General features: G+C 45.6%; 56 protein-coding genes and 1 riboswitch (1 of these 57 running past the window's edge). Of the genes, 25 read left to right on the top strand and 31 right to left on the bottom strand.

Translation table 11 applies throughout. From position 1 onward, the window contains the following. Positions 1-346: the 5' portion of a DUF1127 domain-containing protein gene (locus tag ACFSKO_RS08910; RefSeq protein ID WP_380250621.1), read on the bottom strand. Its footprint begins 8 nt before the window's first position; only the first 346 of its 354 coding nucleotides appear in the window; its start codon is at positions 344-346; its stop codon lies off the left edge, out of view. Positions 347-466: 120 nt separating this feature from the next. On the opposite strand from ACFSKO_RS08910, the gene ACFSKO_RS08905 reads away from it, so the two are divergent. After that, a complete protein-coding gene (locus ACFSKO_RS08905; RefSeq protein WP_380250619.1) occupies positions 467-1,345 on the top strand; it encodes a LysR substrate-binding domain-containing protein in 879 nt (292 codons plus the stop codon). A gap of 43 nt (positions 1,346-1,388) precedes the next feature. Here ACFSKO_RS08905 and ACFSKO_RS08900 read toward each other — a convergent pair whose 3' ends face one another. After that, positions 1,389-2,798: a hypothetical protein gene (locus ACFSKO_RS08900; protein ID WP_380250617.1), complete on the bottom strand. Its 1,410-nt coding sequence runs from the start codon at positions 2,796-2,798 to the stop codon at positions 1,389-1,391. Between the two features lie 322 nt (positions 2,799-3,120). Between ACFSKO_RS08900 and ACFSKO_RS08895 the strand changes: the two genes are divergently transcribed. Continuing rightward, a complete protein-coding gene (locus ACFSKO_RS08895) occupies positions 3,121-3,798 on the top strand; it encodes an HAD family hydrolase (RefSeq protein ID WP_380250615.1) in 678 nt (225 codons plus the stop codon). 96 nt (positions 3,799-3,894) lie between these two features. Here ACFSKO_RS08895 and ACFSKO_RS08890 read toward each other — a convergent pair whose 3' ends face one another. Next, positions 3,895-4,767 (bottom strand): LysR family transcriptional regulator, encoded by an 873-nt coding sequence (locus ACFSKO_RS08890; protein WP_380250613.1) that lies wholly within the window; start codon positions 4,765-4,767, stop codon positions 3,895-3,897. Between the two features lie 54 nt (positions 4,768-4,821). Here ACFSKO_RS08890 and ACFSKO_RS08885 point away from each other — a divergent pair, with 54 nt between their 5' ends. Together ACFSKO_RS08885 and ACFSKO_RS08880 are read left to right on the top strand one after the other, a co-directional pair. Continuing rightward, positions 4,822-5,922, top strand: a complete 1,101-nt coding sequence (locus ACFSKO_RS08885; protein WP_380250611.1) for a TauD/TfdA family dioxygenase — start codon at positions 4,822-4,824, stop codon at positions 5,920-5,922. Positions 5,923-6,047: 125 nt separating this feature from the next. Next, positions 6,048-6,977 carry an AEC family transporter gene (locus ACFSKO_RS08880; RefSeq protein WP_380250609.1) on the top strand — a complete coding sequence of 310 codons (930 nt, stop codon included), beginning with the start codon at positions 6,048-6,050 and terminating at the stop codon, positions 6,975-6,977. Between the two features lie 349 nt (positions 6,978-7,326). Here ACFSKO_RS08880 and ACFSKO_RS08875 read toward each other — a convergent pair whose 3' ends face one another. Beyond that, positions 7,327-9,195, bottom strand: a complete 1,869-nt coding sequence (locus tag ACFSKO_RS08875) for an ATP-binding protein (RefSeq protein WP_380250607.1) — start codon at positions 9,193-9,195, stop codon at positions 7,327-7,329. Between the two features lie 337 nt (positions 9,196-9,532). Between ACFSKO_RS08875 and ACFSKO_RS08870 the strand changes: the two genes are divergently transcribed. The 4 genes from ACFSKO_RS08870 (at position 9,533) to ACFSKO_RS08855 (ending at position 12,527) form a co-directional block, all read left to right on the top strand. Further along, on the top strand, positions 9,533-9,715 hold the full coding sequence (locus tag ACFSKO_RS08870; RefSeq protein ID WP_380250605.1) for a hypothetical protein: 183 nt from the start codon (positions 9,533-9,535) through the stop codon (positions 9,713-9,715). 203 nt (positions 9,716-9,918) lie between these two features. Further along, the gene (locus tag ACFSKO_RS08865) at positions 9,919-10,248 is read left to right on the top strand and encodes a hypothetical protein (protein ID WP_380250603.1); all 330 of its coding nucleotides are present in this window, start codon (positions 9,919-9,921) and stop codon (positions 10,246-10,248) included. A 187-nt stretch (positions 10,249-10,435) separates the two neighbouring features. After that, positions 10,436-11,155: a tetratricopeptide repeat protein gene (locus ACFSKO_RS08860; protein ID WP_380250601.1), complete on the top strand. Its 720-nt coding sequence runs from the start codon at positions 10,436-10,438 to the stop codon at positions 11,153-11,155. Between the two features lie 418 nt (positions 11,156-11,573). Next, positions 11,574-12,527 (top strand): hypothetical protein, encoded by a 954-nt coding sequence (locus ACFSKO_RS08855; protein WP_380250599.1) that lies wholly within the window; start codon positions 11,574-11,576, stop codon positions 12,525-12,527. Between the two features lie 86 nt (positions 12,528-12,613). On the opposite strand, the gene bluB is transcribed toward ACFSKO_RS08855, so the two are convergent. The 8 genes from bluB to ACFSKO_RS08815 form a co-directional block, all read right to left on the bottom strand. Further along, positions 12,614-13,438, bottom strand: a complete 825-nt coding sequence (gene bluB / locus ACFSKO_RS08850) for a 5,6-dimethylbenzimidazole synthase (RefSeq protein WP_380250597.1) — start codon at positions 13,436-13,438, stop codon at positions 12,614-12,616. Positions 13,439-13,482: 44 nt separating this feature from the next. Then, positions 13,483-13,685: riboswitch (cobalamin riboswitch) on the bottom strand. A 113-nt stretch (positions 13,686-13,798) separates the two neighbouring features. Beyond that, positions 13,799-14,689, bottom strand: a complete 891-nt coding sequence (locus ACFSKO_RS08845; protein WP_380250595.1) for an NAD(P)-dependent oxidoreductase — start codon at positions 14,687-14,689, stop codon at positions 13,799-13,801. 123 nt (positions 14,690-14,812) lie between these two features. Further along, positions 14,813-15,451 (bottom strand): LysE family translocator, encoded by a 639-nt coding sequence (locus ACFSKO_RS08840; RefSeq protein WP_380250593.1) that lies wholly within the window; start codon positions 15,449-15,451, stop codon positions 14,813-14,815. A gap of 170 nt (positions 15,452-15,621) precedes the next feature. After that, positions 15,622-16,341, bottom strand: a complete 720-nt coding sequence (locus ACFSKO_RS08835) for a DNA helicase (RefSeq protein ID WP_380250591.1) — start codon at positions 16,339-16,341, stop codon at positions 15,622-15,624. Positions 16,342-16,558: 217 nt separating this feature from the next. Beyond that, a complete protein-coding gene (locus tag ACFSKO_RS08830; RefSeq protein WP_380250589.1) occupies positions 16,559-17,218 on the bottom strand; it encodes a helix-turn-helix transcriptional regulator in 660 nt (219 codons plus the stop codon). A gap of 12 nt (positions 17,219-17,230) precedes the next feature. Further along, positions 17,231-18,343: an aminotransferase class I/II-fold pyridoxal phosphate-dependent enzyme gene (locus tag ACFSKO_RS08825; RefSeq protein ID WP_380250587.1), complete on the bottom strand. Its 1,113-nt coding sequence runs from the start codon at positions 18,341-18,343 to the stop codon at positions 17,231-17,233. Positions 18,344-18,446: 103 nt separating this feature from the next. Then, entirely contained in the window at positions 18,447-19,187 is a 741-nt protein-coding gene (locus ACFSKO_RS08820) for an aspartate/glutamate racemase family protein (RefSeq protein WP_380250585.1), read from the bottom strand. Positions 19,188-19,226: 39 nt separating this feature from the next. After that, the gene (locus ACFSKO_RS08815) at positions 19,227-22,799 is read right to left on the bottom strand and encodes an AAA domain-containing protein (protein ID WP_380250583.1); all 3,573 of its coding nucleotides are present in this window, start codon (positions 22,797-22,799) and stop codon (positions 19,227-19,229) included. A 713-nt stretch (positions 22,800-23,512) separates the two neighbouring features. Between ACFSKO_RS08815 and ACFSKO_RS08810 the strand changes: the two genes are divergently transcribed. Further along, positions 23,513-24,247, top strand: coding sequence for an alpha/beta fold hydrolase (locus ACFSKO_RS08810; RefSeq protein WP_380250581.1), 735 nt, complete (start codon positions 23,513-23,515; stop codon positions 24,245-24,247). Between the two features lie 160 nt (positions 24,248-24,407). Here ACFSKO_RS08810 and ACFSKO_RS08805 read toward each other — a convergent pair whose 3' ends face one another. After that, a complete protein-coding gene (locus tag ACFSKO_RS08805; protein WP_380250579.1) occupies positions 24,408-25,298 on the bottom strand; it encodes a LysR substrate-binding domain-containing protein in 891 nt (296 codons plus the stop codon). A gap of 360 nt (positions 25,299-25,658) precedes the next feature. On the opposite strand from ACFSKO_RS08805, the gene ACFSKO_RS08800 reads away from it, so the two are divergent. From ACFSKO_RS08800 to ACFSKO_RS08780, 5 genes are all read left to right on the top strand, one after another. Next, positions 25,659-26,033, top strand: a complete 375-nt coding sequence (locus ACFSKO_RS08800) for a hypothetical protein (protein ID WP_380250577.1) — start codon at positions 25,659-25,661, stop codon at positions 26,031-26,033. Between the two features lie 185 nt (positions 26,034-26,218). After that, complete coding sequence (locus ACFSKO_RS08795; protein ID WP_380250575.1) at positions 26,219-26,701, top strand: GNAT family N-acetyltransferase; 483 nt, start codon at positions 26,219-26,221, stop codon at positions 26,699-26,701. A 346-nt stretch (positions 26,702-27,047) separates the two neighbouring features. Continuing rightward, on the top strand, positions 27,048-28,061 hold the full coding sequence (locus ACFSKO_RS08790) for an ABC transporter substrate-binding protein (protein ID WP_380250573.1): 1,014 nt from the start codon (positions 27,048-27,050) through the stop codon (positions 28,059-28,061). Between the two features lie 200 nt (positions 28,062-28,261). After that, complete coding sequence (locus tag ACFSKO_RS08785; RefSeq protein ID WP_380250571.1) at positions 28,262-28,978, top strand: ABC transporter ATP-binding protein; 717 nt, start codon at positions 28,262-28,264, stop codon at positions 28,976-28,978. Continuing rightward, positions 28,971-29,879 (top strand): ABC transporter permease, encoded by a 909-nt coding sequence (locus tag ACFSKO_RS08780; protein WP_380250569.1) that lies wholly within the window; start codon positions 28,971-28,973, stop codon positions 29,877-29,879. Before ACFSKO_RS08785 ends, ACFSKO_RS08780 begins: the two co-directional genes overlap by 8 nt. Before the next feature lie 81 nt (positions 29,880-29,960). Here the strand turns inward: ACFSKO_RS08780 and ACFSKO_RS08775 are convergent, their stop codons facing one another. The 5 genes from ACFSKO_RS08775 to ACFSKO_RS08755 all read right to left on the bottom strand — a co-directional run bounded on the left by ACFSKO_RS08775 (position 29,961) and on the right by ACFSKO_RS08755 (position 33,070). After that, positions 29,961-30,890, bottom strand: coding sequence for a hypothetical protein (locus ACFSKO_RS08775; protein ID WP_380250567.1), 930 nt, complete (start codon positions 30,888-30,890; stop codon positions 29,961-29,963). 193 nt (positions 30,891-31,083) lie between these two features. Further along, entirely contained in the window at positions 31,084-31,371 is a 288-nt protein-coding gene (locus ACFSKO_RS08770; protein WP_380250565.1) for a hypothetical protein, read from the bottom strand. Between the two features lie 141 nt (positions 31,372-31,512). Then, entirely contained in the window at positions 31,513-31,929 is a 417-nt protein-coding gene (locus tag ACFSKO_RS08765) for a hypothetical protein (RefSeq protein ID WP_380250563.1), read from the bottom strand. Positions 31,930-31,962: 33 nt separating this feature from the next. Then, the gene (locus tag ACFSKO_RS08760; protein ID WP_380250561.1) at positions 31,963-32,262 is read right to left on the bottom strand and encodes an AzlD family protein; all 300 of its coding nucleotides are present in this window, start codon (positions 32,260-32,262) and stop codon (positions 31,963-31,965) included. Further along, positions 32,255-33,070: an AzlC family ABC transporter permease gene (locus tag ACFSKO_RS08755; protein ID WP_380250559.1), complete on the bottom strand. Its 816-nt coding sequence runs from the start codon at positions 33,068-33,070 to the stop codon at positions 32,255-32,257. The genes ACFSKO_RS08760 and ACFSKO_RS08755 overlap by 8 nt, the downstream gene beginning before the upstream one ends. A 181-nt stretch (positions 33,071-33,251) precedes the next feature. Between ACFSKO_RS08755 and ACFSKO_RS08750 the strand changes: the two genes are divergently transcribed. Then, the gene (locus ACFSKO_RS08750; protein ID WP_380250557.1) at positions 33,252-33,800 is read left to right on the top strand and encodes a helix-turn-helix domain-containing protein; all 549 of its coding nucleotides are present in this window, start codon (positions 33,252-33,254) and stop codon (positions 33,798-33,800) included. A gap of 49 nt (positions 33,801-33,849) precedes the next feature. On the opposite strand, the gene ACFSKO_RS08745 is transcribed toward ACFSKO_RS08750, so the two are convergent. Then, positions 33,850-34,272, bottom strand: a complete 423-nt coding sequence (locus tag ACFSKO_RS08745; RefSeq protein WP_380250555.1) for a hypothetical protein — start codon at positions 34,270-34,272, stop codon at positions 33,850-33,852. Positions 34,273-34,502: 230 nt separating this feature from the next. Between ACFSKO_RS08745 and ACFSKO_RS08740 the strand changes: the two genes are divergently transcribed. Beyond that, positions 34,503-35,108: a recombinase family protein gene (locus ACFSKO_RS08740; protein ID WP_380250553.1), complete on the top strand. Its 606-nt coding sequence runs from the start codon at positions 34,503-34,505 to the stop codon at positions 35,106-35,108. 98 nt (positions 35,109-35,206) lie between these two features. Here the strand turns inward: ACFSKO_RS08740 and ACFSKO_RS08735 are convergent, their stop codons facing one another. Beyond that, positions 35,207-35,440 carry a hypothetical protein gene (locus ACFSKO_RS08735; RefSeq protein ID WP_380250551.1) on the bottom strand — a complete coding sequence of 78 codons (234 nt, stop codon included), beginning with the start codon at positions 35,438-35,440 and terminating at the stop codon, positions 35,207-35,209. Positions 35,441-36,016: 576 nt separating this feature from the next. Between ACFSKO_RS08735 and ACFSKO_RS08730 the strand changes: the two genes are divergently transcribed. Beyond that, positions 36,017-36,154, top strand: a complete 138-nt coding sequence (locus tag ACFSKO_RS08730) for a hypothetical protein (RefSeq protein WP_380250550.1) — start codon at positions 36,017-36,019, stop codon at positions 36,152-36,154. 92 nt (positions 36,155-36,246) lie between these two features. Continuing rightward, positions 36,247-36,432, top strand: coding sequence for a hypothetical protein (locus ACFSKO_RS08725; RefSeq protein ID WP_380250548.1), 186 nt, complete (start codon positions 36,247-36,249; stop codon positions 36,430-36,432). A 57-nt stretch (positions 36,433-36,489) separates the two neighbouring features. On the opposite strand, the gene ACFSKO_RS08720 is transcribed toward ACFSKO_RS08725, so the two are convergent. Both ACFSKO_RS08720 and ACFSKO_RS08715 read right to left on the bottom strand, forming a co-directional pair. After that, on the bottom strand, positions 36,490-36,783 hold the full coding sequence (locus ACFSKO_RS08720; protein WP_380250546.1) for a DUF6434 domain-containing protein: 294 nt from the start codon (positions 36,781-36,783) through the stop codon (positions 36,490-36,492). Next, the gene (locus ACFSKO_RS08715) at positions 36,780-37,154 is read right to left on the bottom strand and encodes a hypothetical protein (protein ID WP_380250544.1); all 375 of its coding nucleotides are present in this window, start codon (positions 37,152-37,154) and stop codon (positions 36,780-36,782) included. The genes ACFSKO_RS08720 and ACFSKO_RS08715 overlap by 4 nt, the downstream gene beginning before the upstream one ends. A gap of 188 nt (positions 37,155-37,342) precedes the next feature. Between ACFSKO_RS08715 and ACFSKO_RS08710 the strand changes: the two genes are divergently transcribed. The 3 genes from ACFSKO_RS08710 (at position 37,343) to ACFSKO_RS08700 (ending at position 41,633) form a co-directional block, all read left to right on the top strand. Further along, on the top strand, positions 37,343-38,458 hold the full coding sequence (locus tag ACFSKO_RS08710; protein ID WP_380250542.1) for an adenylate/guanylate cyclase domain-containing protein: 1,116 nt from the start codon (positions 37,343-37,345) through the stop codon (positions 38,456-38,458). 215 nt (positions 38,459-38,673) lie between these two features. Further along, positions 38,674-40,083, top strand: coding sequence for a 2-oxoadipate dioxygenase/decarboxylase HglS (hglS, locus tag ACFSKO_RS08705; protein ID WP_380250540.1), 1,410 nt, complete (start codon positions 38,674-38,676; stop codon positions 40,081-40,083). Between the two features lie 35 nt (positions 40,084-40,118). Then, positions 40,119-41,633, top strand: coding sequence for an FAD-binding oxidoreductase (locus ACFSKO_RS08700; RefSeq protein WP_380250538.1), 1,515 nt, complete (start codon positions 40,119-40,121; stop codon positions 41,631-41,633). A 187-nt stretch (positions 41,634-41,820) separates the two neighbouring features. Here ACFSKO_RS08700 and ACFSKO_RS08695 read toward each other — a convergent pair whose 3' ends face one another. Continuing rightward, positions 41,821-42,501 (bottom strand): DUF2306 domain-containing protein, encoded by a 681-nt coding sequence (locus tag ACFSKO_RS08695; protein ID WP_380250536.1) that lies wholly within the window; start codon positions 42,499-42,501, stop codon positions 41,821-41,823. A 163-nt stretch (positions 42,502-42,664) separates the two neighbouring features. On the opposite strand from ACFSKO_RS08695, the gene ACFSKO_RS08690 reads away from it, so the two are divergent. After that, the gene (locus tag ACFSKO_RS08690) at positions 42,665-43,558 is read left to right on the top strand and encodes a LysR family transcriptional regulator (protein WP_380250534.1); all 894 of its coding nucleotides are present in this window, start codon (positions 42,665-42,667) and stop codon (positions 43,556-43,558) included. 260 nt (positions 43,559-43,818) lie between these two features. Here the strand turns inward: ACFSKO_RS08690 and ACFSKO_RS08685 are convergent, their stop codons facing one another. From ACFSKO_RS08685 to ACFSKO_RS08665, 5 genes are all read right to left on the bottom strand, one after another. Further along, positions 43,819-45,474: an acyl-CoA synthetase gene (locus ACFSKO_RS08685; RefSeq protein WP_380250532.1), complete on the bottom strand. Its 1,656-nt coding sequence runs from the start codon at positions 45,472-45,474 to the stop codon at positions 43,819-43,821. Further along, positions 45,467-46,312, bottom strand: a complete 846-nt coding sequence (locus ACFSKO_RS08680; protein WP_380250530.1) for an enoyl-CoA hydratase — start codon at positions 46,310-46,312, stop codon at positions 45,467-45,469. The genes ACFSKO_RS08685 and ACFSKO_RS08680 overlap by 8 nt, the downstream gene beginning before the upstream one ends. 272 nt (positions 46,313-46,584) lie before the next feature. Further along, the gene (locus tag ACFSKO_RS08675) at positions 46,585-47,802 is read right to left on the bottom strand and encodes an MFS transporter (RefSeq protein ID WP_380250528.1); all 1,218 of its coding nucleotides are present in this window, start codon (positions 47,800-47,802) and stop codon (positions 46,585-46,587) included. Between the two features lie 190 nt (positions 47,803-47,992). Further along, positions 47,993-48,400 carry a hypothetical protein gene (locus ACFSKO_RS08670; RefSeq protein WP_380250526.1) on the bottom strand — a complete coding sequence of 136 codons (408 nt, stop codon included), beginning with the start codon at positions 48,398-48,400 and terminating at the stop codon, positions 47,993-47,995. 138 nt (positions 48,401-48,538) lie between these two features. Then, positions 48,539-49,552, bottom strand: coding sequence for a homoserine dehydrogenase (locus tag ACFSKO_RS08665; protein ID WP_380250524.1), 1,014 nt, complete (start codon positions 49,550-49,552; stop codon positions 48,539-48,541). Positions 49,553-49,771: 219 nt separating this feature from the next. Between ACFSKO_RS08665 and ACFSKO_RS08660 the strand changes: the two genes are divergently transcribed. Both ACFSKO_RS08660 and ACFSKO_RS08655 read left to right on the top strand, forming a co-directional pair. Then, positions 49,772-50,047, top strand: a complete 276-nt coding sequence (locus ACFSKO_RS08660; RefSeq protein ID WP_380250522.1) for a hypothetical protein — start codon at positions 49,772-49,774, stop codon at positions 50,045-50,047. Continuing rightward, the gene (locus ACFSKO_RS08655) at positions 50,048-50,296 is read left to right on the top strand and encodes a hypothetical protein (protein ID WP_380250519.1); all 249 of its coding nucleotides are present in this window, start codon (positions 50,048-50,050) and stop codon (positions 50,294-50,296) included. Positions 50,297-50,322: 26 nt separating this feature from the next. Here the strand turns inward: ACFSKO_RS08655 and ACFSKO_RS08650 are convergent, their stop codons facing one another. The 3 genes from ACFSKO_RS08650 to ACFSKO_RS08640 form a co-directional block, all read right to left on the bottom strand. Next, entirely contained in the window at positions 50,323-51,798 is a 1,476-nt protein-coding gene (locus ACFSKO_RS08650) for a sensor histidine kinase (protein WP_380250517.1), read from the bottom strand. After that, positions 51,798-52,898 carry a TAXI family TRAP transporter solute-binding subunit gene (locus ACFSKO_RS08645; RefSeq protein WP_380250515.1) on the bottom strand — a complete coding sequence of 367 codons (1,101 nt, stop codon included), beginning with the start codon at positions 52,896-52,898 and terminating at the stop codon, positions 51,798-51,800. Before ACFSKO_RS08645 ends, ACFSKO_RS08650 begins: the two co-directional genes overlap by 1 nt. Positions 52,899-53,230: 332 nt before the next feature. Beyond that, the gene (locus ACFSKO_RS08640; RefSeq protein WP_380250513.1) at positions 53,231-55,459 is read right to left on the bottom strand and encodes an ATP-binding protein; all 2,229 of its coding nucleotides are present in this window, start codon (positions 55,457-55,459) and stop codon (positions 53,231-53,233) included. A 416-nt stretch (positions 55,460-55,875) separates the two neighbouring features. Between ACFSKO_RS08640 and ACFSKO_RS08635 the strand changes: the two genes are divergently transcribed. Further along, the gene (locus tag ACFSKO_RS08635) at positions 55,876-56,346 is read left to right on the top strand and encodes a GNAT family N-acetyltransferase (protein ID WP_380250511.1); all 471 of its coding nucleotides are present in this window, start codon (positions 55,876-55,878) and stop codon (positions 56,344-56,346) included. Positions 56,347-56,476 lie beyond the last annotated feature (130 nt).

Here is a 56,476-nt window from a genome sequence, read left to right as displayed (position 1 = left end):
AACGTCGTATATCAATATAGCGGGGGTCATTCCAAGCATGACGCTTGCCCAAGGGATCAATTTTCTTTCTGGGTTGATTGATATCTCTAAGCAGGTGATCGCTTAACTGCCTCAGTTCGACTTGTGCTCTATGATTTTTATAGCGCGCCCATAATTTATAAAATGTACGAGATACAAGGTGCAGCGCTTTATTTGTTTGAGGGCCAGATAAATTATCAGATAAATTATCAGATAAATTACCTGAGAAGCCACCAGATAGATCACCAGATAGATCATGGGCAACATTGCCGGAAACAATATAAGGCGTCTCATGTAATATTTGATTTGGTTTGCAGGATACAGCCATGAGATTCTCTCCTTTTAAACTTCGTTGAATACCTTGCTTACCCCTAATATTTATGAAGTTATGGATAATATACAAACGCCTTTGCTTGACATGTAGTGTAAGAAAAAGTCACATGTAAGAATGCCACGTTATTTACCTCCCTTGAATGCAGTTCGTGCCTTTGAAGCTGCAGGCCGTCATGAAAGTTTCAGCCGCGCTGCTGAAGAACTTAATGTAACCCATGCCGCCATTAGCCGACATGTGCGCGGTTTGGAAAAACAACTGGGTGCGCAATTGTTTCGAAAGGTTGCACGAGGTGTTGCCTTAACCGAGAACGGCAAAGCATATCTTGTGAAAATTACACCTGCACTGGATTTGGTCTCGGAAGCCTCTGAAGCTCTCCGCGGCCAACAAACCGGAACAATCTTGATAAGTTGTGAGCCAACCTTTGCTATGAAATGGCTTATGCCGCGCCTTGGAGAGTTCCAAGAAATATCACCTGATGTTGATGTGTCACTGGTTGCTTCGTCAGAGCTTGCTGATCTTAAAAATCATCAATGTGATCTTGCGATACGGTATTACAGTCAGGTTCCTGTCGGAATAAGCTGTGACTTAATATCAACTTCTCCAGTGTTTCCTTATGGTATCCCAACATTTATGGAGGCAAAATTGCCTGAGGATCTTTTGCAATACAAGTTGTTGCACGAAGATAAGGGGCAGTCCTGGACCAGCTGGTTTGCAAAAGCTGGGCACGAAAATTTCCAAATGCCGCAAAAATCCTCGCCGCTTTCATCCTTGCTTGCAATTGAAGGCGCGTTGGCAGGGCAAGGGGTCGTACTTGCATCAGCAGAACTCGTAGCGAAAGATGTCGAAAACGGACGCTTAAAACGCCTGTCAAATGTCAGTCTCGATTATGGCAGGTATTACCTTGTTTTTCTGAACGAAGTGGTTCGAAAAAAGCATGTTGCAGCCTTTCGACAATGGATCATCAACTCAACCACAGAATTTCGTGAGAATTAATACGGGTTATTGTGGTCGCGTATCATGCACAATTATTCGGTTCTTAATTTCGGGATGGTGTGGCCCATAGTTTTTTTGCAGCACTGATGGCCTGTTGTTTGCGAAAGAAAGCTTCATCCTCTTTGCCGCCACCGTCACCCAACCAGGCGGCAAGTGGTTGGGTGACGGTGGAGCAGCTAAAAATTCCTGCACAAGAATTTATTTCCTGATCAAATCGTAACTTGCTGATATCTTTAATATTTGTATGGAAATCCTCAAGGCGATCTTCAAATTCTTTTATGTTTCCCATCCTGTTTTCGGCGGCAATCAAGACGTTTTTTGCCAAATGGATAGGTTGTCTGCCAAGTTCTGCGGATATTAAAGGGCGCGCTTCAAGCATGCCCGCTCTGGAACGGGAAGATCCAATGCAAGTGTCTTGTAAGACGCCATAGCTAAGGCAGCGTTTTTTTTCACCGATCATATAGGCGGAAAGGGCTATGATATCAAAGTCGATGGGTTCCATATCATTGGCCAAGCCATCAACCTGTCGCAGGATATAATTATGATCTTCACCGTGGGTTACAGCATTTTGGAGTTCGTTGAAAGTTTTCAAAAACCGCTTTTTGTCAAGCTGATACAAGCAGCCTATAAGCTTAAATCCAGCAGATCTGGGCAGGAAATAACCGTTGTTTTCTGAATGGAGTTTTAACTTATCAAGCAACTCAAGAACGAGGCTTTCTTCCTTTGAATAATTTTGTGATTCATTCGAGTTTTTATCCTCTGGAACGGGCATGTTTTGGCCCTTACGGTAATTCAATGTCTGTTCAATTTCAGTGGCCCAGATGAAAAGTTCACAAAAGGTTTTGTCGAGATAGGTTTGTTTATCATCAAACAGGCTTTCCGGGTTCCGCCCTTTCCCCATATAATCCCGCTTCATCGGTTCATAAATATTTTTTTCGATTTGTTGTGTGCGAAACCGAGCCATAAGTAATTGGCTTATGAGATCTCTCAAACCGGTGGCATAGACGGGCGTAAAAAGACAAAAGGGTGGCACTGCTTCTTTACGACGCCCTTTGCCATGGCCGGGATGGGAGGGGTGTTGGCCTTGGATAAAAGAAAGGGTTTCCGCAAACTGATTACTGAGATAACCAACCAGCATGTTCTCAGCCTGAAGATGTTGGTAATTATCGACTACAATCGGCTTTGCCGGCTCTTGGTTGTAGAGCAATGGTAATATTTTTTGTGATATTGAGTGGGCCAATTCGCTTCGGCCGGGATGGACTCCTACCTGTAAACCATTAAGAAAATCGAGAAGATTGGCAATGGCTTTACGTGATTTGGCTGTGTCGTGGGTTCGCTCTACTGTGGCGCGGAGATCTTCAATGACTGCGAGCACAGCAGCTTTGACGTCGCTGGACGCCGATTGGCTATCCAAGGAAGCAAAACGTTGTAACGATGGTAAGGGAGACCCCACACGACAACTCCTACTTTGCAGCAACAGTCCATGGTAGCATGTTTAAGCCAATTTAGTGTTAACAGGTTGTGTTTTTTGGGATATTAATTCATTATTTTTATGAATTAAAAAGCTAAAAATAACGTAATAGTTTGTTTTGAAAACGTATTTTCCTTTGAATAATCGGATGATAGAGAGTGAGGAAAAGATTATTTATGTTTTATAATGCGCATCTATTGGTTGTAAGATGAGATTTGTTGAGTGAAAGTGCATTCCAAGTTTTTAAGTCTGGGGCGACCAATTCTTGTCTCATAAACGTTTTAAATCTGGAGCCTTGTCACATATGCCATTTTTGCCTAATCAGTTACAAGCCGTTGTCTTCGATATGGACGGGGTCTTAATCGATTCAGAAATCTTGTATCTAAAAGCAGCCAAGGCAGCGGCGCATGAATTAGGGTTTATATTTAGTGACGATCTACATCAATCCATTGTGGGATCACCGCAGGAAATTTGTGACAAAAAAATTCATGAAGCAATGGGACCGGAATTTCCTTTTGCGGATTACAACCGTCTTTATAGTCAAATTGTGACCGCAGAATTTCATCGGGATATACCCATAAAGCCGGGGGTACGGGAGCTGTTATCGTTATTGAGGACACTTGAAATTCCTATAGCGGTCGCAACGTCAACAGACCGGGGCGCTGCCAATGATCACTTGTCGCGGGCAGAGTTGGCGCCTTATTTTCGCGCTATTATTACGCGTGATGACGTGAGCAGGGGAAAACCTCACCCGGAGCCATATTTGCTTGCGGCAAATACGTTGGGCGTTGATGCCAAGTATTGCTTGGCACTGGAAGATTCCCACAACGGCGTCCGCTCGGCTCATGGCGCAGGAATGCAAACCATTATGGTCCCCGATATGCTCCCCGCAACCAAGGAAATTTCAGACCTTTGCATTGCAGTAATGAACGATTTACACAGGGTCAGAGAGATCTTTGAAGCGAGAGGGAAGAGTGATTAAGTATAAGAGAGTTTAAGGCGAGATTCATTCTGATTACTAATTATTTGCTCGTTAGATGTGAAATTACAGGTTTCGGGATTAATCTATAACGAAAAATTATTTTTTTTCCACAAACTTCCAGAATAATCCGGCGGCTTTGGATTTGGGTTCAAGGGACTTTCGCGCCAAGACAATGTCGGTGGTGGGGGCTTGTGCCAGTGGTATCCGGGCGATGCCTTGGGTTTCTTCGGGCAGGGAGAGCGCGGCGACGATGGCGTTGCCGAGTTTGGCGCGGACAAGGGCAAGGATTGAATGGGTTTGCTGGACACGCTGGGTGATGGCGAGGCTCTCCATAGTATCCCCAAACCAGGATGTAATCGCAGGCTCGCTGCCGCCCAAGGTCATGATGAAGGCCGCACCTAAAAAATCTTCAGGCTGTAATTCGATTTGTTTTTCTAACGGGCTGCTTTCTGGCACCAGTGCAACCAATCGGTCGATGGCGAGAGGTACCACGTCGTATTCTGCGCCGGGGTCGGCCAGAACGGCCATGTCGACGAGATTGCGTTGCAGGTTTTGCAGGGTCTCGGCGTCGGTTGCTTCTTGGATATTGACAGAAATAGCGGGGTAGGGCTTGGCAAAGTTCATGAGTAATGGCGGTAAAAGGCGGGTTGAGGCGCTGGCACCAAACGATCCGATTTGCACCGAGCCTGCCTTGTTTCGTCGCAGGGCTGACAGGCGGTCATCCAGGGATGATAAGCTTTGGATGATGTCCTGAGCGTGGGCGACAACCACGCGACCTTCCTCGGTGAGATCAAGTGGGCGCAGGCCGCGACGCACCAGTGTGAGGCCAACCATTTTCTCTAACCCGGCGATGGAGCGACTGACGGCCGATTGGGTTAAGCCCAGCTCGGTCGCCGTCTGGGAAACGCTGCCCGTTCCCATCAGGCTTTTAAGGGCGTAAAGCGCGGTAAGTGAAGGATCGAAAGTCATAATTATGACTTTAAGTCATTTTTATATTCATATCAATTCATATAAATCATACTTATGTGTTGTGGATTTAGGAATAATATGATGTCAGATACTCCAGCTATGAGAGGCCCCGGAACGGTACTCTCTGGCCCTGCTGCCTGGATTGGCGCGGATATGGTCAGTAAAGAAGATGAATGGTTGGTTGAGCTTAGCGATTGTGACATCGCTGAATTGGAAAATGCCGCCCGTCACTATCTTTCCTTGGGGCGCGATGTGGGTGAAATTACGGCCCAGGATTTTCCACTTAAATCCTTTGCCAAGCATTTGAAATGCTTACGGACAAAACTCTTGGCCGGGATTGGTCTGGAAGTTCTCCGGGGGTTGCCCGTTTCAAACTATAGTCAGGAATTTGTAGCGACAATTTTTTGTGGTATCGGTGCGCACCTTGGTTCAGCCAGATCACAAAACGCGCAAGGCCACATTCTGGGTCATGTGCGCGATACCGGGGCCAATTCAAAGGACGCAAACACCCGGATCTACCAAACCGCTGAACGCCAGAGCTTTCACACCGATAGCGCCGATGTCGTCGGCCTGTTGTGCCTGCGCACCGCCAAAGAAGGCGGCCGTTCTTTGTTGGTATCGGCGGTATCGATTTATAACAGAATGCTGGCGGAGCGCCCGGGTTTACTCGAAAAACTGTTTGATCCCATTGCCACCGACAGGCGCGGAGAAATCCCTAAGGGCGCCAAACCCTATATGGAAATTCCGGTATTAAGCTGGCATCAAGGATATCTGACGGTGTTTTATCAACGCCAGTATATTGACAGTGCACAACGTTTTGAGGGGGCTATGCGTCTGAGTTCGTCCCATATCGAAGCGTTGGATATGTTTGATGCGCTGGCCAACGATCCCCAAATGCATTTTGGTATGCAACTGGAGCCGGGGGACATGCAGTTCGTCTATAATCATACGCAATTGCACGACCGCACCAGCTTTGTTGATTGGCCGGATCCAAACAAGCAGCGGCACCTGTTGCGGCTGTGGTTGTCATTACCTGGCGATCGTCCGCTGCCAGAGATTTTTAAACAGCGTTATGGTTCAATCAAGATCGGAGATCGCGGCGGGATTATCACTACTGAGACGAAGTTACATGCGCCTCTTGATGCACAGGCTTAATCCGCAGGTTTAACCTGTACGCTTAGCCTGTACGTTTCAATGTAATCGCAACGACAAGCACCTGCCATTGGAAATTTTGGACAGGGGCTAGTGCTCTGCGAATTTTACAAATAATGAGATCCCCAATGTTTATGACCGTTCTTCAAATTGCGCCTATTTTTGGCTTGCTGGTCCTCGGGCAAGTTTTGCAACGCGGCGGTATTCCCAGCCTGGAATTCTGGCGTCTCAATGACAAGCTGGTCTATTGGGTATTGATGCCTTCTCTACTGTTTTACAAGACCTCAACTACCAATTTTGATACTGTGCCGATTGGGGCCTTTGCACTGGTTATTCTAGGGGGATTTACCTGCGCGGTTGTTTTTGGACTTTTGTTGTGGGGCAAATCTTCAACCAGTGGCGCGGTCGCCAGTTCCGTGCTTCAAGGCTCTGCCCGGCACAACACCTTTATCGCGCTTACCGTGGCGGAACAGCTCTTTGGGGCTGAAGGACTGGCGCTGGCGACCTTGCTTTCGGCTTTGCTGATCCCGGCGACCAACCTGTCGATTGTCTCATTGATGGTTGTCATGACGACGAACAAAAGAGGCAGCGGTATTGTTACGGCAATCCTGCGCGATCTCCTGCGCAATCCCTTGCTGCTCGCGGTGGGTGCCGGGGTGATTTGTAATCTTTCTGTAGGCGGAGAGGTGCCCGTTGTGCACAACATGACCCGCATTCTCGGTCAGGCTGCGCTTCCCATCGTATTGCTTTCTGTCGGGGCCAGCTTACAGATCGGCTCCATGAAGGTCTTCACCCAGCCCATGATCTTAGCGACTATCGGTAAAATGATCGTCTTCCCCCTCGCAACTTTCTTGCTCGCGCAGGCTACAGATTTGACTGAAATGCAAACCATGATCGCCCTGTTATTCGCCGCCGCCCCCACGGCCTCTTCCGCCTATACCCTTGCCCGCCAAATGGGCGGAGACGCCAAACTCATGGCCGAAATCATAACCGTCCAGACAGGCCTCAGCTTTTTAACGATCCCGGCGACCTTATGGTTGGTGGAGAGGGGGGTTTAAAGCTGTTTATTTCTATTATTTTACATCTATAAGGATATTGAAGGCTTAAGGGTAGAATAAAAAATATTGGAAGATCGAGTGCTATAGTAGTAATGAAAAGTTGTGTGAAAGATTAATTCCGAAGAGTAGTTTATCAGAGACAAATATTATTAAGCTACTTCAGTATCTTGTTGCTAAAGATCTTAAACCATTTGAAATAATTACAACATTGCGCCGTCGAAATTCACCATCATATACGAGCTTATTAGAAGCTAAAAAAGAATACACAGAATCAAAGGGTAAAATTATTTCGATGGGGCAGGACCCTTATTAAGTTGTTGGAGTGGTTCAGAAATAATATTAAATAAGCTCAGGAAACGGCTTTTTCTTGGGGCTTGGGGCCGCGGTATTGGCTCAGGGTGTCTTCGAGTTGTTGTTGGGTGAAGGGCTTGGTTAAGACGCCGTTCATACCCGCTTCGACAAATTGAGCGTGGCGTTCGACAAAGGCTTCTGCTGTCAGGCCGACGATGGGGATGTCTTTTCCGTTGGGGGTCGATCTAATTTGGATGGTGGCGTCCAGGCCGTTCATCTCTGGCATATGTACGTCCATTAAAATGATATCTGCCCAACCTTCTTTGGCGGCTTCGACGGCTTCTAAACCATTTTCAACACGCCTTACTTCACAGTTGTTTTTCTTTAAGAAAGCCACTGCGATAACCGCATTTAAATCGTTATCCTCAGCGACGAGAACATTCATTGGAGCGTTACTTCTAACTTTGGGAGATAGGACCTGTTCAATGTCGCTTTTGGACCCTTTGTAAAAAGGAACAAAGACGTCAAAACTGGTGCCATGCTCCAGTTGACTTTTAACGGTGATGCTGCCACCCATCAATTGTGTAAGTTGCTTGACAATCGTAAGCCCCAAGCCCGTTCCCCCGTGTTTTCGGGTGATGGTGGCGTCTTCTTGAGTAAAGGCCTCAAAGATACTATCAACCCGATCTGGGGCAATCCCTGCGCCGGTATCCGTTACTGAAAAGTGCAGGCCGAGATCTTTGATTTCTGTGATGTTGGTGTGATCGGGAGCTATCTGCTCAATGTTGAGAGTGATGCTACCGCTATCGGTAAATTTGATGGCATTACTGACAAGATTCCATAGAACCTGACGTAATCTGACAGGATCACCCTTAATCAAAAGGTCTGAGCCAGCCTCGAAGTTGACGTTTAGCTTTAACCCTTTGTCATCAATCAAACTTTGGAAAGGGGTGGCAATCATGGATATGAGCTCTTTGATGTTAAAGGTCTTTTCTTCGAGTTGTACACTTGATGCCTCGATACGGCTCATATCCAGAACGTCGTTAATAATCGCAAGCAGGGTCTCTCCTGAAGACAAAATTGTACTGACCTGATGTTTTTGTTCTTTATTTAAATCGGTTGAAATCAGAAGTTGGGCCAATCCCAGAACGCCGTTCAGGGGCGTTCTTATTTCGTGGCTCATGGTGGAGAGGAAATTGGATTTTGCGGTGTTCGCAGTAATCGCTTCTTTTTGGGCCAAAACAAGGTCGTCGTGTTGTTTGCCGATTATGGTGTCAGCGTTGCGAACAATCCAGAACAAAAAGACATAGAGCAAGCCTAGAAAAAATAAAAGATAGAGTATGACCTCTATTGTTGTCCAGTTGATCTCGGCCACCAGTGGGGTGACATCACTATAAAGTTCGAATACGCCTTCCAACTCACCTTGCGTGCCAATAATGGGCAGGTAACTTTCAACTAGATAGCGGTTAGATACAGGACCATCAAAGGATGCAAAGGTTTCCCGAAAAGAGTTTTTTGTTGTTGGGTTTATGTTTTTGACAGTGGATTCAAAACCGGCATTTCCTTTTTTGCTGGCACCAATTTGTGAAAACTCAGAGGAATAGACTGTAAGGGCATCCAAACTATACATTTTTACCTTGAGAATAGGCAGTCCCTTGGTTAGTGCTTTGAGAGTTTGGTGAATTTTGATGGTTTTTGGGTGAGCGCGTAAAGCGTCACCATCAAGGTGTGAAACACTGTTTACGTGTGTGCTATATTTGGGCCAAATGTTGTTTGCAAAAGATTGAGCCAAGGCTACGTTTTGACTTTCTATGATCTTGGTAAGTTTGGTATTTTCCGACTTCCAATAGAGATAGGAAAGGCAAGCGGTCACCAATAAAATGGCAATCGCACTGGTAATTGAGAAATATCTCAGGAGCCTGAACACAGCGAACGATCCCAATATTGTTAAAGTCAAAAATGCTTATGAAAATTTAATCATGGCTAATTCAATCGTTTGACCCTCATCAAATGCCATTCTTAATCGATACGCTATCATAGGTAGTGGTGGTTAATTGTCTCTTAAGTTTATTGTTAATGTCCCTTTCAGCGCTCTGCGAAAAACGGGCTATACCTAACCCTAGTGAGAACGGAATTAGGCCCTAAAACCTAATCACTGGTATTAATTCCTTAACCGAGAGTATTGCCCATATTTTGCCAAATTTTGATCTTAAATGGCACATTTCTTGTATGTATTTATGGTGCTAGAAGGAAAGGAATACAGGATGTTTAAAATAACGTTTTTCCTTATTTCAATGGTGAACGGTCAACAGGAAATGACTTTGGATGGCTCTGAGATCTATGTAGATTTTGAGAGTTGTAATGCTGCCGCTGCTTTTGTCGCGGAGAATTCACCCGCAGGCTATAGTACCATCTGGGAATGCAAAATCAGTTCGACGATCAAATAGCCTGTGAAAGGTATTGGTTGTTTCTGGTGTACCTGAGTTGTTGAAGAAGCCGTTTTGCTCTGATTGATAATTTAATTTTACCAAGTTGATTTTGCTAAATTGATTTTGCTAAATTGATTTTGAATGAGTTAAAACCTCCTGACACATAGCTGTCAGTAGGGGGGTGATAGAAGCATGGCTTTCTTTCATTTGGAACGCTATTTATGCAATTTGACACTGATTTGCTCTCTGAGCACAAAGAACTCTTTCTTCAAGCCCGCGCTTACCTGCTTTCGTTTCCGGATATTACCGAAATTAAAAAAGAGCGCATAACCACTTATATGAACGTACAGGGCGGTATCTGTCATATGCGTACCATGCCGTATGGTATCGACCTTGGTTTCCTCAAAGGCGCAAAGATGAAAGACGATCTGAACCTTCTCACTGGAAAAGGTAAAATCCTGCGGGTATTATCTCTAAAATCCATGAATAAAGACGTAATAAAATACTATATGGATCAAGCTGTTGATTTAAATATTATTACCAAAAATTGAATATTTATTCGTGCAAACTTGGTTGTGTAATCTCTTGTAATTTATTGCTTCTTCTTGATACTCTTCAACAATTTTAGAAGCCTGATTTGTTGAGCGGTGGGAACTAGCCTTTTCGTTAGCTTACTATAAACTTAAATAAATCAATGACTAATAGTAAAAGTGATTTGAGAAAATGCTAAGAGCTAAAATGAGCGATTATATCCGAGGTTTAACATTTATTTTCGTTTTAGCGTTTTTCTTGGCTCCAGCTGCACATGCTTCATCCCAAGACAATAAACAAAATATAACAAACTATAGTTTATTATGTGACGCAGGAGATACGCAGGCTTGCGTGAAATTGGCGACTCTTTATCTTGGCCGTGAGGGCCGTGGGAGCGTTGAGATAGATGAGACAAAAGCCGCTGAATTTTATGATCGGGCTTGCGCGGGAGATAATGCGGAAGGGTGCACTGGGCTTGGTAAGATGTATAGCGAAGGCCGAGGTGTCCAAGCGAATGATCAAAAGGCGGTGAGCTTCTTTAAGAAATCATGTGATCAGGGGTATCCCAAGGGCTGTTCTTCGCTTGGGTATATGCATTTCAAGGGGCGGGGCGTGGAAGAGGATGCTCTATTGGCTTTTGTTTTCGTGGGGCAAGGTTGTAAGGGGGGCGATGCCTACGGCTGTACCAATCTTGGTATGTTGTACGATAAAGGCCTTGGCGTAGTTGAAAATCAGGCCAGGGCTGTTGCTCATTACAAGAAGGGGTGTGATGGTGGCGATATTTCGGGGTGTACTCGTTTGGGGCTTATGTATCAAAACGGACGCGGTGTTGCTCAAGATAAAGTAAAAGCGGCTATACTCTTTACCAAAAGCTGTGACGGCGGGCAGGCGGATGCCTGTATGAAATTGGATACCCTCAAAAATTAAATAATTGGTGAGGGGGGAATTTTAGATATCGTAGTCTTTATTTTTGACCATCACTTTGATTCAGAAGAACATTAATTGTATTTCACTGTAAAGTATTTAAGATTTACGTCTTATTTAATTGAGTGTTTTGTCTAAATGTAACTTAAATACATGTGTTCATTTTGTGTTTAATGTAGATGTTCTTATGTTTCACGGTTTATTCACTTATTTATTATGGCTTAGTGGTTTTAATATTTGAATTGATATTAACGTACTTTGCCATCATTTGTATTTATTTGATGTAAGTGCTTTCGTGTTATTTATGAACGGTGAAATCGGTAATTTGTTTTATGAGGGATTTTCACCTCCATCCTTTTATATTGTGTTCATAGGTAATGGTCTTCCTGCCTTTTGTTAGGCGACTGGTATAGGATCTAATATGCATTACGATAGTGATAAACCCGTCTTTAATTCCAAATCGAAAGTAAGGGAGGTTAGCTCCCGGATATATGAGGTTGAACCTGTTGAGTCACGTGCTTTGGCCAATGATTTGGTTTCTTTTGACCTTTCAGTCGATAGCGTGGTGGCAACCGCAACGCTCGAATACGACAGCAGCCATCGCTTTGTTACGCTTTTTTGGGGCGACAGTGATGTGGGTGAAACGTTGGATATTCGTAAAATCAGAAACTCAAACCGGGTCGTCGGGGGTAATCCTCTGCCTGAAAATACGATCAGAGTTCAGCATGTTTACGACGTTCCCGCGCCGCCAAATCGTGGATCGAATTTTCTGTTTTATACCGTGTTACAAGATGGGGAAGGCCGACGAAGCTTTGGTCCAGCCCAGCAGATCAGTGTTATTCCGCGCTATGAGTTTATTTTAAGGCCTGTGATCTTGGAATTCAATTCGCATTTGGACGGTGCTTTGGAACAGGAAACTGAAATTTCAATCGACATGATCGCCGTTCATGCGGGGGAGCGTATTTTTCATAAGCATTGGGAACCGGATGTTGTGACAAATGGTAATCTTGGCCCTCTCCCAACCGAGGAAAGGTTCCCAGTGTTCTATAAGTTGACGGGCAGTCAGCTCAGACACGATATCCCATTGGATAGTGAAGATGGGATCGTTATTAATTTTGTCGCGAAAGAACGAGAGAATACGGCCAAAGACGCGTGGGAGTTTCTTGTGGATGTTTTTACCGCAGAATTTGATGACTCAGTTATCGCGGTTGATAACGGCCAAATACGCGGGTTTCATCCGATAAAAAACACGGGACCAAGACAAGAGAAACGTTATTTGGGTGTTCAGGATGGGTACTTTGAAGCAATCATGAATATAGAAATGAATTTGATTGTCCCGCTGGATCGTGCTCCGGGTCAGGTAGTTTCCGATTAGTATCGTGTTTTTAGTGGACTAATTTTGATATGAACACCCGACCCCAATATGTTTGTGGGGCCGGGTGCTTTTCTTAAAGCTGTTACTTATTTGCGGTATTGCCCATCTTCGATTGACCTTTGATTTTGTTCCAGGGTTTCGAGCAGGCTGGTGGCAAAGGGATCGTCAGCGGTTTTATCAAACTCTTCAAAGTTGACGACATCGGCCATGGGCAGTCGCGGTAACCATCCTGCCAATTGTAGTTCAGGTTTATCAAAGAACTCAGACACATATCCCAAACAGAGATAGGCCACAGGCGTCACTCGTTTGGGCAGTTTGAGGATTTGTTTTAATTTTTTCTGATCCAGAATACTAACCCATCCAACACCGACGCCTTCTGAGCGGGCGGCAAGCCAGAGGTTTTGTACAGCGCACACGGTACTATAGAGATCCATGGCCTTAATATGGGTGCGCCCGATCACGATAGGTCCGGTGCGGTCCTTGTCACAGGTGATACAGATATTAAGCGGAGATTCCTTGATCCCTTCGAGTTTGAGGTTTTTGTAAGTATCACGTTTTTCCCCCTCAAACATATCTGCGGCTTCGTCGTGGGCCTTTTTAAACAGATTATGTACCCGTTGTTTGGTCTCATCCTTTCGGATCAGAATGAAATTCCACGGCTGCATAAACCCGACAGAGGGCGCATAGTGGGCGGCGGTTAATATCCGGCTCAAGACTTCTTCGGGAACGGGTTTTGATGTAAACTGCCCGCGTACGTCACGCCGGGAAAAGATGGTTTGGTAAAGCGCGTCGCGTTCTGCTTCGCTAAAACTATGATCTGTAAAGGCAGGATTGTTATAGTTGGGGGTGGAAGCAGTATTGTTTTTGGTATGTATGTTTTCATTAAAAACTGTCTGGTCGCGCGTTTCCATTTCAGTCCCCTTAATGGAAAGTTAAAGCAGCGTTTGTCCACACGCTGCATAAGGCTCTCCAGGCCGGTCTTCTGACTTGGGTTCGCATCGGTCCTGTCCCTTCCCGGATCTCTATAAAACACCAGTGGGTAACTTACAGGACCAATCCCCCTTACAGCGTTGGGCACGTGACGGAATTCCACCGCCTTCCCGATTATCCTCGTCCAGTTTACAAACTTTTTGAGACACCTGAAGATATGATCAAAGCCGGAATTATGCCCCGGCAGTTTCTGTTTTTATCTTAAGGTAATGGGAAGCGTCCTTGAGCTTGATCAAGGATGGGGAGGGCCACCAATATAATTTTTGATCGGAAGGAAGTTTCTATCCTGCTTCCGGTAACCTTTTACGTAAAGCCTCAATCACTTTGGTTTCGGCAGACGCAGCATAACCATCGTCCATGGCAGCTTGGAAGGCGTTTAGTGTTGCTTTGCCTATTTCGGGATTGAGGCCAAGTTTTTGGGCGTATTTCAGACCGTAATCTGTGTCTTTCAGACGCCATTTCGTGGAAAACAGCACGTCTTTTTCGTGGGCGCCTTCGACCATTAGGGGAGCGTTGCGGGCCACTTGTGGGCTGCCACAGCCGCCTGAGGCTAAAGCCATGGCAACGAGGTTGAGGTCGAGACCAGCACGTTCGGCGGTAATCAAGCCTTCAGCGGCGGCGGCAATCTGAATTGATCCCATCAGATTTACGATAAGTTTATAAGCTGAGCCAGATCCTATCGGGCCAAAGTGGATCTGGTCCCTTGAAAGGGGCGTGAGCAAAGGCATGGCTTTGTTGATGGTTGATTGCGCGCCGCCTAGAAACAGGGTGAGGAGACCACTTGCGGCGGCTTCTGGAAGGCCGGTTACAGGACAGTCGAGGTAATCAAGTCCGGCTTCTTTTGCCTGCTCTGAGAGTTCCACAACCCAATCGTGGGACAGGGTTGAACACTCGATCGCAAGCGCTCCCGGTTTTAGATCTGCGGACAGAATACCACTTGTACCAGACCACAACGCGCGCGAGGCGACATCATCCCCAACCATAACAAAGATCGCATCGGCCCCGATCGCGGCTTCTGCGGGGCTTGATGCAAGGGTTGCTCCGCGTTCTATCAAAGGTTCGGCACGGGACGTGGTACGGTTATAGACATGGACATCGTGGCCCGCATCGATCAAGCGCCCGGCCATACCCGTGCCCATTAAACCCGTTCCAATAAATGCAATGCGTGCCATGTGACTGTTCCAAAATGATATTTTAAATCTGGTAGGAACGGTAAAAGACAAGCGCCGGCATTGAAAGATAAAAGTGGTTTCTTAGAGGTTGGTTAATGTCGGAATGCACCCGAGAGGCTGAATTTAGGATTTAGACGTCAGGATTTTATAGCTGGCAAAACAGAAAAAAGCCCCCAATCCAGCTTCAATCCACCTGCGGGCCTTTTGATAGGCGCCGACCATAGGTGCAGTTGAAAAGGCAATAGCGTAAGTCATGTGACCAAATATGGATATCAGGGTTGTGCCAAAAACGATGGAGCATCCAACCCAAAGCGGGGCAGAGGCATCAACAGCCAAAGACATCACAGCAACCCAGGTCAGGGCTGCCTTTGGATTTGTCATCTGGATCAACAAACCCCGGCGGTAATAAGCAGCTGGTCTGCCTGTAATGCCGAGATCAGTCGCAACAATTTTCTTGGTCGTGGTCGCAGATCGGAAAGACTTGAACGCCAGCCAGAGCAGATAAGTCGCACCAAAAATTTTGATGGCAAACATGACCGAGGCATAAAGGGACAACACAGTGGTAAAGCCCCAAAATGCCAGTAATCCCCAAAAGAAGGTTCCTGTGGCCACGCCAAGTGCAAGGGCTTTGCCTGACTTGCGCCCCACAGACATGGATGTCCCGATAACGGACATGATGTTCGGACCGGGGCTTAACATCCCAAGTGAAAAGGCACCGAAGGCAAGTAAAATACCTGGCAGGTATGAGGCGATTGGGTCCATGTGAGATTCCTAAAAGGCGTATTGTCTTACAAGGATTTAGCTTAACAACTCAGGATGTTCGATAAAGAACCAATCTTGAAAAGGATGAGGAGCCACTCAAGGGTATTCATAAGTTTTTTATTTTTTTCTGGTTTGGCCCCTCACTTTTACATGATCGCTTAGATTATGTGTCAGACAACAGTCTGAAATTGGATTTCTCCGTTATGTAAGAAACAGGTTTTGGTAAAGAGAGTTAAATCAATGGGGTTGGGCAAGCGGACATCCGAAATGTCAGGGTGTGATTTTCCGGATAGGTCATATGTACGGTCAATTTGTGTGATGAGTACGACAATCAATCCTGCTTTGCAGGCAAATGATTTCAGCTCTGATACCTGAGTGGAAAGTTTTGGGTTTTGTCGTTTTTGATCCAACAGTTGCAGGTAATCGATAACGATGACCGTCCCGCATGGTACAGACTGTAATTGATCAATAATATAGGGGGCACAGATATTGTCTGACGTATCCAATTTGAAATTATCTGCGAGGGTTGCAGGGTTCACATCAATTTCTTCAAGCCGATTTAAAACATCTTTCAGCGTGTATTCAAGCGTATAGAAGAAACCTTGCCGTCCGTCTTTTATGGCCGTGACAATAAGTTTTAACCCCGTCATTGTTTTACCTTGTCTAGGGCGTGCACCGAGCAGGACAAGGTCGCCGGGAGTTAAGCGACTGAGTAGTTCAAGTTCATTGCTGGAACGGCTTGCTGATACACGTGCTGCGAGTAAGCTCCAGCTTTGAAAGCCTTCTTTTTTTGCAATACAATCAAGTGCCAAATTTAAAGAGATATTTTCTTTGCGCGACAGTGATTTTGCGGAGCGTTTGAGTTGAAAGACAGGTGCCGATAATCTCATAAGAGAACCTCCTATTGCGAGCCGGGGGCACAATCCCTCCTTATGTGTGATGCTCGAACAGTGGGTTCTATGAGCTAACTTACACCCAGTATGTCGGATACTTTCCCAATCGGAGGGGGGAGGCACGGGTCATGCCTGTACCTGTAACGTACTTGAAGCTTTTTTCAAACGCAATATCTTGGATTTTTTTAAGAAATTATCATCCTTTAAATTATGATTATTCTGGCCGCGCCTGCTGCTTCTTTTGCTTGAGGTAGTTGTAGATCGTGGCGCGGCTGAGGCCGAGGACGCGGGAGGCGTAGGCGGTGGAGTTTTTGCCGCTAAAAGCGCCGTTGTCTTCGAGGGCAAAAACCAACTCTTTGCGTTGAGGTCCGGTCAGTTGCTGGATGATGACGCCCTTTTCGATCACCCAGGCATTGACGAACTCGTTGATACGCTCATGCCAGTCTTCCTTGAACAAGGCTTCTGGTTTTTCGCCGGTGTCCGGCACTGCGATCAGGGCGTCGAAGGCCTGTTTGGCGATATGAAAGTGAGAGACATCGGCGTTCAGGCACATGATTCCGGTGGGGCGATCTGTGTCATCACGGATCACAACGGAGATGGATTTAAGCTGTTTTCCATCCCAGTTGATTTTTTCATAGGGGCCGATAATGCGGTCGTTGGGATTGAAGTCAATCTCGTGCAGCAGCGACGGTTCGCCCAACTCCCGCTTGGAGAAATTATTGGCAATATGAACCACCTGTTCGGTTTCAAGGTCGTGTAACACGACCTCGATATAGGGCCGGAACAACGCAGAGATGGCGTTGGCGATCTCTGCGTAATTTCTGAGGCCGGGTTTCATATTTGTTTTTTGGTTGGGGTTAATGTTCGCCACCATAAGATCGCCTGATTAAGCAAAGTTGTTTTTGGTGTAATCGGATAGCTCTTTCAGCCCGACCCGTAAATGTTCAATCGGGGCACCGATGCCAATACGAATATACCCATCGAGGCCATAAACATCGCCCGGCAACAACATGATGCTGCGTTTTTCACGGATTTCGTGGATCAACTTGGTGGAATTAATCGGCATGGCATAACGCATAAAGGCCATACCACCCGCCTTGGGAAGGTGACAGCTGTATTGATTGTTTTCTTTTAACCAGCCAGAAAGCAGATCCACATTAGCGTTTAAAAGCGTGCGGCTACGGTTCAGGACTTCGGCGCGTTTTTCTGGTTGGATCACGATGTTGGCCACGTACTCGCTGATGGCGCTGGTGGTGATTGACGTATAATCTTTGGCCTGCCAGCAGGTGTAGATGACATCCGCGGGGCCAACCAACCAACCAATGCGCAAACCCGGCAACGCGAGAGCTTTGGAAAGTCCTGCTGTGACGATGGCTTTGTCATAGAGGTCGGCAAAGGTGGCGGTTTCGTGACCATCCAGTTCTGAACCGCGATAAACTTCATCCGCATGCAGATAAAGATCGTGCGCGCGTGCGATATCCACAAGCTCCGTCATCGCGGCTTCGTCGAGCAGGCTGCCTGTCGGGTTGTTGGGATGACAGATGGTGATCATCTTGGTGCGCGGGGTAATGGCGGCGTGCAGCTCATCCATATCAGGAAGCCAGCCAAGTTCTTCGCGTAACTGTACTTCGACCACATTCACACCCAAAGCCTTGGCCCAGCCCCACATTTGCAAATAGTTCGGCACAAACACAATCAGATCATCGCCGGGGTTTAGCACCGACATCACCAACAGAAAGTTGGCCTCGGCCGACCCGTTGGTAATGATAACATCATCAGGGGTGCGGTTTTTATAGAGGTTCGCCACCGACTGGCGCAACTCTGTCCCGCCATTGGTCCAGCCATACCCAAGCTCCACATCCAGCAGGCTTGAGAGTTGCTCCGGGTTCAGGAGTTCACGCAGGGTATAGGGATGGACGCCACTGTCTGAAAGGTTATGCTCGACCGTGTTTTCATAAAGCGACTGAATGCGCTCTAGCGTGAATTCCTGGAATTTCATGAGGCACCTGTATCCTGAACAACATTTTCAAAAGTTGATGCCAGCATAAAGGTATAGATTGTAAAATAAAGTCTAAAATAGAATTTATTGTAAAATATGTTTGTTACTCAATTTTCACTGCCCGGCCTAACGCCGCCCGTGCAAGAAGGCGGGTGGAATCAAGAGTTGGCAGGGAAGAGTTATCATCGTTGATGATCAAGGGGATTTCGGTGCAGCCGAGAATTACTGCGTCACACCCGGCTTGTCTCAGTCGGTCAATGATTTGTTGGAAATAGGCCGTGCTCTTAGGCTTAAAAAGTCCCATGACCAGCTCGTCCATGATAATGCGGTTGATTTCGCGGCGCACGTTGGGTTCCGGGCGCAGGTACTCAAGGCCGCGTTCTTTGAGCTTTTGCGGGTAAACATCGCTTTCGAGCAACCACTTAGTTCCGGTCAGGCCGAGTTTTTTATAGCCGCGATTCTGGACCTCTTGCGCGACCACTTCTGCGATGTGAAGCCACGGCAGGGGAGAGCGTTCTACTACATAATCAAAGGCCTGATGGATGGTGTTATCCGGACAGATCAAAAAGTCCGCGCCACAGCGCGCGAGCTTTTCCGCCGAAGCCAGCATCAGATCGCCAATGCCCTCGATATCCACGCCCTCAATATCACCGGCATCCAGACACCGTACATAATCCGCCAGCGAAGGCGTATGCATGGAAATCTCCGGATGGGCATGGGGACCAAGCAGCGCCGCACCTTCCGCACAAATAGTCCGATAACAAAGCGACGCCCCCTCCGCCGAGCATCCTACGATGCCGATATGTTTTGAGGGGGTGTGCTGGGGCACAGTGCGTTTGGACATGATATTCGAGGGGTTATTTAGGATAAACATGGAAAAATACTATTTATTTTGAGGTGTATATTTATGTTTGGCTACTTCATTCCAAGCTTCCAAGCAATACTCGTGAGCCTTTGGGCCTTCATATCTGAGCGATCGTTCTTGATTTGAATATTGATTGTTTAAATCCCGAACCGCGGATAGCCAGTTAAAGGAGCCTTCAACAATCCATTTATTATCAACGACTAATGTCTTGTTGTGAACACGTCTGACTGGAAATATTTCACACTGAGTTTCTTTGACGAGGTTGATACCATTTAACGCTTCTTTCTTTTTGTGTTCTCCTAAGTCGTAGGCAACAGTAACTTTTACTCCTCTGGTTAAAGCTCTTCCTATCATCGAGGTAATATTATCTTTTCTGATTGCGAATTCTCTAATGTAGGGGGAGATAATTAATACTTCTTTTCTCGCGGTTTGAAGGGCTTCATCTAATACATTTTGATGATCTTTTAGAGTTTCCAAGCGACGCGTATTGCTTCCGCTTTCTAATGCTTGGAATACAGGGCGGCTTGATACATCAAAAATTTCTCCGCATGCAGAACGAAACAAATGCTTAGCAAGAATACTTGAAGGCTTATTTTTTTGTGTAGAGTCGAAAAGACGCATATCCCCAAAAGTTAAAAAAGAATCTTTTGCTCGAGAGATTGCAACATTTAACATATTGGGAGCTAAATCAAAAAAAGGTGATTTCTCATCTTCAAGTGAAGAAGTTGGCGAAAAAATAATAATATTTCTTTCCGCTCCTTGAAGAGCATGGACTGTTCCTACCGTTAGGCTTTTGGGGAGAGCTGATTTTTGTAACGCTTTTTTTAGTTCCCATTTTTGAGCGCCATAGGGCGTAATTATTCCAACTATTTCTTGTATCGGTTTGTTGTAATGTTGCTCTATTTCTCGCTGATGCCGTCCAAGCCAATCTAAAATTTCTCCCGCTTCACCGGGATTATATTTGCTCCCTCCTTTTATTCGGGATGAAGAGCGTATATTTGCCCAACCTAATGTAGGAAAAAGAGGGTTCTTTAGGGGAGGGGTTTTAGGTATGAGACGCCCGTCGTAGATTAAGTCGTTTGAAACAGAAATAATTTCTGTCTGACAACGTCTATGCTCAGAGAGAAACATACCTTCTTCATCTTCACGTTTATATGCAGAAAACTTGCGAGCAATTTTCATTAAGCTACCATTTTTTGCGAGTAAGCCGCTTTCATTTAATTCGGCCTCATACGGCTCTAGGTTGCAACGTTTGATATTGCCATGATCTACACTTTTTTCGATATTCCTGATGGGCTCAATCTGATGAATGTCTCCGACAATTAAAGCCTTTTTTCCTAATGCCAATACTGGCCCTCCGATTTCAGGTAGAACCTGACCAGCTTCATCGATTATCAATAAATCCGCAAAATTGATAAGAGGAGAATTCTGAAACTCATCACTTTTAGGATTATAGAATGTTAAGTGTTGTGGAAGCATGTATAGTGTTGAAACAAAACAAGGGGTTAATGATGCCAGAAGCTTGAATCGCTCCTCTGTTTGTTCTTTCGATTTTCCAGATAATTTCTTTAAAGGATCTTTTGCATTTTGAAATAAATTTCTGGCCTCAATCAGCCAACGTGCCTCCCAATAATGCGTTGCGAGTAAAAAAGCCTTATGTCGGAATGATATATCAAGAAAATGATTACAAAGATGAGGGCTTTTTTGAAGATCTTCCAAGCTATAATTTAATATGGATGGATGATCTTTTGCTGAGGATTGTATAAGAGCCTCTGTACGTATATTCCAATCTTCTTCAGCATGTCTCCATGCTTTGGCGTGGCCTATTTTTTCGCTGAGATGTATCTGTTTGGTTTTAACATAAGTTTCAGAAGCACTCTCTTCAACTTTGTACTCTTCTTCTAATTGGGAAAGGTGCTTGGTTAGCTCGGTAAGATGATTGTTTAAAAAATCACGAACATCATTTATTTTGGGAATAACAAGTAAGTTTACAATACCTTGTTTAAATCCTCCTTTTTTGAAAACGTCTCGACACCGGTCCCATTTTTTCCCTTTTATTACAGGAATCCAGTTAAAGAGTATTTCAAAAAAACCTGTTGGTACCAGTTCAGATAAAGCTTGATCACAAAGGTTTTCAAATTTTGAAATTGTTTCTTTGTGCTGATTTATAATCAGGAGTTTATCTTTTAATTTGTTATGCTCGAATTTTTGAAGTTCATTCAGTTCATCCTGTTTTTTTTCGAGGGAGTTTTGGACAGAAAATAGTGTGCTGCCGTTATACTTTTCCCTGAATGCACAAACCTGTATGGCTGCTTTAAGTACGTTTCTTATCTCCTCAACGCATGATTTTAATTGATGGTTTAAGATGCCTCGTACATCTTCAACACTTTCAATTACATCCTTTGCAAATGTAATACGGGCTTGTTCCAGAAAAAATATTTCTGCTTGATCAAGGCTTTCATCATTTAGAAGAGTAGCTGGAAATCCGGATATTGGTTTTCCAAAGTTGGGCATATAGGCCGTTTGATATTTATTATTATCTACCTTTTTATCTTTGGATGGTAGATAGAGGCCATAGGAGTACAAGTTTGGAATCCATCGGCTTTTCAACTTTGATATGCCTGATGTTTGCATGTTGGAGCCAATGCCAAAACTGTCGATAATGTTTGTTACAGCCTGATTGTTAGATGATACGGCAAAAATAATCGGTGGATCCGTTTCTTCCAAGGCTGAATTGACGAAGAGGTTGGCGATAACACTTTGGATTAGGGCTGTTTTTCCTGTTCCAGGAGGTCCGTTGACCGCGAGCAAATCTCCTTCTTTACATGACGTCAGGTGGTGTAGAGATTCTCGTTGCATTGCAGAGAGAGGATAATGCCCTTCCATTTGTCCAATATGTTGTTGGCTATGGAATAATTGGTCTTTTGGGAGCAGGGTTGGCTTTCTGTTAGTTGTCTGGAATAGGCCGGAGAGAGCCCCAAAAGATTGATCATTTTTTATCAAATAATCTGTGAGCTTGATAATATGTGTAGATGCAGAGAAAGGAATGTTGCCTGCTTGAATAACAGAGGGACCGCGACTGAATTCGTCTGTTTCGGCTGCCTCTATAGCCATGCCCAAAATAGATTGGCACATTTTTTCTGTGTAATTGAGTAGTTCTTCCCACGTATTTTCACGTGGCTTTAGATTTGTAGATCTAAATTTGTCAAAGTCTGACAATAATCCAATTGATGGTATTTTAGCCTCAGAGGGTTCAAGTGCTTCTCTGACAACCCAAGGGATGCTCTTCGAATTGGGACTAATAGTCCCTGATTTTGATACAGTAGCTGGAATTATTATAGGGGCGTATGGTGTGTTCGCTGACCGTGAGGAGTATCCATTGTTATGTAGTGGGATAAATGTAAGTGGAGCAATTAGAACGGGGGCAGTGTCTTCTTGCCCATCTCGTATCTGATTAGGAAAGGCCTTTGAAAAATCAATAATGAGCTTTTTTGCAAATATAGGATCAATTTTACCAGCACGAATGTCTTGCCATTTAATTTCATGAAGTGCGGCCTTATCACCAAGTCCCTTCAAAAGGCTATCTGCCATACTTGCGCGCCAGTACGGCAGTATATTATTTTTAAAAGTCAATTGATTGTACCTTAATAATTTAGAGTATGTATCTGAAAATCAATAGTTAGTGGATAACTAGTTATAGTTGATATTCTATTAATTTTATTTTGCGATGATTTTCTTGTCGGTGATTTCACCGGGCTCTAATTTGGTTTTGATTACGGTTTATTTTTCTACCGCGGGTCTCGCTTGAAACTTTCTAGTTGGTGGCATCAATCTTTACTGGTGGCTTTCGGCCCCCGCAAGTGACGCAGGCAATGTCTGCCGTTACCTATGGGGGTAAAAATGGTCGGTGCGCTTGATTTGATGTCCAAGGGTGTGCTCTGTAATTTTCTTAATGCCAATATTTTGATATTTCAACCTTTCTATGCCCTAGTTTACCCGTAACTCAGAAGGCTTAAGCATACAAACCCTGTCACTTAGTTGTTTTGCATTACTGGTAAATATTGGCTTTTCTTTGATTTTTAGTAAGCTGGGGAGTGTCTTCTGTGAAATAATGAAAGGGATCAAAATGACCTACCGATATGGGGCTATATCGACGGACTACTCGGCCCGATTTTTGTTGGCTTGGCAGCATGTCTGGCGTTAAGTAAATAGAGAGCTTAGTATTTTGGTATCGTTGCTAACCGCCACACTTTAAAGCGCGAGTACGTATAAAAATAAGCGTAAGAACGCAAGAAAGAGAATTGATGAGACCGATTGTTCTGGTTCATGGCCTTTTTGGTCATTTAAACGACCCGCGTATTTTAAACGCTATCGCTGATCAGAACATTTTTGCGCCGGATCTTTTGGGCTATGGGGTGTATCGGAACTCTCCGATGGCGGGCCTGAACCTGATGGAGCAAGCCGACCATGTTGCGGGTTTTATTCGCGATATCAATCTGGAGCCTGTGAACCTTGTCGGGCATTCAGTGGGCGGCGCGGTGTCGGTTCTTTTGGCGGCCAAATACCCTGAGCTTGTGGCGACGCTGACATCTGTTGAGGGCAACTTTACGCTCAAGGATGCCTTTTGGTCCGCACAGGTCGCCGAACAGGATATCGGTGAGGTCGAGCGTACAATTGAGGGCTATCAATCTGATCCCGATTGCTGGATCTCTGGCGCTGGTGTCGCGCTTAATGACTGGACCCAATCGCTGGCCCGCAGCTGGCTCGACAACCAACCCGCCACGACCATAAAGGCCCAAGCCCGCGCCGTGGTGGAAGCCACCGGAAAGCCGGAATATCTGGAAAGTATCCGCAAATTGATGGCATCGGATATGCCTTACCACCTGCTTGCGGGCGCAAACTCCCGCCAAGGTTGGGACGTGCCAGATTGGGCGGTCGATAACGCCAGCAGCAACCAGGACATTCCCGATACCGGCCACCTGATGATGGCAGAAAACCCGGAAAGTTTTGGCGCGATCATCCGTGGCAACTGCGTGTGAAAAGCAGGCTTTGTCTTTTGATTATGTTGGGTTTTATTCAAACTGAGGGTGACAATTGGGGTGTATTCCTGCGGATATAGGAGGGAGATTCTCCGAAATGGAGCTTATCGTCATTCTAAAAACCTTAATGGAAATCTAGTATATGAGTAATGCCTCATTATTAAAAGCTTTGAACCCTCGGTAGGAACCAGTCGATAAAGGTGGTGGCGTGTTTGGGGAGTTTTGAGAAGTTCCGGGCGACGAGCCAGTATGATCCCTGATAAAAGGGGGCATCAAACGGGATGACTAATTGTCCGGATTGGAGCTGATTTATGATAAATCTTTTATCGCAAAAACCAATGCCGTGGCCCTCCAATATCTCTTGAAAAATCAATGCTGCATTGTCGTAGATCGGGCCTCTTTCAATGTTATTGTCGGTGATGCCTTGAGCGGCGAACCAATTCTTCCAGTCCGTTCTGTCGTCTTCATGCAGGAGAGTATAGCGCAATAAATCTCTCGGCGTATTAAGGGGCTTCTCTGGATCAATATGATCGGCAGCGATGACCGGGAGCACTTCTATGTCGAGTAAATGTTTGCTCTCACATGCGGGCCAGATTTTGGGGTCTGTACCAAAGCGGATGGCGAGTTGTGCTTCTGAGATACGAAAGTCGATTACACGCATATCTGAATCAAAAGCAAAGTCAATTGAGGGGTAAAGTTCTCTGAAATCCTTTAGGTGAGGGAGTAACCATCCCGAAAGAAAAGACGGTTCAACACTGAGGGTCAGGACCGTTGAGGCTGTCGAGTTGCTTAACTCACTTAGACAGTTATCTATGGTATCAAAAGAAGTACTCAGTACCGATAACAGCTGTGCGCCCGCCTGGGTGAGTTGGACCCGCCGATGGCTGCGGGCAAACAGCTTATTGCCGATCTGGTGTTCAAGATCGCGGACCTGTCGGCTGATGGCCGCCTGAGAGACAAACAGCTCTTGCGCGGCAAGGGTGAAGCTCTCATGTCGGCCCGCAGCCTCGAAAGAACGAAGCGCGGTTAAGGGAAGTCGGTCTCTCTTCATGCATAACCTCAGGTTATTCTAATCACCTGCATAACTCGTTTGTCAGTCTTGCGCAAGCCTGCCCTTAATAAGGGAATTATGATGGAGCGAGAAGTGATTGAACTAATGATCAAAAGAATGGTTGAACTGTTGTGGGATACGATTTCGCTGATAACCTTTTGTTATGGCCACGCCCATAACTATGAGGGTGAAAAACACTCTGCTACTAAACGCAGATGTGAGAGACGGGATAGATAGAGTGGGTATTCCTGATCTGGAAAACCTTCTGAACCGCGTAGACAGTGCTTTAAGATTGTTGGGATATAATGCGAAAGACACTGTTGGAGCGGGCGTACTTATCCTGAATGGGTGTGATCGGAAATGGCATTTAAGGGTTTTGATCGTGACAAGGAGTTTGCGGATATTCTAACCGGGCATAATGCGCATGCTTGCCTGAAGGGCTTTGTTTTGGAAAATGGCAGACTTTCACTGAGAGTTATGCCTTATCAGGGTCTAGATTTGGATCAGAACGAAGAGATCGTTGCCACCTTTTCCGATGTCCGGATGCAAAATTTTGATGTCTTTACGGGGGTAGAAAACAAAAATCTGCCATGGGATATTGTCGGGATGAATTGTCTAGATCATAAAGACGGGCTGTCGTTTTTTTGTATTCATTGTTTTGAATGTGAAATGGTTTTCCTGTCGCGCTGGCCGCATATTGAAACCGGGCTAAAGAGCAGAGCCAAAAGACATTAAGTCGAGTATGGTTCTTTAAAAAAATCGATAATAAATAAACTTTATGTGTCCGGTAATTTTGATGCCACTGTTATTTGATCTCTCTTGCAAAAAAAAGTTTCAAGTATTACAGCTAATTCACTGGCTCAGGCAGCCCTTGAAAATATTGAAGTACTTGAAAATACGAAAGTAAAGGACGAGACAACATGCAATCAGAACAACTCCAATTCCTTATGCTTTCTCCTGAGATTATGGGGTCTCTTCTGTCGCTAAAAGTTCCCGATGATGAAGCCCATCTGATTACATCCAATGCAAAGTGGATCGCCGAGGCCGCTTTTATGAGCGAGAGCGTCACGTACGGCCTTTTTTCCGGCAAAAATCCTGCAGGTTTGATATCGTTCATTGATCCGCGGCTCATGGATCAAAATGATGAAAATAAACACTTTCAGGGTGATTGTCTTTACGTTTGGCGCTTAATGATTGACCAGCACCATCGTCGAAAAGGATACGGACAATCCGCGATCAGGTTTGCTCAAAGCTATGCGCAGTTGATTGGCCAAAAGGGAGTTTCATTAACGACGATGGATAAAGCCCCCCTAAACGCGTTGCCGCTTTATCAAAGTATGGGGTTTAAGGCCACTGGGCGTCGTCTAGATGATGAGATTGAGTTGGTTTGGCGTCGCCCATAGTACGCTCAATACCGGGTTGATATATAATCGTCCCGCTTTATCTGATCTTTATGTCTTATCTGGGCTAGGTGCTGGGGTAAGGGAGAGGCTATTGTTCCCTTTTCGATGTGCGATACAAGGTTTTCATACTTTTTGGGACGCAAAAAACGAGGGTCTGTCTTTAGATGTTCCGGTAACTCTGGTTTGTGCCAATTCAATATCGAAATATTGACCAAGAGGGCAATATTAGGCACAATTCCCCGATATTATTTCTATCAGCCATTCCAAGAGCTTATTTCTAATTCCAACACCATCCTCTGAAGTAAGTCTGTTCTTATATTAATTTTAAAATTCACGGGGTAAAACGATGAAACTTAGTCGGCGCGAAGCGCTCACATTGATGGGCGGTACTCTTGCTACTGCGACTTTGGCGAAGCCAGCTTTTTCACAAAATCGCAAAATCACGGTCGGAGCTTTACGCTTTACCAGCCATTCTGCAAGTTTCATTGCCCTAGAACGCGGGTATTTCAAGGAGATGGGCCTGGATGTTGAGCTGAAGTTTTTTCAAGCTGCAACACCGATGGCCGTTGCGATTGCATCTGGTGATGTAGATTTTGGTGTTACCGCTATTTCTGGTGGCTTGATCTCTCTTGCTGAAAAAGGTGCGGTCAAGGTTATTGGCGGGGTTCTTTCTGAAGAAAACGGTATTGATGGACAGAAAATTCTGGTCTCGGATGCGGCTTTCAAAGCTGGTGTGACGTCCCCGGATAAGTTGGATGGCAAAACCTTTGGCATGACAACGGCGGGATCTTCATTCCATTATATGGGGTCACAAATTGCAGCAAAAGAAGGCGTTGCGCTCAAATTCAAACCGCTGCAAAAAGTCGGCGCTATCATCGGGGCATTGAAAACCGGGCAGATTGATGCATGGTCTATTGTTCCCCATATCGCCAAGCCTCTCGCTGGATCAGGTGCCGTACATATTATTGGTAGTGTGTCTGATTATTTGCCGAATTATCAGGTAACAACAGCTTTTACCTCTGCCAAGAACGCGGCAGATGAAAAGCAGATGGTTCAAGATTTCATTGCGGCCTATGCCAAGGGAATTGCTGATTACAATGCGGCAATGGTTGATGGTACTCTTGGTGATGCGGGCCGGGAAGAAATGGTCGATTTGATCCATAAATATGTCTATGCAGACAAACCACGCGAAAAGGCTGCAAAATCCATTATCAACGGGTCGATGCGTCTTAATCCTGGGGCTGCCTTGAATGTTCAATCGATTGAACAACAGCTCAACTGGTTTAAATCAGAAGGTCTTGTGAAAGGCGATATTTTGCTCAATACGTTGCTAGACACTAGTTTTGTAAAAACACTCTGACCAGTTTTGTAGAAACACTCTGAAATGAGAACCAAACCGTCTCAGAAAGTGTATAGGTTATAAGGTACCGGAATGTGACGTGCGTTCCGGCATTTCCTATGTGTATTTTCTTTTTCGATCTTTTTCTTTAAGTGACATAAGCTCAACCCATGGACATTCGATTAAACAATATTAAGCACTCCTATGGCGACAGGGAGGTCTTGCGCGATATAAATTTGAACATTACATCAGGTCAAATCGTATGTATCGTGGGGCCGTCTGGTTGTGGGAAATCGACGTTGTTGCGCTTAATCGGAGGGCTTGAACAGCCTACTGCGGGTGAAATTCTGCAGGTAGGTGAAGCGCCCAAAGGATGTCTTAATCCCCTGACATACGTGTTTCAGGACTTTGCACTTTTGCCATGGCGGACGGTCGCCGGGAATATCTCGCTCGTACTTGAAGATCATTCTCTGAGCGACAAACGGGTAGAGGAAATTATAACTGATGTGCTTGATCGCTGTAAGCTCAGTGATTTTGCCAAGGTTTTCCCAAAACAGATTTCAGGGGGCATGAAACAGCGTGTTGCCATTGCACGTGCGTTGGCTGTAAATCCCGCTGTGATGTTGATGGACGAGCCTCTCTCGGCGTTGGATAGCCAAACCCGAGAGCTTTTGATGGACGACATTGTTTCGCTCTGGACCCGCAAGCCTTTTACCGCTGTTTATGTGACCCATAATTTGACCGAGGCCGTCCGCCTTGGCCATACCATTGTTGTGCTGTCGCGTCGTCCGGGACAGATCAGGGATGTGATTACCATTGATAAACCCTTGGCAGAGCGTCGCCATGCGGACCTTGATCTTGAAAAGCAGCAGACCCTGTTGTGGAACATGATGCGCGATGAAGCAAAAGCCGCCGATGCGGAGCTGATACATGCCTAAGAGCCTGGACAAAGAAATTCTCCGAAATGCGCAAGAAAAGCTAACCTCTCCGGGGCCAGTGTCACCGGGACCAGTCTCCCCGGGACCAGTCTCCCCGGGACCAGTCTCGTCTGAGCAGGGGATAACGATCCCCTTTCGAGGTGGTGGTTTTGCTCCGGTATCCCGACCCTGGATGGGGTTTTTAGTTTTCTTTGTATTGATCGTTTTATTGGAAATTGGCACGCAGACGGGTTTTATCTCAAACCTGACAATCCCCAAGCCTTCTGATGTCTTTAAAAACTTCGTAGAGCTCTACACTTCTGGTTTGCTGTGGACACACCTTGTGCCCAGCCTGTTGCGGTTTGTCATCGGATCGATCATCGGGGTCACTATCGGCGTTAGTCTGGGCATCGCGATTGGCTTGTTTTCCTATGTCCGCGCCGGGTTGGTTCCCTTTATCGCGGCGCTTTTCCCGGTGCCCAAAATTGCTTTGTTGCCTTTGTTTGTGATCTGGTTTGGCATCGATGAAACATCAAAATATGCCCTCATTGCCTTTGGCACCTTTACCCCCATGGTCGTTGCGACTTACGGCGCAGTCGATAACGTTGATCGCACCCTGATCCGTATGGGGCAGAGCTTTAACCTGTCGTGGTTTTCCATCGTCCGCAAAATAGTCTTGCCGGGAGCCATGGCGGGTATTCTATCGGGATTGCGAATAGCGCTTGCCATCGCCATTATCTTGCTGGTGGCCGCAGAAATGTTGGGTGCAGAATACGGTATTGGCGCCTATATTCTAGAAGCTGGATCGCTTTATGATCTCGAACGATTATTTACAGGCGTTGCAATTCTTTCAATTTTGGGTGTTGTGGTGAACACGGCAATCGGTTTCGTGGAGCGACGGTTACTCCGTTGGCGGGTGTGAAGCGGCTGATCGCAATAAGTTTTTTTATGGTTTCGTGTTTTTGTTTGGAAAAACAGTCTCTTATTAAATCCAATTTGTTGGTTAAAATAAATCCCATAGGGAAATGCTCTCTAAAACGAGATCCGACGATGGCATGGCGACGATCTCTGGAGCTTGGTAACAGAGAATGTCGTACACTTCGTGTGTGGTGATACAACAATAATGAAAAGGCGCGCGTCTCTCGTAACGGTTATAACTTTCCTTATCGAACCATTTGAAAAATTCGGAATACTGAACTTCAAACAATCCGTAGCCAGAGGAAACCAGAGTGGCGGGGTCCATAGTGGTGAGCATACGCAGGCGATTGCCTTCGTCGGTGCGCCGATAACACAAGTGCTTGTGAAAGATCACGGAATAACGGGCGGGAAGTAGATCTGTAGATTGATCTTCTTGACCATAACTTTGATCGAATTTGGGCGGGAGGTTCTCTTCGAGCAACAGAGTGGCCTTGTCCCCGGTGTCCATCAGCCCGAGTGAGCGCATTCTTTTGGGCAAGGCAGGATCTGTTAGTAGCTTGATATATTTCTCGGATTTCGTTTTGAGTATTTTGCTTTTTATACTATCGCCTTTTGAGGAGGAGTTTTGCAGCAACAGCTCTGAAGCATCCACAAAAGTACGCTTTTTCGACGATAATTTTTTGGCGCTTGCGGCGATGAAATCCAGCACCCGGGAACTACGTTTATTTTTCTGTGGGCGAGTGTGTGTACCGGGTTTATTCAAAAGCCGTTTGAGTTGGGCGCGAAAGTGAAACATTTCAACTTCCAGGCGCCCGCTGTCTTGGGGATCAAAAATATCAATAATACGAACTTTTTTACGGATGGCATCCAGACGCAGATCGTAAAGATTGAAGCTGTGTTCGTGGACCTTGGGGCCTTTACCCGAAATCATTTCGTCTATTTGGATTTCCAATAACAGCTTAATTTCTGTGGTACATTCATCCAGAAAAAAGCGTTCGACCAGATTTGGCTTCATCGTGTGTGGCACTCTATCGTCTGTCTTTCCTTGTCACAGCGAAAAGCGCTGATTTAAGACGCGGGGTATTTATTAAACTCTGACAATAGCGGGAAATTATTACAGCAATATTTTGTTGTCGGAAAAAAGCTATAGACCTAGCTTATTACTTATATTTTATCCAAACGAACAGTTCCAAACCAAATCAAAGGCCCTATTCGTGGGTTCTGTGTCCGATGTAATCCAGCAAAGAAGCCAACCAGACCAGATGGTAATTGATCGGCACATCCGTACAGCTCGAGAGCTTGGTCATGACTTCATAATTATCCGACAATTTCCCAAGCATGGTAAGTTCCGGTTTGATCGTTGGGTTGACGGCTTCTTCGTGGTCAACAACCCAATGGTAATTATGGTCCAGTGGAATTTCCGTGATCCCGAGTTCTTCGAGATGAGCAAAGAGCTTTTCGCTTGCGGTTTTGAGAACTTCAACCTTGATTGTCATTTTACCCTGACCCCAGCTAAATTCTGTGACGTGTCAACACCGATTTATCCCTCATCTTAGCGCAAATTTGTTTTTGCAGGGATAATTTTTCCTTCGGCCTGTCTGGTTTTTAATCTACCCGGTATTTAATAAGAAAGTTTTTTACCTTCTTCGTTTTACGGATGGGGTCTGGACGATCTTTTTTGCTCTGTTATAAAATTCTTTGAGATCGTGAGGATCAACATCATATTGATATTTTGCGACGATAGGTAAGGGGTGTGCTGTTTCCAGGATATCATAGAGCTGGATAAGCACCATGCCATCGATGGTTATGTAGTCTGGATTTTCACCATTAAAGTAATTGATGAAACGACCAAATCTGGTTTTGCTTTTTTCAATAATAGGCTCTACCTGATTGAGTTTGATCGCCAAATGTTGCAATAGGTTTTCCGGGGTGTAAGTCATCGTTGCCAAGTGCTCTGTCACGCCTTCGACGATAGAATCTCGAAAAGTATTCGGTTCAGGGTGCCGAAGTGTTCTCTCCCGTTCATTTCGGTTATCGTGTCTTTTGATAATCATCTTCTTCCCGGAACTTTATGGCTTTGGGCGATCTTAACCCAGCACAAATCGCAATGCCACAAGACTGATCAGTCCGGTTGCAACACTAATCATGAGCGAACCTCGTAATGCGACAACGCCAGCGATAACGATGGAGAGAGCTTCGGCGGGGCCTTGGTTGAGCAGGGAAGGGGCAACCAGGGCCGTAAGAACCGCCGTTGGGACGGCTTCTAAAGCCGCCTCAACTCGATAGTGAGGTGATCCAAACCTTGATAGAATCATATGTCCGCCGATGCGGGTCATATAAGTTACAACCGCACAGGCAAGAATGATCAGGTAGGTATTATCATGCATTGGCTGTGCCCTCCTCTAGGCCGATTTCTTCTTCGTTTGTATTCTCCAGAATGTTTTTCTCTGGATTATTTTTTTGGGGGGGACGGCTTTGGGCCGCGGCAACGATCAGGCCAGCTATACCACCCAGTGTAATGTGCCAAGGACTGCCAAGGGTGAAATAGGTCAACAGAGCTACACCACCACTGACCAATAAAACGAGAATAAAGTTTGGTCTTTTGTGAAATCCCGCGACGAGACCTGTAAAGTAAAGCGGCAGGATAAAATCCAGACCGTATGTGGCGGGGTTTTCAATGAGGGATCCAAATAATGCCCCCACACAGTTTGAGGCAATCCAGGTGATGTAAATCACTGCGGCATAAGAAAAGTAGTAGGCAGGGCGCAGACCCACTGTCGCAGCCCGTGTTTCAGAGGCGGCAAACTGCGGGTCCACCAGCAAGAAAAAGGCACAGGCTTTTTGAAGGGGGCTAAAGAGCGTCATTTTCCGCCCGATAGAAGCAGAATAAAGGACATGGCGGAAATTCACTGCAAATACAGCGAGCACAATCGACCAGACAGGAAGCGTCTGCCCCATGAGATCAATCATCACGTATTGACTGGCTGCGGCATAGATGGAAAGGGAAGTCACCATCATTTCCAGAAAGCTAAGGCCGCTATCAATGGCGACGGCCCCAAATACAGCCCCAAATGGAACAATCGCAGCCATTATTGGTAAGGCGTCGCGTAGGCCGTCCTTGATATCCCGACTGAAATACCGGTTGTTATAAGACGATGTCCTATGAAACTGGGGCCTATCAAACTGACTTGTCATACTTTTTTCCTGATCGCTAGCTGTTCTTGGGCTGCGGTGTGATGATTGGTATTCGCTCGTTTATTGACATTTGTTCGTTAAAACGAGATATTGTTTTGTATATTGAACGATTGACAGTTGTTCGTCAAATCGAACGTTTGTTCGTTACGCTAAGTGTTTGTGAGGCAACAAAAAGAAAAATATGACTCCGGTAAACCTGATCGCAAAAGCTATTGTAAAAGAGCGCAGTCGCGCCAAGATGAGCTTATCTGCTCTGGCCGCAAAGGCGGGTGTTGCAAAATCGACCTTGTCACAGTTGGAAAACGGACAGGGGAACCCCAGTATCGAAACCCTGTGGGCAATTGCATCGGCTCTGGATATCCCGCTGAGCTATTTGTTTGAAACACCGAAGTCAGAGTTTGTAATTGTCAGGGCTGATGAGGGCGATCATCTTGCTTCGGATGCCTCTTCGCTCACCTCCACGCTGCTGGCGGATTGCCCCCCTTCGCGCAGACGTGATATCTATCGGGTTACGATAAAAAATGGGTCGTTGAGAAAATCCTCGGCTCATCCCGAAGGGACGGTCGAGCACGCCTTTGTTTGTAGTGGTAAGGTCAAAATAGGGCCTGATGATAATTTAAAAGAACTCAACGAAGGCGACTATTTCCGCTTTCCAGGCGATGTCGAACATTCCTATGAAGCCCTCACAGATAACTCAATATATATTTTGATTATGGAAAGCCCTGTGTAGGAAGGAAAGCTTTTACCTTCGGCGTTTTACAGAAGGGGGCGAAAGCGACTCAGTGGCTTTTGGTTTTGGGGCGTTTTTTTTCGATAATTTTTTGTGCCTTGGCGAAGAGATCTCTGAGTTCATTATGTTCAATATTATATTGGTATTGGATCTCAATGAGGATAGGAGGTTTTATACCAACCACATCATGTAACTGCTGAATAACAATACCATCCAAAGCGATTGAAATAATGTCTTCTCCGGCGATTTTATTATAAATTCGGCCAAAAAAGGATTTTTCTTTTTCAAGAACCGCATTCATTTGAACGATTTTGTTGTAGCTATGAATAATGAGATCTTCTGGACTATAGATCTGGGCTGTCATGGCTTGCCCTACACCGCGGGCAATCTTCAAAAACAGAGGCTCTTCTAGAAAGTGATGATGGTTTGCATCGTTTGAAAAAGGATTACGATCCTGTTTTTTCTTAACCATGTAAATGGGCCATTAAATGACGTTTCTATAATTTCACACGTGAAGGAGTGTATCGAGGAACGGTTTTATGAAAAGGAGATTTCCATCGTTATAGAATAGAGCATTTGCTCCCCATATGACAATTTTTGATTGTAATCATTTTATCTATCGACGTGTCGTTTGTTTGCTTCATAACTATGTTTCATAATATGTTTTTAATCATACATTGAAACTTTCGAGGTTGTTATTTTATGAAAATTGGTTATGCGCGGGCCTCGGGAGAGGGGCAAAATTTGGCGCAGCAGGTCACAGCACTGGAGGATGCAGGCTGCGAGCGGGTGTTTTCAGAAATTCTTCCCTCTAATCGTGTTGTGTGTCCGGCATTGGAAGAAGTATTGGCGTTGGCAGGACCGGAAGATAGCCTTGTGATCTGGCGGTTGGATCGTTTGGGACGACGTACGGTAGAGTTAATTGAATTTATTCAGGACTTGCAGGCCAGAGATATTAACTTTCAATCCCTATCGGAGGGGATCAACACTGCGACCCCTTTAGGTAAGATGGTTTATACTTTTATCACGGCCCTTGCTGGTAATGAACGGGATCTGGTGATCGAACGTACCCTTAAAGGGTTGGAAACGACAAAGTTACAGAAGTCGAAAAAGCAAAAATCCGCTGGCCGTCCGCGTACTCTTTCACGTGAGGAGATTAGTGCAGCTATGACGCTGCTCAGTTCCCCGGATCAAGAGGGGAAAGCGCCTTCTCTTAGTCAGGTCGCTGATGCGTTAAATACCAATATGGCGACGCTGTCACGGCGTCTTAAAGAAATCTCGGAAAATGAAAGTTCACAAGACAACTAATCGGTCAACTAACAGGTCATGAACGATCCTGCTATTTGGTTTTATCATAAAAATAATAATTTTTATTTGTTTTCGAAACTGTCATTTTTATCAGAAATTTAGTGACGCCCAAGCTCTTTAATCAAAAGCTTAACTTCACCTTCTGAAAGTTCAAAATCTGAACCTTCTTCCATGGCAGTAAGTTGCATGAGCTTATTATTGAGATAGGGACTAAGTTCCCGGCAATGATTGTGGTGGATTTTGTAAGCCATCTTGACGACCTTTGTGGCGCGATAACCTTGTTCTATTTCTTTTCCGAGATCATCTCGCAAGTTTTTTGCACTGTAGGCCACGACCCTAACTCCTTGATAGAGTGGTTAAATCAGGCAACGCGAAAAATACTAAACCAAAAATAAATAAACAGGTCCAAAGTTGATTAAGGAACTGCCAAGCGATGCGAACGATAAGTGTGTCAGCGTAAGTAAAAGCACTTGAAAACACTGCTGAATACAAAAGCCGAAAACAAAAAGGGTGCTCATGTATAAAAACAGGGCATCCCTTAAAAACGACTCAAATCTACCAATGAGTCTAAAGTAAGTATAGAGAGCAAATTATTACAAATTGCTTAACTCTTTATGCGCGATCGCATCCGATGAATTAACCCAAAAATTGAGCAGTCGTGAGGATGCGATTTGTTAAGACTAACACTAATCCCCTCGATCTCCTACAGGAAGAGGTTCCTAAAGTTGATGACATAATTGAGGTTCAATACTCGTCATGAAAATACCAAAATGCGTAATGAACTTAGGGTAGTTTCGACAATTCCGGCGACCGATTTTCGAACATCAAACACCGTGAACGCGCGACCCTGATGTATAGCGGCCCTGATGTATGCGGCGGAAAATGACTCACTTTAAGGTTTGGAGATTTTGATCGATTCCGGGATTGATCCAAAGGCGCAGGGCTGTATGGAGCGCGGTATTTTTGATTATTTGAATTTAATTAAAGTCATGTCGGACAAGGCCTTGGATAGAGTGCGGCAATTGGTCTCTATCTTTATCGGATGAAATTTTAAAACCGTAATATAAGATTCACAAAACAATGGTATGTTAATAGGGCAGGGTGTTCAAAATGGGATCCTTGTTATAAGGAGAAGATCATGTTTGGAAGAGTCTCGCGTGATAATGCAGCCTTGGTGCCGTTCTTGACGTTGCGCATAGAATTCGCGCGGTTTTGTGACTGGTTAACCAAAAGAACTCAGGCTACCGAAATAGATCTTCAAGAATCTGATCTCTCAAATTCGGCCCCTAAAACATCCAAGAAAAATAGTTCTGATCAAGATTAAACGGGATTTGGTGTTCATTTTTCAGGTTATTTTACCCACCAGATTTGCCCATTAAATTTATGTACTTTCCTTGATACGATCTTTCTTTTCGCGTCTATTCCATTCGTCAGCAACATCTCCAAGAGTTTTACAATCTGTTCCTTTTGCCCCTTCTTGAATCCATCCTCTGATTTGGGCCATAAACGGGCGTGTGAATTTGAAATTTTCACCACATTCTCTTCGTAAAAAGCGACGCACATTCTGCGTGTTTTTATAGCTGTCTGTAATTGGTGTTGCACGGGTGAGTTCGGCGCAATGCCAATCGATGATATCTCGTTTTAGTTTTTTGTGTGATTTGTTGGATGATGTCATGTCGAAGGCCGCCATCCACACACCAAAATATGGCCAGATAAAAAACCGATGCCGTGGTAAGCGGTCATGTTATCTTTAGACCAGATTAGATCAAAAATTGTGCCTTTTTTTGTAATTTTCAGGTCCCAGGGATCTGCAGGGGTATTATCAGGGCCGTAATAGGTGATACTGTATTTACCGACAAAATTGTCTTTTGACGTTTTTGCCTCCGTTCTTTGACGTGTTGCGATGCCTCTACAAATTGTCTCAACGCCTGTCTGTGCGCTAAAAGCCCATTCGGCGTCTAAATTACCCGTTGTTTCATTAAAGCAATAGGTCACACAGCCAATGGATCGACCTTTATCAATTAAATTATGTGTGCTCTCGCTCATAGCTGGTCTTTCACATTATTTTTTATCTGCGTTGGTAATTTTATGATACTTTACATCGTAGGTTAATCGCGAGGTTTTTTCGATCTTCATGGTGTGTAAATTTTACGAGTTCGTAATAACACCCTGTTGGTAGGCTCATTGTATGCCTCATTGAGTATTTTTTGAACCTCTGTAAATCAAGGATATCGATGGTTTCTTTCGACAAAAACTTAAAAGAAGATCAAGTTCTCAAATATGCGACTGACAGTATATTGATAACCTCAAATGATTTAGATCGGCCTGGGCCAACAATTGTTTATGTAAATACGGCATTCGAAGAAATGACGGGGTGGATGAGTGGTGAAATTGTCGGCCAGTCTCCACGTATTTTGCAGGGGCCAAATACAGATCTTGGCATTTTCAAACACATGGCTGAGATTTTAAAATCAGGTGACGTTTGGCAAGGCCAGACCATCAATTATCGAAAAGACGGATCAGAATTTTTTATGGAGTGGTCAATTTCATCTATTCCAAATGAAAAGGGCCGACCGGAATATTACATAGCTGTACAGCGTGATGTTACGCGTCGAGTTCAAATGGAACGAAAACTCGAAGAAACGAGGCATCTAGCTGCAGAAGCGAATAGAAAGAGGCTAAATCTTTCACGTTACTTTTCCCCTTTAACCGCTGAACATCTCGCCGAACGGGATAATCCATTGGGGGAAATAAGAAAACAAAAAGTCGCTATTTTATTTATTGATATCGTGGGATCAACAACCTTTGCAGAGAGTATGGCTCCGGAAAAAGTTGTCGGTATGCTGCGTTCTTTCTATCAACGAATGGCGAAGGTAATCTTTACTTATCAGGGATCCATTGAACATTTCGGGGGAGATTCCTTGTTGGCGGTATTCGGTGTCCCCGATGTGAACTCGAATGATGCAACCAACGCTCTATTGTGCTCAAGGCAAATGTTACTAGAGCTTGAACGATGGAACGAAAAAAGAATACGGCATGGACGACAAGAAATCATAGCCGATATTACGGCGCATTATGGTGATGTCGTGCTTGGGGACATTGGTATTCAGGAATCAATGAGTTTTACTGTTATCGGCGATACGGTTAATACGACAAGCAGGTTGCAAGAGCTTTGTCGTTCTTTGAAGAAGCGATTGTTGGTAAGCGAAGAAATCCTTTTACAAGCGAAGTCAGAAAATGTCGATCAATGTGACCAAAATTCTTATGATGTAATTACCGATTTTGAATGTGTTGGGTCTCATGAAGTTCGAGGCAAAAGCCAGAATGTTAAATTATATTCCAGAACTTAAAGTTATTTCAGGTAATAGTGGGGTTTACAAAATTTCTATGATTTCTATGATTTCTATGATTTCTACGATATAAAGTTTATTCATAAAACTCATGAAGTGATGAAAAGATATCGTTTTTGTTCTAGGCATCATAAGTGCTATCTCCTCTTTAAATTAAAGGGCGTTGATCCTGAGTAGTGGTTTTCTTACTCAAGTTCGAGAATGGAGATAAAGTTATGACGAATGATAATTTCGTATCTAAAAATGAAATCCGCGCACAATTTTCTCAGGCGATGTCAGTGATGTATCGCGAAGAGGTGCCAGCCTATGGCACGTTGATGGATTTGGTCGGGGATATTAATGCGACCGTTCTTGAATGTGATGAAAGCCTGCGCGCACAACTGACTCACAGTAATGGTCTGGATCGCATTACCGAGGAACGCCATGGAGCCATTCGGGTAGGAACTGAAAAAGAACTCTTCACCCTGCGCCGCTTATTTGCCGTGATGGGTATGGAACCGGTTAGTTATTACGATCTGGCTGTTGCTGGCATTCCCGTGCACTCTACAGCCTTTCGTCCGGTTGAAGAGGCTGATCTCAACGAAAATCCTTTTCGTGTGTTCACGTCTTTGCTGCGTTTGGAACTCATAGAAGATGAAGATCTTCGCGCCGCAGCTCAGGACGTTCTCGACAACCGGGAAATTTTCACCATGGCAGCACTTAACCTGATCGACCGCGCCGAAAAACAGGGTGGCCTGAGCAATGAAGATGCGACGCAGTTTGTCACCGAAACACTGGAAACTTTCCGCTGGCACGCCAAGGCGAATATCGACAAGAAGCTCTATGACAGGCTGCACGACGAGCACCGACTGATTGCTGATATCGTTAGCTTCCACGGGCCGCACATCAACCACCTGACCCCGCGTACTCTCGACATTGATGCGGTGCAAAAGGCCATGCCGGAACGCGGTATTGACCCGAAAGCCGTGATCGAAGGACCGCCGCAACGTCAATGTCCCATTTTGTTGCGTCAAACTTCTTTTAAAGCATTGGAAGAAGATGTTTTCTTCAAAGGCCAGAACGGCAACTGGGAAGAGGGTTCTCACACCGCGCGCTTTGGAGAGATTGAACAACGCGGCATTGCGCTGACACCAAAGGGCCGCGCGCTCTATGACCGGTTACTTGATGAGACCCGCGCTGCAGTTCGTGCAGGTGAAGGCGCTTACCAAGATCTCTTGGTTGAAAGTTTTAAAGCTTTTCCGGACAGTTACGAGGAATTACGCGCAGAAGGTCTGGCCTTTTTCCGTTATTCGTTGAGTGACAAAGGCGAAGAGATCACGCGTTCAGTTGGCATCAGTGGGTCACTTGACGGTTTGCTCGAAGCTGGTCTCTTACGCATGGACCCGATCATTTATGAAGACTTCCTGCCGGTTTCTGCGGCGGGTATCTTCCAGTCTAATCTGGGTGATACAGACGCAGATATTGTCTATAGCGATCCAAGCCAGCAGGCCTTTGAAAAGGCATTGGGGGCAAAGGTTTGGGATGAGTTGGCACTCTATGCCGAGTTGGAACGCGCTTCGTTCAAGGCATGTCTTGCCAGCTTGTCGGAAAAAGCATTAAAACAAGACGCTAATATCGCGGCTTAACCTTCTTGCTCCCTTTGATTAAACAGAGATCTAACATGATTGCCCCGACCCGTGACCACTTTGAGGCCTTAAAAGCAATCGTTGGCGATAAAGGCCTTTTGGTGCCTGCTGGATCTGGGGCGGGAGTCGAGACCGATATTGGAACAGGGGGTTCTGATCTCGCGGTTTATGAAAGTTGTGTGCGTTATGGTCGGGGACAGGCCGCCTTTGTGGTCCGCCCTGCCAGCAGTGCTGAAACCTCGCAAGTTCTCGCCTATTGCCAAGCAGCGGGCATCACGTTGATCCCACAGTCTGGCAACACAGGACTGGTTGGGGCTTCGACACCGGACCCGTCCGGTACTCAGGGTGTCCTTAGTTTTGATCGTCTTCTTGGCACTGTTGAAAGCGCCACGCAGGGGAGCGGGAACATTATCTTCGACGAAGAGAACCGCTCAGTTACAGTGGGGGCAGGTGTGCGCCTGTCCGATCTGAATGCCTTTCTTGCGCCCAAGGGCTATGTCTTTCCGATTGATCTCGGTGCGGACCCACGTATCGGCGGCATGATAGCAACCAACACAGGCGGCGCACGTTTCTTACGCTATGGCGATGTGCGCCAAAATACGCTCGGCGTAAAAGTGGTTTTGGCGGACGCGCAGGGCACCGAACTTGATCTTATGTCTGGCCTGCGCAAGGATAATACCGGGATTGACTGGAAGCACCTTTTTATTGGCACAACGGGTGTGTTGGGCGTGGTTACAGAAGCTGAGCTCAATGTTGTTCGGCTACCACAACAAACGACGGCAGCCCTTTTGGTGCCGCGCGATGAAGCCGCTGTTCTCAAGCTGTTACTGGAAATGGAAGAGCGCTGCGATACCAACCTGACAGCATTTGAGGGCATGTCAGCCGCGGCCATAAGCGCAGCCTTCGACCATGTGCCTTCACTGCGCAATCCTTTCCCCAACGGCGAAATTCCGGACTACGTCTTGCTGGTGGAGCTTTCGCGCACCTGGGCCAAACGCGAAAGCGAACAGAGCCTGGATGAGCTGATGGAAGTTGTCCTCGCCGAGATTTGGGAAGATGAAGATGCGCCCGATCAAGATGGACCGTTGGAAAACGCCTTTATCGGCCGCCCCGAAGAAATGTGGGCCTTGCGCCATGCCCTGTCCGAAGGCGTGAAACACGCGGGAAAACTGGTGGCCTTTGATGTGTCATTTTGTCGGGGGGATTTGATGAAATTTCGCGCCTTTATGGCCACAGAATTACCCAAAAAATTCCAGAATGTACGCATCTGTGACTTCGGCCATGTCGGCGACGGTGGCCTGCACTTTAACCTTTCGATCTCAAACGATGATCCGCGTCTGAATGATGCAAATTTTATCCCGTCCCTGCGTAACTGGGTGGTGAAAATCGTCGTCGAAAAATACCACGGCAGCTTCTCCGCCGAACACGCCATTGGCCGTAGTAACCAAAGCTTTTATGATGACTACACGCCAGAAAAAGTAAAAAAACTCGCCGCCGGATTGAAGGCTCTGACCTCAGCCGGAGAACTCGGAGCTGTGAAACTAGGTTAGGCCCACTTTGTGCCAGAATCGGCATTCATTACAAAGCCGCGTATGACCTGTTTGAGCCCAAAGTGCACGGATATTTAACTGTTAACGAACGTCGGCTTCTCAAGATGGCGGAGGGCCGTTTTATACAGGAACTTAGGCGTTCAGTTTATTCCCATCCAAGTCCTGAAAATAGCCGATCATCATTGTCCTACTCTGAACGGTTTCTAGTCCGAGACACCCGCCGCTGGCGGCCTTTTTTTGCCAGAACCTCCAAAATCGAAACCTCGACTATCATAAGGTTAATTGCCCATGAAAATACCATTATTACGTCGCGCAGCGGCCCTGTAGCCTCTGTCCCGTACAGAACCATCCACCCAATGCCAATGAATGTCTGCGTAGACGCGCCCTGACCGATTGCATAGGCGCGTAACATATAGGCGCTGTGCTTAAGGACATTCTGGGACCTTATGGCAAGAACGGACCAAACGATGAAGTAGATCATCAGAAAGCCGAGTATGATCCGCGCCCAATAAAGTAAGTTCCCTTGGAGATTAATCGGAAAGCTGTAGAAATGAGTCATCCACAATCCACTTCCCGCAGAAAGGCAACCTGCCACCGCAACAATTCGACCAAATGCGCGGTGTGCAACAGGATGCTTTAGCCTGATGCTTGGCAGGAACTGGATTGCGCCAAGAAGACAAAAAAAGAAACTGCTGAGAATGTGCATGACGATTGAGGTGGGCATTGCTGACGCACGTGGGTTTTCGGGCACGATTGCGGGTCCACCTGCTAATTCGAGCACACGAAACAAGCCGCCAAAGGTCGGTATGAACGAGTAAACAAGGACAAAGATAAGGATCGCCCACTCAGATTTTCTAAGAACCTTCATGGGGCTACCTGCTGACTTGATGGATCAATCGACGTGTCGACCGATTGCTTGCAGATATGCATTGGACCAAATCCCTTGATTGATACGTCTTGCTCTGACCTTTCTAGTTGGCTTGGGGCCATTTTAAAATTGCATATTATTATAGTTCTGGTATGCGTAAATCATGGAGTGGAAAAGATTAAATTTTGACTGGAATCAGGCGCGGGCGTTTCTTGCCACTGCCGAAGAAGGATCGCTTTCTGCAGCCGCGCGTGCGCTTGGGCTCACTCAGCCCACTCTCAGCCGACAAGTTGCCGGTCTCGAAGAATCGCTTGGTGTAACACTGTTCGAAAGGACTTCACGCGCCCTGTTGTTGACCCAGACCGGGACCCAGTTGCTTGAACATTTCCGAAGCATGGGTGAGGCCGCAAATCGAATTTCAATCACGGCTACAGGGCAATCCGAAGCGATGACGGGGCATGTAGCTATCGCCTGCACGAATGGAATGGCAACATTTTTCCTCCCGGAGATACTCAAAAAACTTCAAGCCGCAGCGCCAGACCTTCAGATTGAAATTATCGCGTCCAATGAAATGAGCGATCTGCGACGGCGTGAAGCAGATATTGCGATCCGACATGCCCGCCCTCAGGACGAAGGCCTTTTTGCCAAACGCCTTAGGGACACAACCGGTCATCTTTTTGCATCGTCAGAATATCTAGATGCCGTTGGTCGCCCCTCACATCCGTCAGATATTGAAAAATTACAATTCGTGGGGTGTGAGTACCCAGAGCGCATGCTCGGGCTAATGGCTTCACACGGTCTGGGGCTGACTGTGGCGAACTTTAACTATTCCACTGCAAGTGTGACAATGGCACTGGAACTCGTGCGCAAAGGGCTGGGGATTGGTATTTTGCCAATCGATGTCGGAGCAGCCTATCCCGAACTTGAAAATCCCTATCCTGATTTTGAACCGATAGAAATAGAATCCTGGCTCGTTGCGCACCGAGAGCTGAAGACAAACCTTAGAATTCGATTGGTGTTCGACCTATTGGCAGAATATCTCGGTACAAAGCAGTGAACCGGAATAGTCATGCAGCGCTATCGTAGTTCCTTGCGTAACCTGTACTAGGCTCAGTCTTGGTTCAATCGCATTCTTGGGCTCGTTGATTGTATCTTTAGTTTTGATTACAGGCGTATCATTAATGCTGCATAGCTACTGGTCTAAAGGTTGGGCGTAAAAACATCCTCATTAAGATTCCATTACAACACTCAGAAATTCCGGTTTTTCATTCATGATTTCAATCTTCAAAATCTCTTTTAAAATAATTAAATGACGTTTTATTCCGCAATGAAGGTTTGATCCCGGACTTGTTCTCTCAGGACGAACTTTTGAATTTTTCCGGTAGAGGTTCTGGGGATTTCTGTGAAAACAAACTTGCTTGGAACCTTGTAGGATGCCAGATGTTCCCGGCACCACGCGCGGAGGGTTTCGGCTGTTGCAGTTTGGCCTTCTACCAGTTCTATAAAGGCGCAAGGGGTTTCCCCCCATTTGTCATGCGGCATGGCGACGACGGCGGCTATGGCAACGGCGGGGTGTCGGTAAAGGGCTTCTTCTACTTCGATAGAGGAGATATTTTCACCTCCTGAAATGATGATGTCTTTTGATCTGTCTTTGAGTTGCACATAACCGTCAGGGTGCATCACGCCGAGATCGCCAGAGTGGAACCAGCCCCCGGCAAAGGCTGCTTGGGTTGCTTTTGCGCTCTTGAAATAGCCCTTCATGACGACATTGCCACGGAACATAACTTCGCCCATGGTTTTACCGTCTCGTGGCACCGGAGCCATTGTATCAGGATCGAGAACATCCAGTCCTTCCAAGGGAAGATACCGAACACCTTGACGGGATTTTAGTTCTGCTTGTTTTGCTTCGGGGAGGTCGGACCAGCTTTGGTGCCAGTCATTGACCACAGAAGGTCCATAAGTCTCTGTCAGGCCGTACAGATGGGTCACGTCGAAGCCTGCGGATTTCATGTCTGCCAAAAGTTTTTGCGGCGGCGGGGCTGCGGCGGTGAAAAACTGGACGGTGTGGTTTAAGGGGCGTTTGATTTCATCGGTTGCCGTGATCATCAATGACATAACGATTGGTGCGCCGCAAAGGTGCGTGACATTGTAATCTGACAAAGCATTCCAGATCGCATCAGCACGAACATAACGCAGACAGACATGCGTTCCTGCAATTGCTGACAAGGTCCAGGGGAAGCACCAGCCGTTGCAGTGGAACATCGGTAATGTCCAAAGGTATACGGCATGTTTTCCCATCGATGTCGTCAGCGCGTTTCCCTGAGCCAAGAGATATGCGCCGCGATGATGAGATACGACCCCCTTTGGGTCGCCAGTTGTGCCCGATGTATAGTTGATGGAGATTGCGTCCCATTCATCCTCTGGCATAAACCAATCGAACTGGGCATCACCCTGCATTAGGAAGTCTTCGTAATCGAGGGCATCAACGGCGATGGTTTGATCTCGGAACGTTGGGTCATCGTATTGAATTAAAAGTGGCTTCACATTGGCTAGTGCAAGGGCTTCTTGCATCAGGGGCATGAACTCGCGATCAACGATGGTAATTTTTGTCTCGGCATGATTAAGTTGAAAGGCGATGACTGCGGCATCCATTCGTGTGTTGATTGAATGCAATACCGCCCCGCACATCGGCACGCCATAATGGCATTCTAACATCGCAGGCGTGTTGGCAAGCAAGGCCGAGACGGTATCTCCCCGAGAAATGCCATGCTGTGTCAGGGCCGAAGCCAACTGACGTGATCGGGCATAAAATTCCACGTAACTACGCCGTAAATCCCCGTGGATAATCGCTGTTTGATCAGGAAACACACTGGCGGCACGTTCTAAAAAAGCCAGAGGTGTTAGGGGCTGAAAATTCGCAGGATTACGGTCCAGATCAGTATTGTATGGATTGGGCTTGAGAGGTTTATTCATCGCGCCACTCCGGTTGCCGTTTTTCAATAAAGGCACAAATCCCTTCTTCGGCGTCATGGGCGAGCATGTTTTCAACCATGATGGCCGAGGCATAATCGTAGGCTTGCGGTAAATCCATTTCACGCTGTTGATAAAAAGCCCGTTTTCCGGTTGCAAGCGTCATGCTGGATTTAGAGGCAATTTTGAGGGCAAGTTCCATTGTCGTTTCGTGCAGGGTTTCCACAGTTGCAACCCGGTTGATCAGTCCGATTTCTGCGGCGCGGGCAGCAGAGACCATATCACCCGTCAGCAGCATTTCCATGGCGTGTTTGTTGGCAACATTCCGCGAGAGGGCAACCATGGGCGTCGAGCAAAACAAGCCGATATGAACACCCGGCGTGCTGAATTGTGCAGTTTCGGTTGCGACTGCCAAATCACAACTTGCCACAAGCTGGCATCCTGCGGCGGTTGCTATGCCCGTGACTTCGGCAATAACGGGTTTTGGGCAGGTCACAATGCTTTGCATAACGCGGGAGCAAAGGGCCATTATGCGTGTGAAATAGGCCTTCCCTCGATCGGTCTCAGCGCGCCCCGCAGTCATTTCCTTGAGATCATGTCCAGCACAAAAAACGGGTCCATTGGCCGCTAAAATGATTACCCGTACCGTCTTGTCTGTGGCGGCTTGCGTTAAAGCGGTACCCAAGTGTTCAAGCATTGCCTCTGATAACGCATTACGGCTCTTTGGCGTATTTAGTGTGAGGCGTAGGATGCCGTTGTCATCCTTGTCGCTTAACAAAATGTCCGTATCGACATTATTGACACCGGGCAGGCGGATATCTGGTACGGGGGTATTGGGCACGGAATTACCTCTTCGTATACCTAAAATATATTTGCTCTACACAGTCAGCCAAAGTATTCGCGATGAAGCAATAGGGATCGATAAAATTTTGTCTTTTTCCAACTTTTTAGCCTTCTCACGTGAAGACCTAATTTAAATGGCGGATTGAATGCAGAACTATCTGTTCCATAAATTTATCTGTTTTCGTGTATTCGATTATGGAAAACTTCTTTAAGAAAGTTCTTTAGACTTTGTCTTTATTGTTTTTTGTCGAGACGCCTTTTTCAACCTGCCTAACTCTGTGTTTTTAACGCGCTCTTCAAAATTCGATCACTCCGTCTTGACGCGAATAAAATCACAAGTGCCATTGCGATAATAACCAGTGAAAACTGGATGGCAGTTTGGTAGCTATAGGCGCTGGCGATCAGGCCCATGGAGACGTTGCCGATCATGCCGCCGAGAAACAAGCTGTTCATGTAGAGCGATGTGGCGCGGCCCAAGCGACCGTTGGCGAATTGTTGGACGAAGGAAATGCTCACGCCTGCAAAAAGACCATAGTACAAACCTTCGAGTGCAGCCCCCAGTGCCAGTTGGGGCAGGCTTTCGACCTGAGAGAGGATATAGAAGGTTGGCATGGCAATGACCGCCGAGAGATAAAGGGCTGTTCGGGTTCCGTACTTTTCCATGATGTAAGGCGCAATAAGAATGGCGATAACCTCCATAAAACACTTAATGGTAAAGGCCATGCCGGGGGCAAAAGTGGGCAGCCCTGCTTCTTGGGTAAAATAGAGCGGTAGGGAAGCGCTTGTCAGAATGTGGGCTATGGCAAAAAACAGGCAGGCACTTGTCGCCAGCCATAATCCTTGGCTGATTGCTTTGTTTTGTGATGCTGTGACTTGCGCATTATTACCTGTAGGTTTTTTTTCAGCAGCAGGGGCCGTGAAATCCTTTGGAATGGCTAGAAACCAAAGTAAAACCCACAGTGAAGCAAGGCCTGCAGCGGTATAGAACACAACCTCGTTGCCCCATTGTCCTGCGATAAAAAAAGCAAGGGCAGGGCCAAACATCCATCCCAGAGAAGTCATGCTGCGCAGGTAGGAATTGTAGGATGTAATCGCTAATCCCTGTTTCCCGGCATAGGCACGGCCAAAGCTGTACATGATGGATGTCGAGGCATTGGAAAAACTAAAACACAGGCTGATAAAGCCGATGATAACCCAATAGGAGGGGTAAAGAGACAGGGTGATGGTGGCAACCAGAAAGGCACTAACCGACATGGCGATAAGCGGACGCACCCGAGCACCCTTGTCAAAGCGTTCTCCAAACTGGCGGTTCATTACAAGGGACAAAGCGGTTACAATCCCCACATAAACACTGATCTCCCAAGGGTCTCGCCCTAAGCCATCCACGATGAAATACCCCATAAAGGGAACGATCATCGCATTGCAAAACACCCCGACAAATAGCAGGAGAAGAATGAGTATTGCTTGTCTGTTAAGGGGGGTGGACATGGGTGGTTCTTTATCTTTAATCAGGGAGCAGAAACAAAGAGATTTTAAAATTTTTATGTGAAGTTGTATCGTGTAAAGTCTTGTTTTTAGCTCCACTCTGAATGGTCAACAAAAGTGATTTTAAGTCAAGTATGATAAGGTGAGTAAAGAAGAGAATAACTCGATACTTATCCTGATTTTAACCAAAAAATTATTGAGGATATTTTTTCTTGGTTTTGGCTTTGGCAATAATTTCTCCTGCATCATCATAGGCTTTGGCAGTCCACTCGTAAGTATGGATACCTCTGGGAGGGCAGGGACTTTTGTACTTAAAGGCACCTGTTTCTATAACGGATTGGTCCGTGTACTTAACGCTGCCGCCGCCGTGGTGATAGCTTTTGGCATCAAGATCTTGCAGGGAAAATTTGATCTTTACTGTTCCAGTTGGAACGTCGGATAATTGGAACACGGGGTTCGCAACGCGAGTTGGTTTGCCAGAGGTACATTTTCTGAAATCCCCCCATTGATCAAAGGAGATGTCAAAATCATCTGCTTTGAGCGACGTGCTAAATGTGAGACTTGATCCTAAAAATGCAGATAAAAGAATTAATTTTTTCATTTGTTATCACCTTTGAATACGAGAGATGTTCTCCTGACAATAACAACTTAAACATGTGGATCAAGGGCGATTTGCAGCAAGGGATAACTTGCCGAAAGGCCCCTTTAGAACGTTAGTCAGGATTATGGTTCTATATTTCTATCTTTTCTCAAATATATTCACCGCGTCGCGGAGCATGGCGGCGGCGGTGGGGGTGGGTTCGCGTTCCCAGAGTTTGTGGGACATGATACCGTAGATGTCGGTGTGCATTTCCACGGCCATTTCCCATCCGGTGCAGTGGGCGAGAAAATTGTCGCCGGGCAGGGCGACGGGGGCGACGGAGAGTTTGCCGTTTTCAGCGCTCGCAACCAGCTTGATTTGTTCCCCGCGATCTCGTGCTGCTTTGAGTTGGCTTTCTGTGATGTTTTCTATGCCTGTGACGTTAACGTCTTTCAGGGTGACATCCATGCGTAATATGGCATTCGCGATGATGATCAGTTTGTTGGCGGTATCCCAGCCACCGACGTCGAGGGTCGGGTCTGCTTCGGCGATGCCGCGGTCCTGGGCTTCTTTTAGAGCGTCATCATAGGAACGCCCGGTGGCCATTTCATCCAGAATGAAGTTGCTTGTTGCGTTGAATATCCCCTGAAGCTTGTGCACATCCCCGGCGATTAAATCGCGTTTACCCATGTTGAGGATCGGCAGGCCACCGCAAACGGTTGCGCTATAGGCCAGCCCTGCGTCTGTTTTCGCGGCAAGATCATGAAGTTCTTTAAATGCGAGGACAACCGGGCCTTTGTTAGCAAGGACAACGGAAATTCCCTTACTCAAAGCAGTACGGGTGATACCCAAACCGGGAGCGCCAGTATCAAGGTTAACAGGTGAGGCCTCAAAGACCAGATCTATTGAGGTATCACCGAGCACGTCTTCGATGGTGGTATCAGGGCGATAACCCTCAAAACTTGAGGCGCGCTCTCCGGCATCTTTACGGGTTATAAGATTGCGCGCATCAAAACCTTGTTCGTTTACCGCAACGCCAGAGCTATCCGATACGCAGACAATTTTGAACTCTATACCATGGTCAGTCAAAACGCGTGTGTGCTTGTTTACAAGAATGTTTAGTAAATTTTTACTCACACTGCCGAGGCCAACAACGGCTGCCTTGATGATCATGGATTTGTACTTTCGGATTAATTCCTCTCGCAGATCAGGTAAATCTGTCGTGAGTTTTCTATGAGACGAGGATGTGTATGAAACTACGTCGAGCATTAGAGTACAAGTGTAAATGGTTGTAATTGTCCAAGAATATATTAAATCTACATGACAACTTATAGGTGTCATGTACGAAAGTTTATATATACCAAAGAAGAAGGTAAGAGTAAGGGTGGGGGGATGGTTGGAGAAATAATAGGTTCCATTTTAAAACATGTAATATTGGAGTTTGTGTTTGAGGGGCTTTGGAAGATTGTTTGTCTTCTGGCAAAGGGGTGGACGTATATTTGGATTAGTTTTTATAATTTATTTTTGTTCCACAAGCCTGAACTCACAAAGACTTTGGGGATTATTTCTGCCTTGCTTGTCAATCCAATAACTCTTTGTCTGGTGATCGGTTTTTGGCCTGATATCGTGACCATTGTCGCCGGCGCAGACATGGAGAATATCCATTAAATGGATGAGTTAAAAAACATTATGGGTCTTTTTTATGGTGTGATTTCTCTTATTGATTCATTGATATCAACCATTAAGTTTATCTTTGGTTGGTGGTCAAATTTATGGACAAAATTTTATGACAGTAAATTGCCCCTTAATCCAATTTGGGCGCGGGTTCTGGGAATTGTCTCGTCGCTTTTAACTCATCCGCTCGTGATTATCTTGGTGCTGTATTCTTTGCGGGATCGTTTGTGGGGGCCGTTTTAGCTGTCATCTGCTCATTATCCGAAAGCTTAGGTTTTGGAGTTTCCCCAACAGGGTAAATTCATGGAAACTTGGGTTCCTTTCCCGAGTTCACTTTTAAGTTCAAGAAAACCTTCATGTTCTTCGATCAGAGCTTTGGCAATTGTAAGGCCAAGCCCGGTTCCTTCTTGCGCACGGTGCGGGTCTGCGTCCCCTTGAGTAAAGGCATCGGTGATGGTGGGGAGCCGTTCAGGTGAAATACCGATACCACTGTCTTTAACCATTATTTTGACTTGTTTATTTTCCGAGGTCGCTTTGATCAAGACTTGGCCATCTTTATCGGTGAACTTAATGGCGTTTGACAATAGATTGAGGAGGATCTGTGTGACCGCTCGTTTGTCGGCATAGAGCATGGGAATGCTTTTTGGGACATCTATTATCAGGTCGATGTTATTGTCGCGGGCTCTCTTTTCGATGGACTTGGTACAGTCTTCAATCAAGCTCAAAGTATCTATTTGCGTCCTTTTGAGCGAGCGTTTTCCTGCTTCAATAGCTGCAATATCCAGAACGTCATTTACAAGGGAGAGCAAGTGCTTGCCGCTATGATGAATGTCGTGGGTGTATTCGGTATATTTCTCTGATCCGATAGCATTAACCCCCAGAGGGCCAAAAAATTGTTCTTGCATCATTTCGCTAAACCCAAGGATGGCGTTGAGCGGGGTCCGGAATTCATGGCTCATTGTGGCGAGGAATTCCGATTTGGCCCGACTGGCTTTTTCGGCCGCTTCTCTGGCTTCAAAAAGAGCCTGGTCAATTTTCTTCAATTTGTACATCTGAAACACAACAACCAAAGTGATCAAGAGTACGCCGACAAGGAAGAAAACGATGGAATTTCGAAACGTTAAGATTTGGCTGGATTGTTTTCTAAGGATGTTAAAGGTGTTTTGCTGGGTCATCGCAAACATCGGACGCATGGTATTTATGGCGTCATTGGTACGGGTTTCAACCAAAGCGATGACCACAGGTGAATCAGCGGGTTGATTGTAAACTCCAGAAGTTAGCCAACGTCTGATATCGGCAAGGGCAGGGGAAATTACAGAATGCATGGCTGACGCACCGACAAGGTTATCGAAATTGTAGGTGGTGCGCATGTGTTTCATTCTTTTTTCTACCCGGGATACTTGGTCCAATATTTTTTGGTTGTTTTCCGGAGAAGGCGCACTGTTGGCAAGCCTCGCTTGCCAGGCCAAATCTGATGCGTCTTGTACAAGTAATGCGATGTCACGTTGTTGTTGGACGATGGTAATCGGTAACGCTTTTTCAATGTCTTGCAGACTGGACCACGCGAAATAGATAATACCAAGGCACCCTACAATCACACAAAAAATGAGGATAATGGGTCGGGTGATGTATTGGCGGGCAATTTTAAAGTCGAGACGCTTGGCACGAGGGGCAGGTTTGTCGTGAGGTTCTTCGTCAGTTAAAGATGATTTAGTGTCATTATGTTGCGTAGAGTTTGAGGGCATTAAGGGAGCATCCCCATTTCACGATAAAAACGCTCGGCGCCGGGATGAAGAGGGATCGCAATACCCTCAAGAGCACGCTCGATTTCGATAACTTTGCCTTTAGTGTGCCCGTGGTTCAAAATTTGACGTGTGGTGGCATTCCAAAGTGCTTTGGTGATTTGATAAACCAAATTTTCATCAACCTTGGCACTGACAATCCACTGTGCACCGACACTGATGGTCGGGGTGCTGGGAATGCCAGGGTAGGTGTTTTCGGGAATGGTATCTGGTGAGAAAAAACTCCATCGCTTTAAGAGGCCAGTTGTTTCTTTACCACCGATGGCAATGAGTTGGGCCCCGACCCCTGATGCCAACTTACTGACTGATGGGGTAGGATAACCCGTTACAATAAAAAAGGCATCGAGTTCTCCGCGTTCAATTTTTCCGATGGCGTGTTCGGGTTTGATGTATTCAGCCTTCAGATCGCTTTCTTTCAGATCATAGGCATTTAAAATTAATCGGGCGTCAATGAGTGTACCTGATCCGGACTCATCCAAAGAGACTTTTTTTCCACGTAAATCATGTACCGATTTGATGCCGGATCCTTTGCGCGCGACAAGATGGAGGGTTTCAGGGTAAAGGTTGGCAATGGCCCTAATTTCCGGAATTGCCTTCTCGTTTTTAAATACGCCTTTGCCGGTGTAAGCCCAATAGACAACATCGGATTGAGCAAAACCTGATTCCAATTCACCCTTGGCAATGGAGTGGATATTAGAAACTGATCCGTTAGAAGACTGTGCAATAGCAACAAGTCCGGGTACGCCACAGCTGCCGCCTTCAGAACAGGGGCGTGATCCCGGTGGGTTGCTTATGGCCTGGGCCACCATGCCGCCAATGGGGTAGTAAGTTCCAGAAGTTCCCCCGGTCCCAATTCGAAATATTTTGATTCTTTTGAGATAATCTTCTTGAGAGACAATAGCTGTAGAGGAAACTGTTTGGGCAGAGGTGATTTGGGCAGCAGAAATTAAGCTAAAAGCCAGAAGCATAAGGAGCGTTTTAACGTGGATGCCGACACGTGTTTGGGCGTAACGTCTATCCATTTTATTGTTCTTTACACTCATAGATTTGCCTTGTAAAACCTTGTGATAAGCCACTGTTTTCATAATTAATTACACGATTGCACCTCTTCAAATTTCTGGCAACCGGTCTTTAGCGATATAAGACGATTTTATCCATGGAAAGTAAGATTGGTTTATGGATAAACTATCGCAAGTTTTGTAAGCTCGTTGGTTAAATTCTCCATAAGTTGTGATTTCAAGAGATTGAGGTTCCAAAAATACAGTAAACCAGCGTAACCGCTCTTTCCTTAAATTTTGATTATAATATCTGAGCACGTCTTGTTGGGCATTTTTATGTTATTTACGTGTATGGATATTGGTACTGGGCCTGTTAATTAATCCAGAGCCTCAAGAGCTTGGCGGATTTCAAGTTCTTTCCCTTTGATGTAATGGCATAGTCCCTTATCGTAGGTAAGTATCTCCGCATATAACCATTCTCTGATTTTTTCCTGAAAGCTTGGGTGCAAATCCGAAGATTGTTTTTTGAGGTATAGCCAATCTTTTTCGAAGCCTTTGAGCTGAGTGATGAAACCATGATGGCGATTACGATGAGATTCTAAATCAGGATACCCACAAATTTCCATGACCCGTTCTTCTTGTGGAAAGTGCTGTTGTGTATGGGCGGTTAATTTTTTAAAAAAATTATCAAATTTTTCTAAATTAAAGTTTTCGCGAGATACTTGATTTAAAAGAAAAATAAGGTGTTGTTGGTCTCGATCAATTCTATCAACACCAACGCGCATATTGTTATTCCAGATCAAAACTTTTTTATTTGAGGCCAAGGGGAGCTCGATCCAGAAACGGGTTCCTAGGTCAGGTGTGCTATCAAAATCAATCAACCCTGACATGCTTTCAATCAAAAGCTTTGCGACGGTGAGGCCAATACCTGTGCCTTCACGGGTTTTCATAGCTTCTGCACCTATGCGATGAAACATTTGAAAGACCTTGTCGCGATCTTTTTTATGAATGCCAACGCCTGTATCGATCACAGTTATACGTAAGAAACCCTTTTCAGTTATCTTGCTTTGGACATGAACGGTGCCGTCGGGCTTGTTGTATTTAATTGCATTGGACAACAGGTTGATGAAAATTTGTTTGAAGCGCCGCCGGTCTGTTGAGAGATAAATATCCTGCTGGGGGTCGAATTCGTTAAAAATGCGAATGCCGCGTTGTTCACCAAGCGGAGCTATTAGACTTAGGCATTCGCTTACTGTGTCATAGGCATCAACGTTTTCGACTGTTAACTCCAATTGATTTGCTTCAATTTTTGCCAAGTCCAGAATTTCATTGACCAAATCAAGCAGGTGATTGCCACCAGTTAATATGCACTCCACATGTTCATGCTGTTCTGGGGTGAGGGGGGATTTTTTGTTGATTTGCATGATCTGGGCAAAGCCCAAAATAGCATTCAGCGGCGTACGTAATTCGTGGCTCATACTTTCTAAAAACTGAGATTTTACCTGATTGGATCTATCGGCCTCCTGCAAGGCGTTATGCATTGCTTTTTCAGCCTTTTTACGATCTGTAATGTCAATAATACTCACGGCAACGGCTTTATAATCCTTTGCAGATTTAGGAAGTCGAAAGGTTATGATAGCATCGATATGTTTGCCTTTGAGAGATCTGTAGGTCGCCTCTGCGCGAAACAAATCTTGTTTGTCCCACATGGCGCAGAGCTCATCAATAAAGACATGGATCATTTGAGGGCCAAAGGTTTCAGCGATATGTTGAAAAAAATCATCTTCGCTTTGAGCATCAAATAATTTTAGAGTAGCTTCATTGACCTGTAAAAGTTTGATTGAGTTGGCGAGATCCCAAGCAATTTGTGTATTGTTTTTTAGATAACTGCGTAGGTCTGTTATTCCCTCTTTACGAAAATTTTCTAGGGCGTGGTAAATTTCAGATAAATCTTCATTCCAGATCGAAACTTCTGCACTATTAAAAAGTTTTTGGGTTCCTTGTTGAGAAACCAAACTGGTTAGAGCGTCGGATAAACGGTTACCGAGTGCTTCAAAGAGCGCGCAGTCATTCTCGTTGTAAATAACTGGAGCAGAACAGTGGTGAATACCCAGCAACCAGGGGTCGCCAATCTTCGGCCGAATTGCCATAACGAGCTGGGATTGGATATGGAAATGTTGATTGACAATATAATTGGGATCGAGCGGGTTTTCCTCGCTATCAAATCTGACAGGGCCGCAACTTTTAAGGGTTTTTTTGAAAACCTCACGGGTAACGTCATCAACTGGAATTTCTATACCATCAACTTCTGCACCGGGCCATTCTGGGACAGTGCATTCCATGGGAATAGTCGTAATGGCTGATTTAATATTACAGGGAAATAAGAGCCAGGCACGATCACAGGAAAATAATGGTAGGAACGTCTGGAGAACTTTTTCAAGTAATTCATCTTGGTCGGTGCTGTTTAAAATGATTTTATTTATATCATCCAAAGCACGAAAAATGCGGATATGACCTGCCTGAACTAATTTCAATTCCTCAATTTTGTTCTCCAGAGAGGAGACCGTTTGTCGAAGAATATGTTCTTCGCTTGACGCCTTATTCAAAAATAATTCTCCAAATAACCAAATTTCAAGGAGTTTCCTATCAAGAGAATTCCTATACGGTGGCGATCGACAGGGAACTCTGAAATTTTATTCTTCGGCAGCGAACATATAAAGTCAGCTTACCTCTAAATGATGAATTTATGAAACTGGAATTCTTGTCACCTGCCTTTGATAACTGGTCTGTCTTCGGGATAAAAATCTTTAGAATGAAAAATAATATCTTGGATTAGTTAACTTTTTGGTAGCGCGTTATTCGTCCAAGTGTTAAGAAAAGGCAAAGCGGTATTTCAGACGACACGGCCCAAAAACAAGACATCCTAGATCATTCGGTGTTGACGTTTTCGGGAATACTATTGCATGGCTCATTTCCTATATGATTCATATATAGTGACGCCATACTATCTGAAAGAAATACAGTGGATCATTCCATTTCAACATCCCGCCTTATCCGTAAATATAAAAACTCAGATCTCGACGCAGTTCTTAAGTGTTGGGAAAGTGCTTTTCGTTTGGCGCACCCTTTTATTGAAGAGGCTTTTGTCGCCAAAGTTCGGGTGGATATTCCTGCACTCTATATTCCCAACGCAGAAACCTGGGTCTGCGAAGAACGGGATCTCGTCGTTGGTTTTATTTCCCTGATGGGCAATGAAATTGCCGCACTTTTTGTCGACCCAAAAAAACATGGCCAAGGCAACGGCCGTGCACTTGTTGACAAAGCTTGCGCCATACGCGAAGGCAAGATAACTGTCGAAGTTTTTGAACTTAATATGATCGGTCGCAAGTTTTATAAAACTTACGGTTTTGAGTATAGGGATCAGTATGTGTTTGAAGATGTCGGTGAAACGGTTTTAAAGCTAACCCTCAACGAAAGCCAGCTCAGCACTTAACCAAAGGTAATACTTAAGGCCTTTCAGACCATGGGGAGATCAGGATCTATGATGGTCTTCTCATGGTTGGTTTGGAGGGTGGAATAGTTACGAACTTGCGCTATCTCTATAGCAAAAGGCCTCTATCGTT

It is taken from the genome of Kiloniella antarctica (assembly GCF_042682825.1).
In the GTDB taxonomy this organism is placed as follows: Bacteria; Pseudomonadota; Alphaproteobacteria; order Kiloniellales; family Kiloniellaceae; genus Kiloniella; species Kiloniella antarctica.
This window is presented reverse-complemented; position numbering and strand designations above follow the sequence as displayed.

Coding starts and splice junctions, on each gene's coding strand:
- ACFSKO_RS08905 (WP_380250619.1), top strand. CDS start 467: ATGCCACGTTATTTACCTCCCTTGAATGCAGTTCGTGCCTTTGAAGCT.
- ACFSKO_RS08895 (WP_380250615.1), top strand. CDS start 3,121: ATGCCATTTTTGCCTAATCAGTTACAAGCCGTTGTCTTCGATATGGAC.
- ACFSKO_RS08890 (WP_380250613.1), bottom strand. CDS start 4,767: ATGACTTTCGATCCTTCACTTACCGCGCTTTACGCCCTTAAAAGCCTG.
- ACFSKO_RS08885 (WP_380250611.1), top strand. CDS start 4,822: ATGTGTTGTGGATTTAGGAATAATATGATGTCAGATACTCCAGCTATG.
- ACFSKO_RS08880 (WP_380250609.1), top strand. CDS start 6,048: ATGTTTATGACCGTTCTTCAAATTGCGCCTATTTTTGGCTTGCTGGTC.
- ACFSKO_RS08870 (WP_380250605.1), top strand. CDS start 9,533: ATGTTTAAAATAACGTTTTTCCTTATTTCAATGGTGAACGGTCAACAG.
- ACFSKO_RS08865 (WP_380250603.1), top strand. CDS start 9,919: ATGCAATTTGACACTGATTTGCTCTCTGAGCACAAAGAACTCTTTCTT.
- ACFSKO_RS08860 (WP_380250601.1), top strand. CDS start 10,436: ATGAGCGATTATATCCGAGGTTTAACATTTATTTTCGTTTTAGCGTTT.
- ACFSKO_RS08855 (WP_380250599.1), top strand. CDS start 11,574: ATGCATTACGATAGTGATAAACCCGTCTTTAATTCCAAATCGAAAGTA.
- bluB (WP_380250597.1), bottom strand. CDS start 13,438: ATGGAAACGCGCGACCAGACAGTTTTTAATGAAAACATACATACCAAA.
- ACFSKO_RS08845 (WP_380250595.1), bottom strand. CDS start 14,689: ATGGCACGCATTGCATTTATTGGAACGGGTTTAATGGGCACGGGTATG.
- ACFSKO_RS08840 (WP_380250593.1), bottom strand. CDS start 15,451: ATGGACCCAATCGCCTCATACCTGCCAGGTATTTTACTTGCCTTCGGT.
- ACFSKO_RS08835 (WP_380250591.1), bottom strand. CDS start 16,341: ATGAGATTATCGGCACCTGTCTTTCAACTCAAACGCTCCGCAAAATCA.
- ACFSKO_RS08830 (WP_380250589.1), bottom strand. CDS start 17,218: ATGGTGGCGAACATTAACCCCAACCAAAAAACAAATATGAAACCCGGC.
- ACFSKO_RS08825 (WP_380250587.1), bottom strand. CDS start 18,343: ATGAAATTCCAGGAATTCACGCTAGAGCGCATTCAGTCGCTTTATGAA.
- ACFSKO_RS08820 (WP_380250585.1), bottom strand. CDS start 19,187: ATGTCCAAACGCACTGTGCCCCAGCACACCCCCTCAAAACATATCGGC.
- ACFSKO_RS08815 (WP_380250583.1), bottom strand. CDS start 22,799: ATGGCAGATAGCCTTTTGAAGGGACTTGGTGATAAGGCCGCACTTCAT.
- ACFSKO_RS08810 (WP_380250581.1), top strand. CDS start 23,513: ATGAGACCGATTGTTCTGGTTCATGGCCTTTTTGGTCATTTAAACGAC.
- ACFSKO_RS08805 (WP_380250579.1), bottom strand. CDS start 25,298: ATGAAGAGAGACCGACTTCCCTTAACCGCGCTTCGTTCTTTCGAGGCT.
- ACFSKO_RS08800 (WP_380250577.1), top strand. CDS start 25,659: ATGGCATTTAAGGGTTTTGATCGTGACAAGGAGTTTGCGGATATTCTA.
- ACFSKO_RS08795 (WP_380250575.1), top strand. CDS start 26,219: ATGCAATCAGAACAACTCCAATTCCTTATGCTTTCTCCTGAGATTATG.
- ACFSKO_RS08790 (WP_380250573.1), top strand. CDS start 27,048: ATGAAACTTAGTCGGCGCGAAGCGCTCACATTGATGGGCGGTACTCTT.
- ACFSKO_RS08780 (WP_380250569.1), top strand. CDS start 28,971: ATGCCTAAGAGCCTGGACAAAGAAATTCTCCGAAATGCGCAAGAAAAG.
- ACFSKO_RS08775 (WP_380250567.1), bottom strand. CDS start 30,890: ATGAAGCCAAATCTGGTCGAACGCTTTTTTCTGGATGAATGTACCACA.
- ACFSKO_RS08770 (WP_380250565.1), bottom strand. CDS start 31,371: ATGACAATCAAGGTTGAAGTTCTCAAAACCGCAAGCGAAAAGCTCTTT.
- ACFSKO_RS08765 (WP_380250563.1), bottom strand. CDS start 31,929: ATGATTATCAAAAGACACGATAACCGAAATGAACGGGAGAGAACACTT.
- ACFSKO_RS08760 (WP_380250561.1), bottom strand. CDS start 32,262: ATGCATGATAATACCTACCTGATCATTCTTGCCTGTGCGGTTGTAACT.
- ACFSKO_RS08755 (WP_380250559.1), bottom strand. CDS start 33,070: ATGACAAGTCAGTTTGATAGGCCCCAGTTTCATAGGACATCGTCTTAT.
- ACFSKO_RS08750 (WP_380250557.1), top strand. CDS start 33,252: ATGACTCCGGTAAACCTGATCGCAAAAGCTATTGTAAAAGAGCGCAGT.
- ACFSKO_RS08745 (WP_380250555.1), bottom strand. CDS start 34,272: ATGGTTAAGAAAAAACAGGATCGTAATCCTTTTTCAAACGATGCAAAC.
- ACFSKO_RS08740 (WP_380250553.1), top strand. CDS start 34,503: ATGAAAATTGGTTATGCGCGGGCCTCGGGAGAGGGGCAAAATTTGGCG.
- ACFSKO_RS08725 (WP_380250548.1), top strand. CDS start 36,247: ATGTTTGGAAGAGTCTCGCGTGATAATGCAGCCTTGGTGCCGTTCTTG.
- ACFSKO_RS08720 (WP_380250546.1), bottom strand. CDS start 36,783: ATGACATCATCCAACAAATCACACAAAAAACTAAAACGAGATATCATC.
- ACFSKO_RS08715 (WP_380250544.1), bottom strand. CDS start 37,154: ATGAGCGAGAGCACACATAATTTAATTGATAAAGGTCGATCCATTGGC.
- ACFSKO_RS08710 (WP_380250542.1), top strand. CDS start 37,343: ATGGTTTCTTTCGACAAAAACTTAAAAGAAGATCAAGTTCTCAAATAT.
- hglS (WP_380250540.1), top strand. CDS start 38,674: ATGACGAATGATAATTTCGTATCTAAAAATGAAATCCGCGCACAATTT.
- ACFSKO_RS08700 (WP_380250538.1), top strand. CDS start 40,119: ATGATTGCCCCGACCCGTGACCACTTTGAGGCCTTAAAAGCAATCGTT.
- ACFSKO_RS08695 (WP_380250536.1), bottom strand. CDS start 42,501: ATGAAGGTTCTTAGAAAATCTGAGTGGGCGATCCTTATCTTTGTCCTT.
- ACFSKO_RS08690 (WP_380250534.1), top strand. CDS start 42,665: ATGGAGTGGAAAAGATTAAATTTTGACTGGAATCAGGCGCGGGCGTTT.
- ACFSKO_RS08685 (WP_380250532.1), bottom strand. CDS start 45,474: ATGAATAAACCTCTCAAGCCCAATCCATACAATACTGATCTGGACCGT.
- ACFSKO_RS08675 (WP_380250528.1), bottom strand. CDS start 47,802: ATGTCCACCCCCCTTAACAGACAAGCAATACTCATTCTTCTCCTGCTA.
- ACFSKO_RS08670 (WP_380250526.1), bottom strand. CDS start 48,400: ATGAAAAAATTAATTCTTTTATCTGCATTTTTAGGATCAAGTCTCACA.
- ACFSKO_RS08665 (WP_380250524.1), bottom strand. CDS start 49,552: ATGATCATCAAGGCAGCCGTTGTTGGCCTCGGCAGTGTGAGTAAAAAT.
- ACFSKO_RS08660 (WP_380250522.1), top strand. CDS start 49,772: ATGGTTGGAGAAATAATAGGTTCCATTTTAAAACATGTAATATTGGAG.
- ACFSKO_RS08655 (WP_380250519.1), top strand. CDS start 50,048: ATGGATGAGTTAAAAAACATTATGGGTCTTTTTTATGGTGTGATTTCT.
- ACFSKO_RS08650 (WP_380250517.1), bottom strand. CDS start 51,798: ATGCCCTCAAACTCTACGCAACATAATGACACTAAATCATCTTTAACT.
- ACFSKO_RS08645 (WP_380250515.1), bottom strand. CDS start 52,898: ATGAGTGTAAAGAACAATAAAATGGATAGACGTTACGCCCAAACACGT.